This is a genomic window from Amycolatopsis sp. NPDC026612 (genome assembly GCF_040638285.1).
Lineage (GTDB): Bacteria > Actinomycetota > Actinomycetes > Mycobacteriales > Pseudonocardiaceae > Amycolatopsis.
Window position 1 is genome coordinate 1 of sequence record NZ_JBEZYB010000012.1, and the last position, 56,137, is coordinate 56,137.

Genomic DNA, 56,137 nt, shown 5'->3' on the forward strand with positions numbered 1-56,137 from the left:
GACCAGCGCGATCCCGCTCGCGTACCCGCCCAGTGCGACGGCGAGCAGCCGTCCCGGGGTGGGGGGGGGGGGCCGCGGCGCGCCCCACAACCGGCCCCCCCCCGCGCCCCCCGCCCGCCCTTTCACGGATGGATCGTCACGCGCCGATGCCGATGGCGAACACGTGGAGCGCACCGCCGCTGACGTTGTCCGGCAGCGTCACGCTCGCCACCGTTTTGCCCGCGGCCAGGGTGATCGGGTTGGTGCCGAACACCATCGTGCGGATCTGCTGCGGGTCGCTGCCCGAAGCGTTGCGGTACGGCGTCGACAGCACGATGCGGTTGCCGAACGCCGGCTGCGCGCCGCCGCCACCGAGGGTCCAGTCGGAGAACCCGATGGTGGCGGTGGACGTGCTGCCGTCGGTGTAGGTGATGGTCAGCGTGCCCGAGGCGTTGCCGTTGGACGCCGAGCCGAGCAGCGCGAGCCGCCCGGAACCCGTGACGTTCACCGTCTGGCCGCCGGCGACGACGTTGTCCGGGTCGCCCGCCGGGAACGACGGCCAGGTGAACTTGATGCCGTCACTGGTCACGGTGCTGCCCGGCGTCGCCCCGGCCGCGGCGAGGGCGTCGGCCGAGTAGCTCCAGCCGCCGCCGTCGAAGTTGGCCGCGCCCGAGTTCGAATCCGGGGAGATGCCGGCGTTGTTCACCGTGGCCAGCCAGCTGTTCGGCTGGGCCACCAGCACCGTCAGGACGGCCTGCGAGGAAGCCACGCCCGGTGCGGAGAACGTCACCGGGATCCGGCGGGCGCCGTCGGCCAGCCCCGCCGGGACCGAAACCGTCAGCTCCGCGCTCGCCTTGCCCGCGGCGGGCACCGCGATGGTGCCGGTCGCCGGGGTCAGCGTGATCCCGTCGACGCTGCCCGCACTGTACGTCCAGGTCCGGGCGGTGCCGGACAGGTCCTGGACCCCCACGGACGCCTTCGACGTCGACCCCGCGGGCGTCACCGCGCGCGCCGGGTCCACGAAGGACAGGCTCGGCTTTTCCTGCTCGCGGAACGACGGCGGGGCGTCGGCCGTCGCGCTGCCCCACGCGGTCGCCGTGGCGGAGCGGGTGTAGTCGAGCGTGCCGCCGCCGGAGATCAGCGCCTCCGGCAGCCACGCCTTCGCGGCGGCACTGCCGTTGACCTTCAGGCTGCCCACGTAGTCGCCGGTGCCCGGCGCGTTGATGGTGACCTTCTTGCCCGAGCCGGTGGTGAGCACGGCGTGTTCGAAGCGCGGCGTGACGAGCAGCGTCTCGGCGCGGCCCGGGATCTCCGGGTAGATGCCGAGCGCCGACCACACGTACCAGGCCGACATCTGGCCGAGGTCGTCGTTGCCGATCAGGCCTTCGGGACGCGGGTTGTACAGCTCGTCCATCGAGCGGTGCACGATCGCCTGGGTCTTGGCCGGCGCGCCCGCGTACGAGTAGACGTACGGTGCGTTGGAGTTCGGCTCGTTGCCCATGAAGGCGTACGGCTCCTGCGTGCCCGCGTTCAGCTGGGTGAAGAAGGTGTCCAACCGGGACTGGGTCGCGGTGTTCCCGCCGAACGCCGTCACGACGCCGCCCAGGTCGTAGGGCACCATCCACTCGTACTGCGCGCCGTTGCCCTCGACCCAGCCCTGCGAGCTGGCGGGGTCGTAGGTGCCGGCGAACGAGCCGTCCGCGTTGCGCGGCTGCAGGTGCCCGGTACCCGGGTTGTAGAGGTTCTGCCAGTTCTGCGCGCGCTTCATGAACGTCGTGTACGTCGCGCTGTCGCCGAGCCGCTTCGCGAACTGGGCGATGGAGAAGTCGGCGCTGGTGTATTCCAGGGTGTCCGCGCCGGCGCCCGGCACGTAACCCAGCTTCTGGTAGTCGTCCAGCCCCGGCCGCTCGGTGTAGCCCTGGGTCGGCTGGGTGGCGCCCTTGATCATGAGCAGCAACGCCTTCTGGGCATCGAAGTCCCGGGCCCCGAACGCGTACGCGCTGGACACGATGATGTGGTACGGGTCGCCGTTCATGACGCCGGTGTAGTCGTTCGCGACCGTCCAGCGATCCCACGAGCCGCCCTGCTCGGCGTAGGCCATCATCGACCGGACGATGTCCGAGGTCTCGTGCGGCGCGATCGTCGCCAGGAGCGGGGCTTCGGAGCGGTAGATGTCCCAGCCGGAGAAGTTCGTGTACATCGCGTGGCCCTTGTCGGCCGTGTGGATCCGGCCGTCGAAGCCGACGTACTGGCCGTTGGCGTCCGAGAACACGTTCGGCTGGATCAGCGAGTGGTACAGCGAGGTGTAGAACGTCGTCAGGTCGGCGTCCGAGCCGCCGGTGACGGCGATCTTGCCGAACTGGTCGTTCCACGCCTTGCGCGCGCTCGCGGCCACCGTGTCGAACGACTTCTTGGTGTTCTCGGCCTTGAGGTTGGCCTTCGCGCCGTCGACGGACACGAAGGACAGGCCGACCTGGACGTTCACCTGCGCGCCGTTGAGGTTGGCGAAGGTGACGTACCCGCCGCTGCCCGGCCCGGACACGGTGGTGTCCTGCGTCTTGGCCTTGGCCGGGCGCGCGATCGACGCGTCGACGCCGTTGGGCTGCGCGACCTTCGCCTTGGCGCCGCCCGTTTCGGCGGCCTTGTTCGGCGTCACGGCGCCGTTCTTCCACGTGCCGATCGAGGCGAACGGCGTGTCGAACTTCGCCGAGAAGTAGACGCGGTAGCTGTTGCGCGCGCCGCAGAAGCGGCCGCTCGTGGCCCAGCCGCTGATGGTGTCCTTGCCGATGGTGATCGACGCGTCGTCGGTGCCGTTGACCGAGCCGGAGGTGTTGACCAGCAACGTCGAGGACGCGCCGGCCGGGTAGGTCAGCCGCGCGGAGCCGGTGCGCTGGGTCGCGCTGAGCTCGACCTTCGCGCCGCTGTCGAGGGTGACGTCGTAGGCGCCGGCCGTCGCGTGTTCGTTGGCGTGCGAGAACTTCGACGTGTAGTGGGAAGGGTCGGTCGCCGGGGAAGTCGTCACTTCACCGACATACGGGATGAACGGGATGTCCTGATAGGTCGAACAGCCCGCCCCGGAAAGGTGCGTGAGGCTGAACCCGGTCAGGGCGTTGTCGTCGTAGAAGTAGCCGCCGGGCTGGGATTTCACCGTGTCCGGGCTCCACTGGACCATCCCGAACGGTGCGACCGCGCCCGGGAACGTGTTGCCGGCACCGCCCCCGGTGCCGTGGTCGGCCCCGCCGGGCCGGGTGCCCACGAAGGGGTTGACCCACTTCGCGTAATCCGTGCTGGCTGCCGCCGCAGCGGGCACAGCGGGAGCTACCGCCGCCGTCACCGCCAGCGTCAGGAAGGTTAAACCGGCTCTTAAGCGCGCTCGCGCCATGGCCATCGCCTCTCCACCTCGTCAGCGCGACCAGAAACGGTGTGATGACAACCTTGTCGCGCAGTCGGTCGAACCCGGCCACCTTGGGCAGCGGCTCACCGGACAGTCAAGCGTGTGGTCAAGACCTGTCCGGTTCCGGACAGGGTGCTCAGCCGTCTGTCCTACGCCGTAGGTAGCCGAATCGGCACAATCCACGCCCAGGGCGTTGACAAGCCCCCGGGGCGTGGCGTTCAATCCCCGTCACTATGACAACGTTGTCTCCCCCTGGCCGGGACCCCGGCGGCAGCACGCGCACCGCGAGCAGGCGAGCCACGATGAGCGACGTGGCCCGGCTGGCGGGCGTGAGCATCAAGACCGTTTCCCGCGTGGTCAACGACGAACCGGCGGTGCACCCGGACACCGCCGAACGGGTCATGGCGGCCATCGAGCAGCTGGGTTTCCGGCGCAACCTGGGCGCGCGGAACCTGCGGCGCGGGTCGACCACCGGCACGATCGGGCTGATCGTCGAGGACGTCGGCAACCCCTTCTACTCCGAGCTGAACCGCGCGGTCGAGCGCATCGCGACGTCGTTCGGGCGCCAGGTGCTGACCGGCTCGTCCGAGGAGAACTCAGACCGCGAGCGCGAACTCGTCCTGGAGTTCTGCGCGCGGCGGGTGGACGGCATCCTCGTCGTCCCGGCCGGGCTGCAGCACGGCTACCTGGTGCCGGAGATGCGCGCGGGCACGCCGGTGGTGTTCATCGACCGGCCGGCCGGCGACATCGTGGCCGACACCGTGCTGGTCGACAACCTCGGCGGCACCATCGAAGCCGTCACGCACCTGGCGAAGCACGGGCACCGGCGGATCGCGTTCCTCGGCGACAGCCCGGACATCTTCACCGCGGCCGAGCGCCTGCGCGGGTTCCGCGAAGGCTGCGTGCGCAACGGGATCTCCTACGACGAGTCGCTGGTCACCATGCGCACGCCGACGCCGGACGGCATCGGGGACGCCGTGAAGCGGCTGCTGGACGGGCCGGACGCGGCCACGGCGGTGATCGCCGGCAACAACCGGATCGCCGTGCACGTGCTGCGCACGCTCGCGCACGCCGAGCGCCGCCCGGCGATGGTCGGGTTCGACGACTTCGAGCTGGCGGACCTGCTGAACCCCCCGGTCACCGTGGTCGCGCACGACGTGAGCGCGCTGGGCCACGCCGCGGCCGAACTGCTCTTCGCCCGCGTCCAAGGAGATCAGTCCCCGCCGAGAAAGGTCGTCCTGCCCGTGCATCTCGTCGCCCGCGGTTCCGGTGAGGTCGCCCCGTGACGCTCGCACCGATCCGGCTCGCCGCCAACCAGCCGCCGCAGTTCTACCGCGGGGGCGACGCCATCGCGGCGCTGCGCGGCGCGGCGCCGGACAAGAAGTTCGGCCCGGAGGACTGGGTCGCCTCGGTGAGCACCATGTTCGGCCAGGAGACCAACGGCCTCACCCGCCTGCCCGGCGGCGCTTGGCTGCGTGACGCCGTCGAAGCGAACGCGAACGGCTGGCTCGGCGCGAAGCACGTCGAGGCGCTCGGGACGTCGACCGGGCTGCTGGTGAAGCTCCTCGACGCGGGCCAGCGGCTGCCCGTGCACTTCCACCCGGACGACACGTTCGCGAAGCGCCACTTCGATTCCCACTTCGGCAAGACCGAGGCGTGGATCGTGGTCGGCACCTACGGCGACGACCCGCGCGTCTACCCCGGCTTCAAGGAGACGCTGGCGAAGGCGACGGTGTCCGAGTGGACACGCGAGCAGGACGTGCCGTCGATGCTGGGCGCGCTCAACAGCGTCCCGGTGTCCGCCGGGGACACCGTCTACATCCCGGCCGGGCTGCCGCACGCGATCGGCGAGGGCGTGTTCGTCGTCGAACTGCAGCAGCCGACGGACTTCTCGCTCACCATCGAGTGGCGCGACTTCCTCGCGTCGCCGGAGAAGGGCCACCTCGGCCTCGGCTTCGACACCGCCATCGAGGCGCTGGACACGTCCGGCTGGGACGCCGACCGGCTGGACACCATCATCAAGCGCACCGCGGGCGACAGCTCGTCCACTGTGGACCTGCTGGCCGGCGGATCGGAGCGGTTCTTCCGAGCCGAACGGCTGTGTACCGACCAGTTGACAACGTTGTCACTCGATCCTTCGTTCGCGGTGCTGGTCGTTCTCGACGGCGATGGCACCCTGCGCACCGAGCACGGCGGCGAGCACCCGCTGGCGAAGGGCGACACCTACGTCGTCCCGTTCGACGCCGGCCAGACCGAGCTGTCCGGCACGGCGACGGTGATCCGCTGCCGGCCGCCGGCGCCCGAAGAGAGGCACGGATGAGCGAAATCCTGCTGGACGCGATCGACCTCACCAAGCACTACGGGTCCGTCGAAGCCCTGCGCGGTGCGTCGTTCCAGGCGCGCGCGGGCGAGGTGACGGCGCTGATCGGCGACAACGGCGCCGGCAAGTCCACACTGGTCAAGTGCCTCTCCGGCGCCGAACAGCCGACGTCGGGGAAGATCCTCCTGGACGGCGAGGAGGTCCGCTTCGACTCGCCGACGACCGCGCGGCGGAGAGGCATCGAGACCGTCTACCAGGACCTCGCCGTCGCGCCGGAACTCGACCCGGCGGCGAACCTGTTCCTCGGCCGCGAGATCCACCGCAAAGGCATCCTCGGCAAGCTCGGCATGCTCGACAAGGCCGAGATGCGGCGGCGGGCAGTCGAAGAGTTCCAGCGCCTCGGCGTGACGCTGCAGAGCACCGACGTCCCGATCGGCTCGCTGTCCGGCGGCCAGCGCCAGAGCGTCGCCGTGGCGCGCTCGGTCGTGTGGGCGTCGAAGGTCGTGTTCATGGACGAGCCGACGGCCGCGCTCGGGGTGGTGCAGCGCGAGCGCGTGCTCGACGTCATCAAGAAGGTGCGCGACAAGGGCATCGCCGTCGTGCTGATCAGCCACAACATGCCCGAGGTCCTGTCGGTCGCCGACCGCGTCGAGGTGCTGCGGCTCGGCACGCGCGTCGCCCGCTTCACCGGGACGGACACCAAGCTCGAAGACCTCGTCGCCGCGATGACCGGCGCCCTCGTGCAGGAGGAGGCCGCGTGACCGAGCCTGCGAGGTCCGCAATAGACACAGCAGCGTCGGTCACGACGCCGACGAGCGCAAGCGAGGAGGCGGCGTGAGCGTGTCCAGCCCCGCGAAGAAGGACATCCAGGAAACACCCGAGGCGGGCTTCGGCAAGCGGCCACTGGGCAAACGCCTGGTCGGGGCGAACACGTTCTGGATCGCGCTGGTGCTGCTGGCGCTCATCGTCGTGTTCACCGCCATCGCCCCCGGCGAGTTCGCCACCCTCTTCACCTTCCAGACGCTGCTCATCGAGACCGCGGTGCTGCTGGTGCTGTCGGTCGGGATGACGTTCGTGATCATCACCTCCGGCATCGACCTGTCCGTCGGCTCGGTGCTGATCTTCGCCGGCATGGTCGCCGGCAAGGTGATGGAGGCGATGTCCGGCGGCAACGCGTCGAACGCCGGCTGGGGCGTCATCACGGTCGGCCTGCTCGCCGCGGTGCTGGCCGGGACGGCCTGGGGCCTGGTCAACGGGTTCCTCATCGCGGTGGCGGGCATCCCGCCGCTGATCGTCACCCTCGGCACCATGGGCGCGGCGCTCGGCGCGGCCTACCTGCTCAACAACGGCTCGGACGTGCGCAGCGTGCCGGTCGTGCTCAACCAGACCCTCGGCTACGGCACGTCGTTCGGCATCGTGCCGAACCTCGTCATCGTCGCCGTGGTGATCACGGGCGTCGGCGCGTGGCTCCTGCACACGACGAAGTTCGGCCGCTACACCTTCGCCGTGGGTTCCAACGCCGAGGGCGCGCGGCGCGCCGGCATCGGCGTCACCCGGCACCTGCTGAAGGTGTACACGCTGACGGGTTTCCTGGCCGGGATCGCCGGCTTCCTCTCGCTGGCGTACTACGCGTCGACCACGATCTCGGCGCACACCACCGACAACCTCAACGCCATCGCCGCGGTCGTGATGGGTGGCACGAGCTTGTTCGGCGGCGTCGGGACGGTGCTGGGCACGGTGATCGGCGTGTTCATCCCGGCGGTGCTCAAGAAGGGTTTCAACATCACCCACGTGCCGGACTTCTGGCAGATGATCGCCGTTGGCGCGGTCCTGATCGCCGCCGTCTGGTTCGACCAGCGACGCCGCCGCCGTCGCAACTCCCGCTGAGTTCCCCGAGTACGAAGAGGTGCTTGTGTCATGAAGCTTTCCCAGACTCTCGTGGCCGTGGGAGCGCTGGCGTCCGCCGCTGCGCTGCTCACCGCCTGCGGATCCGGCACGGTCGGGCAGACCGGCTCGGGCGCGTCCGCCCAGCCGTCCGGCAGCAAGAAACTGGCGCTGATCCCCGGCGTGCAGGCCGAGCCGTTCTACATTTCCCTCCAGTGCGGCGCGGAAGCCGAGGCGAAGAAGCTCGGCTACGAGCTGACCACGCAGGCGCCGCAGAAGTTCGACGCGGCGATGCAGACCCAGCTGGTCAACGCGCTCGGCTCGAACCCGCCGGCCGCGCTGCTCGTCGCCCCGACCGACGACACGGCGATGCTCGCGCCGATCCAGCAGGTCAAGGCGCGCGGCGCGAAGATCGTCGAGGTCGACACGTCGCTGAAGGACACCGGGGTCGCCGTGTCGTCCGTCTCCTCCGACAACGCCCAGGGCGGCAAGCTGGCCGCGCAGACGATGGCGAAGCTCGCGGCCGGCAAGAGCGGCTCGGTGCTGATCCTCGACACGATCGCGGGAACGTCCACGACCGCCGCGCGGGCGAAGGGCTTCGAGGAAGAGCTGAAGAACTCGCCGAACCTGAAGTCGATCGGCGTCCAGTTCACCCAGAACGAGCCCGACCAGGCGGCGTCCAAGGTGACGGCGGCCCTGTCGTCGACCCCGGACCTGATCGGCGTCTTCGCGACCAACCTCAACACCGGTGAGGGCGCGGCGACCGGCCTGCGCAACGCGGGCAAGGTCGGGGCGGTCAGCCTGATCGGCTTCGACGCCAGCCCGGCCGAGGTCGAGGGCCTCAAGAACGGCCAGTACCAGGCCCTGATCGCCCAGGACCCGGCCGCCATCGGCACCCAGGGCGTCGACCAGGCCGTCGCGGCGATCGAAGGCAAGTCGGTGACGCGCACCCTCACCGCGCAGCTGCACTCGATCACGAAGGCCGACATGGACGCGAATTCGCAGTACTTCTACAAGCAGAGCTGCTGACCCGTCCGTCAGGGTCCTGGGAGCGGTGCGCGCCCCGCTCCCAGGGTCCTGACCAGCGGTTCACCGGCGGCGAATCGCCACTGCCGGTCACCGCGGTGGGGTAACCGCTCACCGCACGACCCGTGCCCCGGACGGGTGTCCCCCGTCACACTCATCTGCACATGCATTGGCACATGCATGTTCGCAGGGAGGGTGCGATGAGGTACCGGCCGGCTGTCCACCGCACGATCGTCGCGGTCGACGTCGAGGGTTACGGCGACCAGCGCAGAACGACGCCCGACCGCCTGTTGCTGCGCGCGGGCCTCTACCGCGCGCTGGACCGGGCGTTCGACGACGCCGGCGTCCCGTGGCGGGACTGCCGGCCCGGCGACTGCGGAGACGGCGTCTTCGTCCTCGCCCCGCCGGAGATCCCGAAGGGGCTCTTCGTCGAGTTCCTGCCCGCCGCGCTCGCCGTCGCCCTGCACCGGCACAACCGGACGCACGACGCCGGGGCCCGGATCCGGCTCCGGATGGCGCTGCACGCGGGCGAGGTCGCCTACGACGACCACGGCGCCACCGGCCCGGCGATCAACCAGACGTTCCGGCTGCTGGAGGCGGCCCCGCTGAAGAAGGCGCTCAAGGCGTCGCGCGGCGTGCTGGCGCTGATCACGTCGACGTGGTTCTTCGACGAGGTCGTCCGGCACAGCGACGGTCTCGACCCGACGACGTTCCGGCCGGTGCCGGTGGCGGTCAAGGAGACCCGCACGACCGGCTGGATCTCGCTGCCGGACCGGCCGTACCCGGCGAACGCGAGCCTGCTGGGCGAGGCCACGGCGACCGACCAGTACCGGACGTGGCGCCGGTTCCGCCGCCACGCCCAGGTGCTGGCCGACCGAGGGGACGCCGCCTGGCCGTAGGATCTACTCCCCAGCCGCCGAGGGAGGCTCGATGACCGCGCTGCACCTGCGCCCGGCGTCCCGCGCCGACCCGCTGCCGGTGCTCGCCGCCGCCCGCCGCATCACCGACGACCTGCGCGACGGCCTGTCCGGCACCCGCGCCCGCCGCGCCGCGCACCGCCTGCGCCGGCTGTTCGGCTTCCCCGGGCTCGGCCTCACCGACCTCTCCGGGTCGCTGCTGTGGTCCGGACGGCCGGGGCCGGACGCGGTCGTGGCGCAGGTGCTCGACGGCGTCCTGCACTCCGAGGAACCGGGCTCCGCGCCGGCTGTCCTCGTGCTGCCGCTGCACGTCCGCGACGAACTCGTGGGGGCCCTGCTGGTCGTCGGCGACGTCCGGGACGCGGTCGCGGGCGAGGCCGCGGACCTTGTCGTCCAGTCCCTCGAACGCGCCCGGCTCGAAGCTTCGGCGGAACAGGCGGCGCAGGCCGAACTGCGGGCGCTGCGGGCGGAGATGTCGCCGCACTTCGTCTACAACGCACTCACCGTCATCGCGTCGCTGGTGCGTTCGGACCCCGACCGCGCCCGCGACCTCATGCTCGACTTCGCCGACTACACCCGCTACAGCCTGGCGAGGCACGGCGAGTACACGGTGGTCGCCGAGGAGTTCCGCGCGATCGAGACCTACCTCGCGCTGCAGCGGGCGGTGCTCGGCGAACGGCTGCGCGTCCAGGTGCGGGTCGCGCCGGAGATCCTCGCCGTCGCCGTGCCGTACCTCGTGCTGGAACCGCTGGTGGAAAACGCGATCCGGCACGGCATCGAGCCGCGGTCGGGCACCGGCCTGGTCCAGGTGCACGGCCAGGCGGAAGGGAACGACTGCGTGATCTTCGTCGAGGACGACGGGGTGGGCATGGACCCGAAGCGGGCCGCGGACATCCTGGCCGGGCGCACCGGCGAAGACGATCCCGCCGGTCTCGGACTGGCCAATGTGGACAGACGGCTGCGGGACGTCTACGGCGCCTGGTACGGCCTCACCGTCGAAACCGAGGTCGGTGCGGGCACCCGGGTGATCGTGCGGGTGCCGCGGTTCCAGCCGGGGGTGCTGCCGTGACCGGCCTGCGCGTCCTCGCCGTCGACGACCTGCCACCCGCGCTGGACGAGCTCTGCCGCATGCTGCGCGAAGCACCCGAAGTCCGCGAAGTGGTCGGCGCGGGTGACGCGCTGAACGCGTTGAAGCTGCTTCAAGCCGACCGCTTCGACGCGGTGTTCCTCGACATCTCGATGCCGGGCCTCGACGGCCTCGAACTGGCGTCGCTCCTGGCGAAGCTGAGCGAGCCGCCGGTGATCGTGTTCGTCACGGCGCACGACGGGCACGCCGTGGCGGCGTACGGCATCGGCGCCGTCGACTACCTGCTCAAGCCGGTCCGCGCCGAACGGCTGTCCATCGCCTTGGCGAAGGTGCTCCGGATGGCGACCCCGGCTTCGCGGCCGACCCCGGACGCGATGGCCGCGCTGCCGGTCGAGTCCGGCGGGCGCACCCGGTACGTCCGCCGCGACGACGTCCTGTTCGTCGAGGCCCACGGCGACTACGTCCGGCTGCACACCCGCGGCGGCGTCCACCTGGTGCGGATGCCGATCTCGCGGCTCGAGGAGTACTGGGAGGGCACCGGGTTCAGCCGGGTGCACCGCGGATTCCTGGTGGCCGTCGGCGCGGTGCTGGAGCTGCGCAGCGACACCGCGGGCGGCCTGCTCGCCCACACCGAGGCCGGCGACGTCCCGGTGAGCCGCCGGCACGCCCGCGACCTGCGGGACCGGCTGCTGGAAGCCGCCCAGCGCGGCCAGCTCGGCTCGGATTCGCGATGAGTGCGGTCCCGGGCCCGCGATGAGCAAGATCCGCCGGGTCGCCGTCACCAGCCCGCAGACCCGCCTCGCCCACGCGCGCCGCCGGTCGCGCGGCCGCTGGCGCCAGCCGCGCCTCCCCGCGGGCGACACCCAGCGCGCCACCGCCCTCTACACCGCCCAGCGCCGCGGCGGCATCCCCGCGCTCGTGCTCATGTTCGTCCTGCTCCTCGGCCTGCCGGGGGTGTTCGCGCTCTTCCCCGCCCTGGACACCGCGCGGCTGCTGGGAATTCCGCTGTCCTGGCTGCTGCTGGCGGTGCTCCCGTACCCCGCGATGGCGCTGCTGGCCCGCTGGCAGCTGCGCCGCGCCGAACGCGTCGAGGACGACTGATGGGCGTCGCGCTCGCCGTCGCGCCGGTCGTGCTCGTGACGCTGCTGATCGGCGTCCGCGGGGTCGCCGCGATGCGCACGACGTCGGACTTCCTCGTGGCGTCCCGGCGGATCTCGCCGCTGGTCAACTCGGCCGCCGTCTCCGGCGAATACCTGAGTGCGGCGTCGTTCCTCGGCGTCGCCGGGCTCGTCGTCAAGGACGGCATCGGGGCGCTCTGGTACCCGGTCGGCTTCACCGCCGGCTACATCGCGATGCTCGTGCTGGTCGCCGCGCCGATGCGGCGGTCGGGCGCGCTGACCGTCCCCGACTTCGCCGAAGCGCGCCTCAACTCCCCCGCCCTGCGCCGCCTCACCGCCGTGGTCGTCTTGGTGATCGGCACCATCTACGTCGTCCCGCAGTTCCGCACCGCCGGCCTGGTGCTCACCGCGGTCGGCGGCACCCCGTACTGGGTCGGTGTAGTGCTGGCCGGCGCCGCGGTCAGCGTCACCCTGGCCCTGGGCGGCATGCGCGCGGCGACGTACGTGCAGGCGTTCCAGTTCGTGCTGAAGCTGCTGCTGTTCCTCATCCCGGCCATCTGGCTCGTGCTGCAGGCCGGCGCGGTCAACCGGACCGATGCGCTCAACCCGGTCGAGTTCACCCACTTCGCCCGCGAGACGCCGGTGAAGTTCGAGGTCGACGTCACGATGGAGATCCGCGAACCGACCCTCGTGCGACGCAACGGCGTCGCGGAAGCCTTGCCGCCCGGCGAATTCACCGCACACAGCCAGGACGAGGTGGTGTTCGGCGAAGGCGCGGCGGTCCCGGCCGTCCGCGGCGGCGCCCCGCTCGGCGGCGCCGACTGGCGGCGCCCGCTGCTCGACCTCGGCGACCAGGGCTATCCGCTGCTCGGCACGTGGGCCGTGCTGGTCGCGACCATGCTCGGCACGATGGGCCTTCCCCACGTGCTGATGCGCTTCCACACCAGCCCGGACGGCCGCGCCGCGCGCCGCACCGCCGCGATCACCGTCGCCCTGCTCGGCGTCTTCTACCTCTTTCCGGGTGTCTACGGCGTTCTCGGCCGCGTGCTCGTGCCGGGGCTCTACCTCTCCGGCGCGACCGACACCGTCGTCGTCGCGCTGCCGTACCAAGTGGACAGTGGCTGGGCCGGCGGCCTCTTCACGGCGCTGCTGACCGCGGGCGCGTTCGCCGCGTTCCTGGCGACGTCGCTCGGCCTGCTGCTGGTGATGTCCGGGGCGATCGCCCACGACCTCGTCCCCGGCGGGCTGCGGCGGCTGCGGATCGCCGTGTTCGGCGTGGCCGGGGCGATGGTGCTGCTGGCCCTGCGCTCGGCCGAGCTCGACGCCGGAGTCCTGGTGACCTGGGGGTTCACCGTGGCCGCGTCGACGTTCTGCCCGCTGCTGGTGCTCGGCATCTGGTGGCCGCGGCTGACCGCGACCGGCGGGATCGCCGGCGTGCTGGCCGGGCTGGTGGCGTCGTCCGGCTCGATCCTGTTCGCCCTCGCCGGGCCGCCGCTGCACGGCTGGGTGGCGATCTTGGTGCAGCAACCGGCACCCTGGTCGGTACCGCTCGCGTTCGGCGTAATGGCGCTGGTCTCGCTCCGGGGGCGGCCACCCGCGTGGTCGACGGCGGCGATGCTGCGCCTCCACCTGGACGAACCCCGCTCAACGGGACCGCGCGACCGTTCGTCAACCGTTCGTCGTCTGGCCCGGCTGTTGAGCCGCTGAATCTTCACGCGAGCCTCACGCGTCCCTACGGTGTCGCAGGTCACTTTCCGCAACGTCGCAGGGAGCAGCGATGAGCACGACGGACACCGGCGGGCCCCCGGACACTTCGGACACCGTCTGGGAGCGAGCCCACGAAAGCACGGAGTTCCGCGAGCTGCGCAGCCGCCTGCGCCGGTTCGTCTTCCCGATGACGGCGGTGTTCCTGCTCTGGTACCTGCTGTACGTGCTCCTCGCGGACTACGCGCACGGCTTCATGAGCACCAAGGTGTTCGGCAACATCAACGTCGGCCTGATCTTCGGCCTGCTGCAGTTCGTCTCGACGTTCGTGATCACCGGCCTCTACGTCCGGTACGCCAACCGGAAGCTCGACCCGGTCGCCGAGAAGATCCGTGAAGACATCGAAGACGGCCCCGCGAAGGAGCAAGCATGACGACACTCGCCGCGGGTGTGGAAGGCAGCAACCCGCTTCTCAACATCATCATCTTCGCCGCCTTCGTGCTCATCACGCTGGTGATCGTGTTCCGGGCCAGCCGCAACACCAAGACGGCGTCGGACTACTACGCCGCCGGCCGCGCCTTCACCGGCCCGCAGAACGGCATCGCCATCTCGGGTGACTACCTGTCGGCGGCGTCGTTCCTCGGCATCGCCGGCGCGATCGCCATCAACGGCTACGACGGCTTCCTCTACTCCATCGGCTTCCTCGTGGCGTGGCTCGTCGCGCTGCTGCTGGTGGCGGAGCTGCTGCGCAACACCGGCAAGTTCACGATGGGCGACGTCCTGGCCTTCCGGATGAAGCAGCGGCCGGTGCGGGCCGCGGCCGCGACGTCGACGCTGATCGTGTCGTTCTTCTACCTGCTCGCGCAGATGGCGGGCGCCGGCGGTCTCGTCGCGCTGCTGCTCGGTGTCGAAGGCAAGGGCGCACAGGCACTGGTGATCGCCGTGGTCGGCGTGATCATGATCGCCTACGTGCTGATCGGCGGCATGAAGGGCACCACCTGGGTGCAGATCATCAAGGCCGCGCTGCTCATCATCGGCGCGCTCGTGATCACCCTGTGGGTGCTCGGCAAGTACGGCTTCAACTTCTCCCAGCTGCTGCAGGCCGCCGTCGACAAGGCGGGCAAGGCCGGGCAGACGCTGCTCGGCCCGGGCAAGCAGTACGGCGCCACCGGGACGTCGAAGCTGGACTTCCTCTCCCTCGGCATCGCGCTGGTGCTGGGCACCGCGGGCCTGCCGCACGTCCTGATGCGCTTCTACACGGTGCCGACGGCCCGCGACGCGCGTCGCTCGGTGGTCTGGGCGATCGTCCTGATCGGCGTGTTCTACCTGTTCACGCTGGTGCTCGGCTACGGCGCCGGTGCGCTGGTCGGGCCGGACACGATCAAGAAGGCGCCGGGCGGGGTCAACTCCGCGGCTCCGCTGCTCGCGCTCGAACTGGGCGGCCCGGTGCTGCTGGGCCTGATCTCCGCGGTCGCCTTCGCGACGATCCTCGCGGTGGTCGCCGGCCTGACGATCACGGCGTCGGCGTCCTTCGCCCACGACGTCTACGCGAACGTCGTCAAGCGGGGCAAGACGTCGCCGGACTCGGAGGTCAAGGTCGCCCGGATCACCGCGGTGGTCATCGGCGCCCTCGCCATCGGCGGCGGCATCCTGGCCAACGGGCAGAACGTGGCGTTCCTGGTCGCGCTGGCCTTCGCGGTCGCGGCGTCGGCGAACCTGCCGACGATCCTCTACTCGCTGTTCTGGAAGCGGTTCAACACCCAGGGCGCGCTGTGGTCGATCTACGGCGGCCTGGCCATCACGATCGTGCTGATCGTGTTCTCGCCGGCGGTGTCCGGCAAGAGCACGTCGATGATCAAGACGGCCGACTTCGCCTGGTTCCCGCTGAGCAACCCCGGCATCGTCTCGATCCCGGCCGCGTTCATCCTGGGCTGGCTGGGCACGGTCCTGTCGAAGGAACACGACGAGAAGAAGTACGTCGAGATGGAGGTCCGTTCCCTGACCGGTGCGGGCGCCGAAAAGGCGGTTTCCCACTAGCTCCACCGACCCCGAAGGCCGCCGCGAGGGTGTTCCCGATCCCCTCGCGGCGGCCTTCGGCCATCAGTCCGTCAGTACGGCAGCTTGCCCTTGGCGACGCCCTCGACGACCGCTTCGAACTGCGCCCGGACGTACTGCCACAGCCCGCCGCCCAGCGAAATCCTCGCCACCCCCAGCTCGGCGAGGCCTTCGAGGCCCGGGCTGCCCGGCCACGCGGGCGCGTTGACCGCACCGCCGGCACCCCGCACGAACTCCGCGATCAGCTCCGGCGTGCGCAGGTGGATCGGGTAGACGCAGTCGGCGCCCGCTTCCAGGTAGGCCTTGGCCCGGGCGACGCCGGCTTCGAGAGCTTCTTTCGGGTCCACTCCGCGGAAGGAGTCGACCCGGGCGTTGATCACCAGGCCGTCGCCCGCCGCCTCGCGCAGCGCGGCGATCCGGGCCGCCTGCTCGTCGACCGGCCGAACGTCGCCGGTCGCGTGGTCGGTGTCCTCGAAGTTGCAGCCGACGGCGCCGGCGTCGAGCAGCCGGCCCGCCAGTTCGGCCCCGGACAGGCCGTAGCCCGACTCGGCGTCGACGGTGACCGGGACGCCGACGGCCTTCGCAATCCGCGCGGCGGCGGCGAACATCTCGGCCGCGGGCGCCTGCTCGCCGTCGGGGAAGCCGAGCGCGGCCGCCACGGCGACCGAGCTGGTCGCGATGGCGGGGAACCCGGCGGCCTCGACGACCTTCGCGGTGTCGGCGTCCCAGACGTTCGGCAGCACGAGCGGTTTGCCGGGGACGTGCAGTGCCCTCAGCGCGGCGGCGGTCATGCGTCCAGCTCCGGCAGGGGGGTGTGGCTGGTGATGGTCATCCGGTTCCAGCTGTTGATCGCGATGATCTCCCACGCGACCGCGCGGTACTGGTCTTCGGTGAACACCTTCACCGCCTGCTCGTAGACGTCGTCGGGCACGGTCTGCGTCACCGGCAGCTTGGTCATCGCCTCGGTGAGGGCCAGGGCGGCCTGCTCCTGCTCGCTGAACAGGTCGGTCTCGCGCCAGCCGTCGAGCACGAACAGGCGCCGCGGCGACTCGCCCAGCTCGAGCGCGTCACGGGAGTGCATGTCGAGGCAGAACGCGCAGCCGTTGAGCTGCGACGCGCGGGTCTTCACCAGTTCCAGCAGCTTGGGGTCGAGCCCCGCGTTGGCGGCGGCCTTGTTCACCTCGGCCTGCAGGTTCGCCATCGCCTGGTACAGCCCGGGAGCGCCCCCGAGCCCGATTCGGTTGGTCATGCCGTCCACGCTACTGCGAACTGGTCCACCGGTATGGTCCAGTCACATGACGGAATCGTGGTCCAGTTCCGGCTTCGACGTCCACCTCGGGTGGCAGCCTTCGACGGGCCGGAACGGGCTGGCCGCGGCGATCCGCCAGGCCATCCGGGAGGGCCGGTGGCAGGCGGGCGCGGCGGTGCCCTCGACCCGGTCGCTGGCCCACGACCTGGGCGTCGCCCGGGGCACGATCACGCGCGTGTACGCCGATCTCGCCGCCGAGGGCTACCTGCGCACCGCCCAAGGCGCGCCGACCCGGGTGGCGACGGCGGGATCGCTGCCCCAGTCCGCGCCACGGCAGGCACCGCGCGACCCGGCGCCGCGCTGGGACCTGCGGCCGGGCCGCCCGGACCTGACGGCGTTCCCCCGGCAGGCGTGGATCACCGCCACCCGCCGGGCCCTGCTGCGGACCCCGGCGTCGGCGTTCGGCTACGAGTCGGAGCTGGGCGCGCCGGAGCTGCGGGACACCCTCGCCGGCTACCTGGCCCGCGCCCGCGGGGTCGTCGCCGACCCGGCTCGGATCGTGGTGTGCCACGGGTACTCGCACGCCATCGCGGTGGTGTCCCGGGCCCTGTCCGGCCTGGGCGTCGGCGAACTGGCGTTCGAGGACCCCTCGTCGGGTTTGTACCGGGCCATCGCGGCGGCGCAGGGCCTGCGGTTGGTCGGCGTGCCGGTCGACGAGCACGGCCTCGACGTGTCCGCTTTGGACAGTCCGGCGGTGGTCGTCACCCCGGCGCACCAGTACCCCACCGGCGTCACGCTGGCCCCGCCCCGCCGGGCGGCACTGGCCCGGTCCGGCGCCATCGTCCTGGAGGACGACTACGACGGCGAGTTCCGCTTCGATCGCCAGCAGGTGGGCGCGCTGCAGGCCCTCGCACCGGAGCGCGTGGTGTACGCCGGCACGGCCAGCAAGACGCTCGCCCCGGCCCTCCGGCTGGCGTGGCTGGTCCTGCCGCGGTCACTGGTGGAGCCGGTCCGCGCGGCGATGGCCGACAGCGGCTCCCGCCCGGCGTTGCTGAACCAGCTGGCGCTGGCCGAGCTGATCGACTCCGGCGCCTACGACCGGCACGTCCGCCGCAGCCGCGCGGAATACCGCTCCCGGCGCGCCCGGCTGCTGGCCGCCCTGCCGGATTCGGTGCGGCCACACGGCATCGCGGCGGGCCTGCACCTGCTGCTGATGCTCCCACCGGACGGCCCGTCCGAGGCCACGGCCCTGGCGGCCTGCCGCCGCCGCGCGATCGGCATCGAAGGCCTCGCCGGCCACTGGATGACCCCCCACGGCCCCGGCGGCTTGATCGTCGGTTACGCGGCAACGCCGAAACACGCGTTCGCCGGCGCCACCCGGACCCTGGTGGAGGCCCTCACCGAAATCACCCCTGAGTCCCGCCCCCAATCACGCAAGTCCCGCCCCCAATCACGCAAGTCCCGCCCCCAATCACGCGAGTCCCGCCCCCAATCACGCGAGTCCCGCCAAGCAAGCAAGATGCCGCGGGCCGCCCACCGGAGCGGCCCGCGACCACCGTCAGAACCAGAGCCCGGCCGGGCTCAGAACCAGCAGCCCGGCCGGACGCGGAGCAGCTCCGTCCGCAGCGCCGGCGTACCGTCGACCGGCGCCGGGTCGTCCGCGGTCGGCTGGATCCCGCCGGCGGCCACCTTGTCCAGCGTCTTCAGCCCTTCGGCACCGACCGTGCCGAACACCGTGTAGTTGGGCCGGAGCGCGGAATCGCCGTACACGACGAAGAACTGCGAGCCGTTCGTGTCCGGCCCCGCGTTGGCCATCGCGAGCAAGCCGCGCGCGTAGACCTTGCGCGCCCCGGTCGGGTCGGTCGGCGCCGGCGGCAGGTCCACCGGCAGCTCGTCCTTGTACTTGTAGCCGGGGCCGCCCTCGCCGGTCGCGGTCGGGTCGCCGCACTGCAGGACCTTCAACGTCGGGTACGCGGTCAGCCGGTGGCACACCGTGTGGTCGTAGAACCGGTGCAGAGCCAGGTGCAGGAAGCTCTGCACGGTGCACGGCGCCTTCGCGCGGTCGAGCCGCAGCGGCAGCGCGCCCTGGCTGGTCGGGATCGCGACGTCGACCTTGCCGTGGCTCGGGGTGTGCCGCGGGTCGGGTGGCAGCGGCACCGGCCGCGCGGGCGGTTCGTCCGGGGTTTCGGTGTACTGGCACGGCCCGTGGGTCGTCTTCGGTGGCGGAGCGTCGGCCGCCGCGGCGACGCCGCTGCCGGCGACGAACAACGCTCCCGCCGCCAGCGCGGTGACGAGTGTCTTCTTCATCCTGCACGCCCTCCCAGTGATCGCCCGGTTCCGGAGCGCCCCGCAGTCTAGGGCCCGGCACCGACAGCCAGAACCCGCGAAAGTAGCCCCCGTCAGCCCATCGGGTGAACGTCGCGGCCGGGACCCCGGAAATTGTCGGACCCCCGGAGCACGATGTCGAGCACGCGGCAAACCCGCCGCAAGCACCGGGAGGGCATCATGGCATTTCGGCGAGGACCCGTTGTGGTGGCACGGTTTCTGCTCGCGCGGCTCGTGTCGGCGGTCAGGACCGCGCTAACCCCGCAGGTCCGCGATCAGTTCGTCGGCGGCGGCGAAGGGATCGAGCTCCCGCGCCACGACCCGCTCGGCGACCCCGGCGAGCCGTCCCCCGCCGCGCAGGTCCACCAGCTCGGCCCGCAGCCGGCGGAGCGCGATGGCTTCGACCTCGTCGCGGGCCCGGGCCACCCGGCGCCGGGTCAGCTCGCCGTGCTCCACGAGCCAGCCGTGGTGCGCGGCCAGCGCCCGCACGACCTCGTCGACGCCCTCGCCCTTCGCCGCGACGGTCCGCACGATCGGCTGGCGCCAGCTCGGCCCCCGGATCTCCCGGCGGGCCAAGGAGATCATCTGCTTGAGGTCGTGCACCGTGGCCTCGGCGCCCTCGCGGTCGGCCTTGTTCACGACGAAGACGTCGGCGATCTCCAGCACGCCGGCCTTCGCGGCCTGGATGCCGTCGCCCATGCCCGGCGCGAGCAGCACCACCGTGGTGTCGGCCAGTTTCACGACGTCCACTTCGGACTGACCGACGCCGACGGTCTCGATCAGCACGACGTCGAAGCCTGCGGCGTCGAGCACGCGCACCGCCTGCGGAGTCGCCCACGAGAGCCCGCCGAGGTGCCCGCGCGTGGCCATCGAGCGGATGAACACGCCCGGGTCGGTGGCGTGCTCGGTCATCCGGATCCGGTCGCCGAGCAGCGCCCCGCCCGAAAACGGCGAAGACGGGTCGATCGCGAGCACCCCGACCCGCTTGCCCTCCGCGCGCAACGCGGTGAGCAGCGCCGACGTCGAAGTCGACTTGCCGACACCGGGTGGTCCGGTGAGCCCGACGACCCGGGCCCGCCCGGTGTGCGGGGTCAGCGCCCGCGCGATCTCGGCGACGCGGGGGTGGGCGTCCTCGACGAGCGACAGCAGCCGCGCGACGGCACGGGGCTGTCCGTCCCGCGCGCGGCCGACGAGGTCGTCGAGGTCGAGTGGGGCGGCCACTTACGCGGACGGCACCCGCAGCAGCAGGGCGTCGCCCTGGCCACCGCCACCGCACAAGGCGGCCGCGCCGAGCCCGCCGCCGCGGCGGCGCAGCTCGTGGATCAGGTGCACCGCGAGCCGGGCGCCGGACGCGCCGATCGGGTGGCCGAGGGCGATCGCACCGCCGTTGACGTTGACCTTCTCCGGGTCGAGGCCGAGCTTCTCGGTGGAGATGAGCCCGACCGCGGCGAAGGCCTCGTTGATCTCGACGAGGTCGAGCGCGTCGGCGGTCAGGTTCGCCTTCGCCAGCGCGGCGAGGATGGCGTTCGACGGCTGCTCGTGCAGGCTCGCGTCGGGCCCGGCGACGACACCGTGCGCGCCGATCTCGGCGAGCGGCGTGATGCCGAGCTCCTCGGCCTTCGCGCGGCTCGCCACGACGACCGCGGCGGCACCGTCGGAGATCTGCGAGGCCGACCCCGCGGTGATGGTGCCGTCGGAGGCGAAGGCGGGGCGCAGCTTGGCGAGGCCTTCGGCGGTGGTGTCGGCGCGGACGCCCTCGTCGGTGTCGAAGACGACCGGGTCGCCCTTGCGCTGCGGGATGGAGACCGGCGCGATCTCGTCGGCGAAGTAGCCGTTCTTGATCGCCTCGGCGGCGCGCTGGTGGGAGCGGGCGGAGAACGCGTCCTGCTGCTCGCGGGTGAGGCCGTAGCGGGCGTTGTGCTTCTCCGTCGAGGCGCCCATGGCGACCTGGTCGAAGGCGCAGAAGAGCCCGTCGTAGGCCATGTGGTCGACGAGGGTTGTGTCGCCGTACTTGAAGCCGGAGCGCGACTTGGGCAGCAGGTGCGGCGCCTGGGTCATCGACTCCTGGCCGCCGGCGACGACGAGGTCGAACTCGCCGGCGCGGATGAGCTGGTCGGCGAGCGCGATGGCGTCGAGGCCGGAGAGGCAGACCTTGTTGATCGTCAGGGCGGGCACGCTCATCGGGATGCCCGCGGCGACCGCGGCCTGGCGGGCCGGGATCTGGCCGGCGCCGGCGGTCAGCACCTGGCCCATGATCGTGTACTGCACCGCGTCCGGGGAGACCCCGGCGCGTTCGAGGGCCGCCTTGATCGCGACCCCGCCCAGCTGCGCCCCCGTGAAGTCCTTGAGGGAGCCCAGCAGGCGCCCGATCGGCGTACGGGCGGCACCCAGGATCACGGAACCGGACACGGCGTCCTCCAAGCATCGGCGCATGGGCAGTTTCGCCGACCATACCCGGGAGCAGGTCTTCTTGATGGAGCCAGTGTGAGGCGAGGCACGCGACGATTCCGGCTCGACGCGGTGCCGCGGCCCCCTATTCTGCCTCCATGAATGACGCCCTGCGGCCGTTCGTGACGGCCATCGACCACGTCGGCATCGCGGTCCCGGACCTGGACGCGGCCATCGAGTTCCACCGCGCGCACTTCGGCTTGGAGGTCGCGCACGAGGAGGTGAACGAGGAGCAGGGGGTGCGGGAGGCGATGCTGCGCGCGCCCGGCACGGCGGGCACGGAAACGCAGATCCAGCTGCTGGCGCCGTTGCGCGAAGATTCGGCGATCGGCAAGTTCCTCGGCAAGAGCGGCCCGGGACTGCAGCAGCTGGCGTACCGGGTGTCCGATGTGGACGCCGCGGCGGCGGCGCTGCGCGAAAAGGGCCTGCGGATGCTGTACGAGCAGGCGAAGCGCGGTACGTCGAACAGCCGGGTCAACTTCGTCCACCCGAAGGATGCGGGCGGCGTCCTGGTGGAACTGGTGGAGCCGGCCAAGGACGGCACCGCGCACTGAACGGCGGCCCCGGCCGGCGCACCGGCTCCGGCGCGAGGCAGCCGCACGCTCAGGACAAGAGCCGGCGGCCCGGGCTGGAGTCGGTCGCCAGCCTGTGCCGCCCGGCGGCCAACCGGCCGTGCGGCCAGCCCGGCCGCCCACCCGCCCGCAACACCGTGGGCGCACCGGCCCAGCGGCTACGCGGGCGTTGCCTTGGCGGCGAGGGCGTCGGCGATGAAGGTCAGCTCGCCGTCGAACTCGGCGGGCAGGTCGTCTTCCGAATGGCGGGCCGTCGCGTGCCGGTGGCTGACCGCGCGGGCCAGGAGGCCCGATGCGCGGTCCACGTCGGCCGCCGGCAGGCCGCCGGCCGTTGCCGCGAGGATCACCGCGCGGACCTGGCGCACCAGGACCTGGAAGCGGTCGTGGAGGGCGTCGCGGACCACGTGGTGGGTGTCGGCCTCGCGCCACAGCAGGTGGGAAAGGCCGAGGGACCGGCTGAAGCGGTGGTCCAGTTCGTGGACCAGCCGCCGCAGGCTGCCGGCGAGGTCGCCGGGGACGACGACCACGGCCGGCTCGATGCGTTCGTCCGGCAGCCGGGCGACGAGCGCGGTGAGCAGGTCGGACTTGTGGCGGAAGTAGTAGTGCACCAGCCCCTTCGGGACCCCGGCGCGCTCGGCGATGCGCGATGTCGGGGTGGCGTCGAAGCCGGACTCGGCGAAGAGCGCCTCGGCGGCGCAGAGGATGCGCTCCTTCGCCGAATCCTCGGTCATTCCCGTGCCTCCTGCGTGGTCAGTGCTGGCCTGCCGTGCGGTGCGCGGCGTTCGCGACCGGCATCGCTGCCGCGCCGGCGACGACCGTCAGCACCCCGGCGATCCAGGACGTCCAGGAAGCGCCGTTGAACTCGGTGTATCCCATCACCCACGGCGCGATGAAGAGCAGCACGCCGAGCGCGATCTGGATGCCTTCGCCGTAGACCATGCCCGGCATCGCGAGCGAGACCAGGCCGTCGAGTGCGATCAGAGCGCCCAGGACGACCATCGTCCACATCGCGGTCGAGTCCGCGCTCAACCAAAGGGGTGAAAGAGCGGCGACCACCCCGATGACGACCTCGGCCCAGTCGTGCGGCCGGGTCCAGGCGCGCGTAGAGACTTCACTCATTCGTGCTCACCTCCGTTTGGCGAAACTGCTGTTCGGGTGGGTGTCCCCGCTGCCGATGATCCGCTTGACTGGCCAGCCGGTCAAGATCGGTGGGTCACAGTTCTAGGTGTAATGGTGCTGTCCGTCTCGTACAGTTGTGGGCGCGTGTTACCGGCGAGTAATTTCTGCCGCCAACGCCGTTGACCCCCATTTCCGCGGAGGAACCGATGACGCAGCTCGGCGAGATCCAGCAAGCCATCCTGACCGGCGAGTCCGCCGCGGTCGGGTCCTTGCCCGTGCCCGAGAGCTACCGCGGGGTGACCGTGCACGCCGACGAGGTCGACATGTTCGAGGGCCTCGAGAGCCGGGACAAGGACCCCCGCAAGTCACTGCACGTCGACGACGTTCCCGTGCCGGAGCTCGGGCCCGGCGAGGCGCTGGTCGCGGTGATGGCGAGCGCCATCAACTACAACACCGTGTGGACGTCGATCTTCGAACCGATCCCGACGTTCAAGTTCCTCAAGAAGTACGGGAAGCTCTCGCCGCTGGCGAAGCGGCACGACCTGCCCTACCACGTCGTCGGTTCCGACCTGTCCGGCGTCGTGCTGCGCACCGGTGCCGGCGTCCACAACTGGAAGCCGGGCGACGAGGTGGTCGCGCACTGCCTGAACGTCGAGCTCGAAAGCCCGGACGGGCACAACGACACGATGCTCGACACCGAGCAGCGGATCTGGGGCTTCGAGACCAACTTCGGCGGGCTCGCCGAGCTCGCGCTGGTCAAGGCCAACCAGCTGATGCCGAAGCCGGACCACCTGACCTGGGAAGAGGCGGCCTCGCCCGGCCTGGTCAACTCGACGGCCTACCGCCAGCTCGTCTCGCGCAACGGCGCGGACATGAAGCAGGGTGACGTCGTCCTGATCTGGGGCGCTTCGGGCGGCCTCGGCTCCTACGCGACGCAGTACGCGCTGAACGGCGGGGCCATCCCCGTGTGCGTCGTGTCCAGCCCCGAGAAGGCGGCGATCTGCCGGAAGCTCGGCGCCGAGCTGATCATCGACCGCAGCGCCGAGGGCTACCGGTTCTGGAAGGACGAGCACGAGCAGGACCCGAAGGAGTGGCAGCGCTTCGGCGCGAAGATCCGCGAGCTGACCGGCGGCGACGACCCGGACATCGTGTTCGAGCACCCGGGCCGGGAGACCTTCGGCGCGTCCGTCTACGCCGCGCGCAAGGGCGGGACGATCGTCACGTGCGCGTCGACTTCGGGGTACATGCACCAGTACGACAACCGCTACCTGTGGATGAACCTGAAGCGGATCATCGGCTCCCACTTCGCGAACTACCGCGAGTCGTGGGAGGCGAACCGGCTGATCGCGAAAGGTCTGATCCACCCGACGCTGTCGAAGACCTACGCGCTGGAGGAGACCGGGCAGGCGGCCCTGGACGTCCACCGCAACGCCCACCAGGGCAAGGTCGGCGTGCTCGCGCTCGCCCCGCAGGAAGGTCTCGGCGTGCGCGACGAAGAGAAGCGCGCGAAGCACATCGAGGGGATCAACGCGTTCCGCGGCGCCTGAAACCGCGTGCACGCAGGCGATCTGCGAACGGCGGATCGCCTGCGTGCGGCCAGGTTCTCTCGCCGCACGAGGCGGCTCGTTCGGCGCACCGCACGGGTGCTCACCCTTCCGTGATGCGGCTGCGGCTACGGTAGGGCCCATGAGCCTTGGCGATGAACGGGAGCTTGTGCCGCTGGGAGCCGGCTTCGACGTGGCGAAGCGCGGGTACAGCCGGGCGCAGGTCGACGAGCACCTCGAACGGCTGGACGCCGATCTGAAGATGCTCACCGCGGATCGGGACGCCGCCATCGCGCAGGCGGGCGACCTCGCCCGCCAGCTGGAGATCGCGCGCGGCGAAATCGCGGACCTGCGCGGGCAGGTCGACCGGCTGGCACAGCCGCCGACGAGCGTCGAAGGCCTGTCCGAGCGGCTCCAGCGGATGCTGCGCCTGGCGCAAGACGAGTCCGCCGACACCCGCGCCCGCGCCGAAGCCGAGGCCGGGCACATCCGGGCCAAGGCCGAGACGGACGCGAGCGCCATGCGGGCTCGCTACGAGCAGCTGCTCACCGAGCTCGACCTGCGCCGCAAGGAGATGGAGGCGGAGCACCGCAAGGTGCTCGAGGACGCCCGCGCGCAGGCCAAGGAGATCACCGACAAGGCCGACGCGGAGCGCAAGCGGCTCGACACCGAGTCCCAGGAGCGCCGCACCAAGGTCGAAGAAGACTTCGACATCGCGATGGCCTCGCGCCGCACCGAGGCGATGCGGGTGCTGGCCGAGCAGGAAGCGGCGAGCAAGGCCGAAGCCGCGCGGCGTGTCCAGGAGGCCACGCAGGACGCCGCCGACATCCGCGCGAAGGTCCTCGAAGAGGAGAAGGCGGCGAAGGCGGACATCGACCGCCGTCAGCGGGAGTCGGTCGCGGAGGCGAACAAGCGCCGTCAGGACTCGATCACCGAGGCCAACGCCCGGCTCGCGGAGGCCGCCGACGAGGCGCGGCGCCGCGTGACGACGGCGACCGAGGAGTCGAACCGGCGGATCACCCAGGCGAACGAGCGGGTCGACGCGCTGCGGAAGGTGCGCGGCGGGCTGGCCGAGCAGGTGCGCGCGGCGCGGGCGGTGCTGGCCGAGGCGCACACCGTCCTCGGCGACGAGGTGAAGGTGCCGGCCGACGTCAAGACCGACCGCGCCGCGGACAACGCCGACAACGGGGACAACACGGCCAAGGCCGGCGAATCGGACGCCGCGGCCGTGGACGAGACCGAGAAGACGGTCCGGGTCACCGACGTCGAGGAGACGATCCGGATCCGCGCCTCCGACGTGCCGAAGCCGAAGTCCGGGCCCCGGCCCGGGGCCAAGCCCGCCCCCAAGCTGACCCCCAAGGCCACGCCGAAGCCGGCTCCCCGGCCGAGCGGAGCGCGGAAAGCGACTGGCGAGTAACCTTCCACCCGACACGGGCTCGGACGGGTCTGCACGGTCGTCGACGACCGGCTATCGTCCCTGCTCACGCGGGATCACCTGGAGGTTTTGCGCATGGGTGCGGCATATCGGACCGTGGTGGTGGGCACGGACGGCTCGGAGTCCTCGTTCGCGGCGGTGGACCGCGCGGCGGCGGTGGCCGGCGACGCGGGCGCCACGCTCGTCATCGCGTGCGCCTTCTACCCGGCGAGCCAGTCCGACGTCGACAAGGCCCAGGACATCCTCGGCGAGGAGGCGTACCAGGTCGTCGGCTCGGCGCCGGCCGAAGACACCCTGCAGTCGGCGCGGGACCGGGCCACGCGCGCGGGCGCGGAGAAGATCGACACGGTCGCGGTGAAGGGTGACCCGGTCGACTCGCTGCGCAAGGTGGTGCGCGAGCGCGAAGCCGACCTGCTGGTGGTCGGCAACCGGGGGCTGAACACGATCGCCGGCCGGATCCTGGGCTCGGTGCCGTCGGAGGTGGCCCGCAAGTCCGGCGTGGACGTGCTGATCGTCCACACGACCTGAGCCGTGACCGATTCGAGCGAGGAACTTCAGCAGCGGCTCGAACGCGTCCTGCTCGGCGGCAGGCGGAAGTACACCCGGCTCGAAGTGGCGGAGAAGGCCGGCGTGCCCGACGAGCGGTCACGCCGGCTCTGGCGCGCACTGGGATTCGCGACCGTCCGCGACGACGAGGTCGTCTTCACCGACGCGGACGTCGAGGCGATGCGGACCGCCGACCAGCTGGTCCAGTCGGGACTGATCGAGCAGGGCATCGAGGTGTCGGTGACGCGCGCGCTCGGCCAGCACCTGTCACGGCTGGCCGAGTGGCAGGTCGACATGCTGTGGGAGCTGATCAAGGAACAGCCGGAACTGGGCGGCAGCGAGCGGCAGGTGACCCGCCTGGTCGACCGCTTGCTGCCCGAACTCGAGCGGGTGCAGAACTTCGTCTGGCGACGGCACCTGGCGGCGTACGCGGGCCGGGCGTTCGCGGCGGCGGGCGACAACGTCGAGGCCCGCACGGAAGTGGTCGGGTTCGTCGACATGGTCGGCTACACGCGGCTGACGCGCCAGATCGGCGAGGAAGAGCTGAGCCGCGTGCTCGATGCGTTCGAGAGCGTGGCGACCGAGGTGATCGCCGAGCACCACGGCCGGGTGGTGAAGATGATCGGCGACGAGGTCCTGTTCGTGGCGGACTCGCCGGTCGACGCGGCGGAGATCGCCCTGACGCTGACCGAGCGCACGTCGGCGGACGAAACCCTGCCCGCGGTCCGCGCGGGCATGGCCTCGGGCCGCATCCTCGCGCGTTTCGGCGACGTGTACGGCTCGGTGGTCAACCTGGCGGCCCGCCTGACGTCGGTGGCCCGCCCCGGGACGATCCTGGTCGACCGCGAACTGGCCGCGGAACTGGCGGACGAGAAGGCGTACGAGCTGCGTGCCCGCAGGCCGGTGACGGTCCGGGGGTACAACCGCCTGCGGCCGGCCGCGCTGCGCCGGGCCCCGGCGGCACCGACGGGGATGTTCGCGAGTTCGCAGGAGCTGGCGGCGGAGATGCTGGGACTCAGGGAACCGGCCGTGCGCGAGCCGGCCGGGAAGGAACCCGAGGACGCCGGAGAGCCGGCGCCCTCGGAACGCCCGCGCCGTCGCCGACGGGGACGCCTCCTCTGAGCGGCCGGCACCGATCCCCCGCTCGGTAGACTGCCCCCTTTCGCGGGACGAGGCTGGGAGGCGTGCGTGGCGGGACACTCCGGTCCCGGTGAGCCGGAAGCCGGACCGCAGCCGTCCGGGGTGTTCATCTCGTACGCCCGGGAACCGGACGACCCGTCGCACGAGGAGTCCGTGCTCCGGCTCTGGGAGCTGCTGCGGTCCTGTGGCGTCGACGCGCGGCTCGATGTGGGTGAGGCGCCGCAGCGCCGGGACTGGGCGTTGTGGCGGGCCCAGCAGATCCGGGAAGCCGCCTACGTGCTGGTGATCGCGTCCCCCGCGTACCGCCGGCACGCCGAGGGCCGCGGTGACGCGAGTGAGGAGCGCAGCGTCCGATGGGAAGCCCGGCTGATCCGCGACGCCTTCTTCGCCGACCAGCACGCGCTGAACCGGGTCGTTCCCGTTGTGCTGCCCGGCCGGAGTGAACTCGACGTGCCGGACTTCCTGGGACCGGAGGCGTATCCGGTTTCGGACTTCACCGTCGAAGGTGCGGAGCGGCTCCTGCGGCTGCTCACGAACCAGCCCGCGATCCTCGAGCCGCCGCTGGGACCGAAGCCGGAACTGAAGTCGCGGCCGGCTCCGCCGTCCACTCCGGCGCGGCGACCGGCCACCGGAATCCGGAACGAGATCACCGGCACTGTCTCCGGATCGGTGGTCCAGGTCGGGAGCGTCGGGTCGATGACGGTTCCGGGCCCGTCCGCCGCACCCCGCATCGGCGTCGGCGAAGGTGCTGATCCACGAACGAAACGGGCTTTCGAAGTTGCCTTCCGACGGGCCGGAGGCCGGCTGGGCGAGGCGACCGATCGTGCCTTTCCAGAGGGACCTGGCTGGGTCCAGCACTTCACCGGCGACGCCGTGCTCTGCGCCGTCGCCGGCCGGCAGGCCGTGGCGGTCGCCGGTGCGGTGTGGGACGACCTCGCGGCCCTGCCGGGTTTCCCGGACGGTCCGGGGTTCCCAGCCACGGACCACCTCGATGCCACGGCCCGCGTAGTCGACCTGGACGGCGGGACGTGGAAAGCGGGTGTCCTGCCCCGCGATCCCGAACCACGGTGGCAGCCCAAACCGCGGCTGAGCATGGAGGCGCGGCAAGCCTTCCGGCTGCCGGTGGCCGGGCCCGCGGACCTGACCGTGCGAGCCATCGCCACCCTGCCGTGGCAACTGGACGAAGACCTCGAGATCACCCGGCAGACCCGCGAGCAGCTCGAATCGGCCCTCCCCCAGGCCGAGATCAGCGCGCAGATACCGTTGCTGTTCCGCTGGTGGGACGGACCGATCCCGCCACCCCCGTGGGTGCGGGCGAGTGGACCGGACGTCCGCCAGACGGGACGGGACGCTCGGTACGACCAGTCGGCCGGCGAGAGCATGCGCGCGGTCGCGCGCGTCATGCTGCCGAACAGCCTGACGTCGGCGATCACGGTTTCCGTCGAGTTCCAGGCGAATCTGCGGATCACGGCGAGCGAAGTCGTCGAGTTGTGGACGGCGGCGTGGGACACCGCGGCCGTCGTGGTCCCCGGGGCGCTGGTGGCCGAGCCCGGGAACGCCGTGCTGCTGGCCCCGCCGACGGTGGAACTGCAGGTCAAGGCCGACGTTCCGGAGGCGGTCGACCTGTCGGTGTTCGGCAAACCGGAGGGCCGGCCGAATCCCCAGGGCGCAGTGACCGTGGTCGCCCCGATCGGCCTGGACCGCAACGAACGGCGGGCCTGGGCCACGAAAGCCCTGACCCGCCTGGCTCGCGACTGGGGCTTCGTGGACGCTGAGGAAACCGATCTCGGCTGACCTCAGGCGTCGAAGTCGACCGTGAGCGTCTCCGACACCGGGTACGACTGGCACGTCAGCACGAATCCCGCTTCGACCTCGGCCTTCTCCAGCGCGAAGTTGCGCCGCAGGTCGACCTTGCCCTCCGTCACGCGGGCCCGGCACGTCCCGCACACCCCGCCCTTGCACGCGAACGGCAGGTCCGGGCGGAACTTCTGGGCCCCGTCGAGCACCGACGAGGACCGGGGCAACGTCATGGTCGTGGCCCGGCTGTCCAGGACCACGGACACCTCCGACGACTCCCCCGCCACCGCCGGATCGAGATGCTCCACCGGGGCCGGGGGCGTGTCCACGTAGAACAGCTCCTGGTGCACCCGCGATCCGGGCACGCCCAGCGAGGCCAGCAGCTCCTGCGCGCCCGTCACCATCTCGAACGGGCCGCACAGCCACCAGTGGTCCACGGAGGACACCGGCACCAGCGAAGAGAGCAGCGTGCGCAGCTTCGGGACGTCCAAGCGGCCGGTGAACAGCTCCGCCTCGCGCGGCTCGCGCGAGAGCACGTGGATCAGCTCCAGCCGCGAGGGCGCCCGGTCCTTCAGGTCCGCCAGCTCGTCCGCGAACATCACCGTGTCGGTGCGGCGGTTGCCGTACAGCACCGTCACCGTCGCGTCCGGGGTGTCCAGCAGCGACGCCACGATCGACAGCACCGGCGTGATGCCCGAGCCCGCCGCGATCAGGACGTGGTGGCCGCCCGCGGACAGGTCCGGGGTGAACGAGCCCGTCGGCGGGGCCACCTCGATGGTGTCGCCGGGCCGGACCTCGCTGACCAGCCACGACGAGAAGAACCCGTCCGGCACCAACCGCACGCCGACCCGGGGAGGGGAACCGGCCGGCGCGCAGATCGAATACGACCGGCGCTCGTCGCGCCCGTCGATCGACCGCCGCAGCGTCAGTGACTGGCCCGGCTTGAAGGCGTACTCCGAAGCCAGCGACGCGGGCACGTCGAAGGTCACCGCGACGGCGTCGTCGCACAGCCGCTCGACGCCCGCCACCGTCAGCTCGTGAAACCGCGCCACTTCAGATCTCCTTGACGTGCTCGAACGGCTCCAGACACGCGCGGCAGCGCCGCAGCGCCTTGCACGCCGTCGCGCCGAAACGGGACTGCTCCTCGGTGTCCGCGGAACCGCAGTGCGGGCAGCGCACCCGCGACACCGGCGCCGACAGCGTCAGCGGGATCGGTCCCGGCGACCGCTGCGGCGCCGCGCCCGGGGGCGCGATCCCGGCCGAGGCCAGCTTGTGCCGTCCCGCGGCCGAAATCCAGTCCGACGTCCACGCCGGCGACAGCTGCGTCCGGATCTCGACGTCGTCGAAACCCGCCGCGAGCAGCGCGTGCTCCAGGTCGTCGCGCATGGTGTCCATCGCCGGGCAGCCGGTGTACGTCGGCGTGATCGCGACGACCACCCGGCCGTCGGACTCGGCCACCGAGCGCAGCACGCCCAGGTCCGCCAGCGTCAGCATCGGCAGCTCGGGGTCGGTGACCGTGGCGGCCACCGCGGCCGCGGTCACCACTTTTTCGATCACCACTTTTTCGATCACCACCGCGCGTCCGGCATGGCGCGGGCGACGCTCTGCAGCTCCGCCAGCAGGAACCCCAGCTGCTCGGTGTGGACGCCGTCGCGGCCCGTCCGGCCGGAAACCCCGGCGAGCTCGCCGGACGACGGCCGGGACAACGTCGAAGCCACGAGGACCTGGTCCAGCACCGCGTCGAACTCCGGCCGCAGGGACGCCGCGTCCACGAATTCCGTGGGGTGCGTGCGGAACAGCTCCCCCACGTACGGCCAGACCGCGTCCAGGCCCTCCTGCATCCGCGAGTGCGACAACGGCGTTCCGTCGCCGAGGCGGACCAGCCACTGCGCCGCGTAGTCGCGGTGGTAGGTCACCTCCTTGACGCCCTTGTCCGCGATCGCGGCCAGCACCGGGTCGACCCCGGCCACCAGCCGCTGCAGCAGCGCCAGCCGCCACGTGGAAAACACGAACAGGCGCGCGATCAGGTGGCCGAAGTGCCCGCCGCCCAGCTCCGCGAGCCGGACGTTGCGGAACTCGTTTTCGGCGCGGGAGAACGCGAACTGGTCCTCCGTGCGCGATGAGCCGTCGGCCTTGCCGGCGCGGGCGAGCAGTAGCCGCGCCTGCCCCAGCAGGTCCAGGGCGATGTTGGCGATGGCGACCTCGTCCTCCAGCTCGGGCGCGTTGGTGCACCACTCCTGGAGCCGGTGGGAGAAGATCAGCGCGTCGTCGCCGAGCATCAGGCAGTACGCCGCCAGCCGCGCACCGTCCACACCGGACGGGACCGAGGTGTCCACTCCGGACAGCGGGTCTTCGAAACCGGTGCCGAACGCCCAGCGGGCGTCGTTCTCCTCGGTCAGCGACTCGTACACGTTGTCGAAACTCATATGTGCGGCACCTCCTCGGGGATGTCGTAGAAGGTCGGGTGCCGGTAGACCTTGTCGCCGCTCGGGGCGAAGAACGGGTCCTTCTCGTCCGGCGACGACGCCGTGATGTCCGCCGCGCGCACGACCCAGATCGACACGCCTTCGTTGCGGCGCGTGTAGAGGTCGCGCGCGTGGTGCAGCGCCATCTCGTCGTCGGCCGCGTGCAGCGATCCGACGTGCACGTGGTTCAGCCCGCGCTTGCCGCGGACGAACACCTCGTACAGCGGCCAGTCGTGCTTGATCGGGCCCGGGGCGGCGGGGACGCCGTCCAGCGGGACGGCGCCGTGGCCGCCTTCGGCCGTCAGGTCGGTCACTTGCGCTCCTTCTTTCCGGCGTGCGCGACGGCGGCTTCGCGGACCCAAGCGCCGTCCTCGTGGGCCCGGCGCCGGTGCGCGATCCGCGAAGCGTTGCAGGGCCCGTTGCCCTTCAGCACGTTCTTGAACTCGTCCCAGTCCACCGCGCCGAAGTCGTAGTGGCCGCGCCCGGGGTTCCACTTCAGGTCGGGGTCCGGGAACGTGACGCCGAGGGCTTCGGCCTGCGGCACCGACATGTCCACGAACCGCTGCCGCAGCTCGTCGTTGGTGTGGCGCTTGACCTTCCACGCCATCGACTGCGCGGTGTTCGGCGAATCGGCGTCCGGCGGTCCGAACATCATCAGCGACGGCCACCACCAGCGGTTGACGGCCTCCTGGACCATCGCCCGCTGCTGGCCGGTGCCCTTCATCATCGTCATCAGCAGCTCGTAGCCCTGCCGCTGGTGGAAGGACTCCTCCTTGCAGATCCGGATCATCGCCCGCGCGTACGGCCCGTAGGAAGACCGGCACAGCGGCACCTGGTTGCAGATCGCGGCGCCGTCGACCAGCCAGCCGATCACGCCGACGTCGGCGAAGGTCAGCGTCGGGTAGTTGAAGATCGACGAGTACTTCTGCCTGCCGGTGATCAGCTTGTCGGTCAGGTCGGCCCGGTCCGCACCCAGCGTCGCCGCGGCCGAGTACAGGTAGAGCCCGTGGCCGGCCTCGTCCTGCACCTTGGCCAGCAGGATCGCCTTGCGCCGCAGTGACGGCGCCCGCGTGATCCAGTTGCCCTCCGGCTGCATCCCGATGATCTCCGAGTGCGCGTGCTGCGCGATCTGCCGGATCATCGTCTTGCGGTAGCCGTCGGGCACCCAGTCGCGCGGCTCGATCCGCTGGTCGCGCTCGATGGTGTGCTCGAACAGCGCTTCGAGTTCGGTCTCGGGCACAGTGGCGGTCACGGCTGCTCCTTCGACACGAGGGTCAGGACGTCGTACTTCGCGACGGACTCGCCGCCGGCGTTGGTGACGTCGGCGTCCCAGCGGACCTCGCCGTAGTCCTGGTCGATCCGCGGGGTGATCTGCTTGGCGGTCAACGTCACCGTCAGCGCGTCGCCGACCTTGACCGGGGTGAGGAACCGGAGGTTCTCCAGGCCGTAGTTGGCCAGCACCGGGCCCGGCTCGGGCGAGACGAACAGCCCCGCCGCGAACGAGACGATCAGGTACCCGTGGGCGACGATCCCGCCGAACAGCGGGTTCGCGGCCGCGGCCGCGGGGTCGGTGTGCGCGTAGAACGTGTCGCCGGTGAACTCGGCGAAGTGGTCGATGTCCTCCTGCGTGACCGTGCGCGGCCCGGCGACGACGGAGTCACCGATGCGCAGCTCCGCCAGGGACTTCCGGAACGGGTGGACGTCGCCTTCGGTGCGCGGCGCGCCGGCGACCCAGCGGCCGGTGACGGCCGACAGCACCGTGGGCGAACCCTGCACGGCGGTGCGCTGCATGTGGTGCAGCACGCCCCGGATGCCGCCCATCTCCTCGCCGCCGCCGGCCCGGCCCGGCCCGCCGTGGACCAGCTGCGGCATCGGCGAACCGTGGCCGGTGGACTCCTTCGCGTCGTCGGCGTCGAGCACCAGCAGCCGTCCGTGGAACGGCGCCACGCCGAGGACGACCTCGCGCACGAACTCCTTGTCCGCCGACACGACCGAGCCGGCCAGGCTGCCGCCACCGCGCGCGGCGAAGTCGACGACCTGCTCGGTGGACGTGTAGGGCATCAGCGTCGAGACCGGGCCGAACGCCTCGACCTCGTGCGGCTCGGAGCGCTCGGGGTCGGCCTTGAGCAGCACCGGGGAGATGAACGCGCCGCGCTCGGCGTCGGCGTCCACGACGTCGACGTGCTCGGGGTCGCCGAAGACGACGCTCCCGGCGTCCAGCAGCGCCTTCAGCGACCGCCGGACCTCCTCGCGCTGCTCCAGGCTGGCCAGCGCCCCCATCCGGACGCCCTCCGACGACGGGTTGCCGACCGTCACCTTCGCGAGCCGCTCGGACGCGGCGGCGGCGACGTCGTCCAGCAGCTCCGCCGGGACGAACGCCCGGCGGATCGCGGTGCACTTCTGCCCCGCCTTCACCGTCATCTCGGTAATCAGCTGCTTGACGAACAGGTCGAACTCGGTGGTGCCCTTGACCGCGTCCGGACCGAGGATCGAGCAGTTCAGCGAGTCGGCCTCGGCGTTGAACCGGACGGCGTGGCGCACGATCGCCGGGTGGGTCCGCAGCTTCTGCGCCGTCGACGCCGAGCCGGTGAACGACACGAGGTCCTGCGCGGTGACGTGGTCCAGCAGGTCGCCGACACTGCCGGCGACGAACTGCAGCGAGCCCTCGGGCAGGATGCCGGACTCGACGATCAGCTCGACCACCCGCGCGGTCAGGTACGCCGTCGAGCTGGCCGGCTTGACCAGGCTCGGCACACCGGCGAGGAACGCGGGCGCGAACTTCTCCAGCGGCCCCCAGACCGGGAAGTTGAACGCGTTGATCTGCACGGCGACGCCCCGCAGCGGGGTCGCGATGTGCTGCGCCACGAACGTGCCCCCGCGCGAAAGCGGCTCGACGGCACCCTCGACGTAAACGGTGTCGTTCGGCAGCTCGCGCTTGCCCTTCGAGGCGTAGCTGAACAGCACACCGATGCCGCCGTCGATGTCGAACTTCGAGTCACCGAGCGTGGCGCCGGTCTTCGCGGAGAGGGCGTACAGCTCCTCCCGGTGCTCGCGCAGGTGCGAGGCCAGCGCCTTGAGCAGGGCCGCACGCTGGTGGAACGTCAGCTCCCGCAGGGCAGGGCCGCCCACCCGGCGGCCGTGCTCGAGGGCGGCGGCGAAGTCGACCCCCGCGGAGGAGATCCGGGCGACCTCCTCGCCCGTGGCCGCGTCGTGCAGCGGGAGGCCTTCGTCCGCTGCCGTGTGCCACTCCCCGGAGACGTAACTGCGCAGCACTGCCATCAGGTCCCGACCTCCACCGAATTACCTACCGTACGTTCAGTTAATCGCATGGTATCCGCTGCGGCCGAAGATCGGAAGGGCGAACGCTTGACACCGGGGCCGACCTCTGCCTTTACTGAGCCGCACCGCCAGGTGACCGTCCATTCGGTAAGTCAGCACGGAGCACGAATGACCAACGCCGCGCACGCGATGTTCGCCGCCGACGAGGCGTCCCGCGCGCTGGGCGTCGAACTCGTCGAAGCGGGCGACGGCCACGCCGTGGCGACCATGACGATCACCCGCGCGATGGTCAACGGCCACGACATCGCCCACGGCGGGTACGTCTTCCTGCTGGCCGACACGGCGTTCGCCTGCGCCTGCAACACCCACGGCCCGGTGACGGTCGCCGCGGGCGCGGAAATCTCCTTCGTCGCGGCCGGCCGGCTCGGGGACCACCTCGTCGCCACGGCCACCGAGCGCACCCGGTACGGCCGCAACGGCATCTACGACGTCACGGTGCACCGGGAAACCCCCGCGGGACCCGAGGTCGTCGCCGAATTCCGCGGCCGCAGCCGCGTCCTCTCCGCGAAACGGGACCCAGCATGATCGAGACGGACATCGGCGCGGACGAGCTGGCCGCCCTCCAGCTGGAACGTCTGCAGTGGACACTGCGGCACGCCTACGCGAACGTGCCGGCCTACACGCGGAAGTTCGACGACGCCGGCGTCCACCCGGACGACTGCAAGGAACTGGCCGACCTGGCCAAGTTCCCGTTCACCACCAAGCAGGACCTGCGCGAAAACTACCCGTTCGGCATGTTCGCCGTGCCGCAGGACCAGGTGCGGCGCATCCACGCCTCCAGCGGCACCACCGGCAAGGCCACCGTCGTCGGGTACACCGAGCGGGACATCGACACCTGGGCGACGGTGATGGCCCGCTCCATCCACGCCGCGGGTGGCCGGCCGGGGCACAAGGTGCACGTCGCCTACGGTTACGGCCTGTTCACCGGCGGCCTCGGCGCGCACTACGGCGCCGAAAAGCTGGGCTGCACGGTGATCCCGGCCTCGGGCGGGATGACCGCGCGGCAGGTGCAGCTGATCACCGACTTCCGGCCCGAAGTCATCATGGTGACGCCGTCGTACATGCTGACGCTGCTCGACGAGTTCGAACGGCAGGGCATCGACCCGCGCTCCAGCTCGCTCAAGGTCGGCATCTTCGGCGCCGAGCCGTGGACCGAGCAGATGCGCGCCGAGATCGAGGAGCGGTTCGCGCTCGACGCCGTCGACATCTACGGGCTGTCCGAGGTGATGGGCCCGGGCGTCGCCCAGGAGTGCGTCGAGACGAAGGACGGCCTGCACATCTGGGAAGACCACTTCTACCCCGAGGTGATCGACCCTTACTCCGAGCAGGTCCTGAGCGGCGGCGAAACCGGCGAACTGGTGTTCACCTCGCTGACCAAGCAGGCGCTGCCGATCATCCGCTACCGCACCCGCGACCTGACCGAGCTGAACCCGGGCACCGCGCGGCCGGCGTTCCGGCGGATGGCCAAGGTCACCGGCCGCACCGACGACCTGATCATCCTGCGCGGGGTCAACGTCTTCCCGACGCAGATCGAGGAGATCGTGCTGCGGACGCCCGCGCTGAGCCCGCACTTCCAGCTCGTGCGGTCCACGCGCGGCCGGCTCGACCACCTCACCGTGCGGGTGGAGGCGCGCCACGACGCTTCGGCTCCCGATCGCGAAGACGCGGCGGCCGCACTGGTCGCGGGCGTCAAGGACGGCGTCGGGGTGACGGTGTCGGTGGACGTCGTCGACCCGGACACCCTCGAGCGGTCCATGGGCAAGATGCGGCGGATCGTCGACCAGCGGGAGAAGCCGTGACGACCCCTCGCCGCGGGCGCCCCGGCTACGACCTCGAATCGCTGCTGCAGGTCGCGGTGAAGCTGTTCAACGAACGCGGCTACGACGGCACCAGCATGGAGGACCTCTCCCGCAAGCTCGGCATCACCAAGTCGGCGATCTACCACCACGTGCCCAGCAAGGAGGAACTGCTGCGGCTGGCGGTGGACCGGGCCCTCGACGGCCTGTTCGAGGTCGCGTCGTCGACGGCCCAGCTCGACGGGCGCGCGATCGACCGGCTGGAACACCTGGTGCGCGGCAGCGTGCTGGTGCTCGCCGACCGGCTGCCGTTCGTGACGCTGCTGCTGCGCGTGCGCGGCAACACGAAGGTCGAGCGGGCGGCACTGGCCCGGCGGCGCGAGTTCGACCGGCTCGTGACCGACCTGGTGAAACAGGCCGAGGCAGAGGGCGACATCCGCCCGGACGTCGATCCGGCGGTGACCGCCCGGCTCGTCTTCGGCATGGTGAACTCGCTGATCGAGTGGTACAAGCCCCGGCGCGGCTCCGCGGCGGCCGAGGTCGCGGACGCGGTATGCAAAGTGGCGTTCGAGGGCCTGCGCACCGGGTCGTGAGTGGTAAGGAGGGTGAGAACCCTCCTTACCACTCACGACGGGTTCTCGGCCCGCACGCGGTCCAGCGCCGGGTGGAGGTCCGCTTCGAGGGCCTCTCCGATGTGGACCGCCGCCACCCGCTGCCGCTTGTCGATGATCAGCGAGATCGGCACGGCCGCGAGCGGGAGCCCGCGCAGCCGGAGGGCGATCCGCCCGGAATCGTCGAAGATCGACGAATAGCCGAGCTGGAAACCGCGGACGAAGTCGGCGGCGTACTGACGGTTGTCGCGGACGTCGAGGCCGAGCACCTCGACGCCCTCGCTCTTCCCGCGCGCCGCGATCGCCTTGAGGGTGTGGGCCTCCGAGCGGCAGGGCGGGCACCACGCGCCCCACAGGGTGAGCACGACGACCTTCCCGGCGTAGTCGCTCAGCGCGATTCGCCTGGACGGGTCGACGACATCGGGACCGGCCAGCTCGGCGACCCGCTTCCGCTGAGCGGGCTCGTAGAACAGGTTCGTCTGCCCGCCGGGGGAGACGAACTCGAACGTGTCCGGCGGCCCCACGGCGTCCCGGCCCGTCGAGCAGGCGGCCGGAGCCAGCAGCGCCACGACCAGGAGGATGCGCCCGAGCAGCATGGCCCTCACCCTAGCCAGGGCTCACTCCGCAGTGCTCACTCCTCGGCGGCCTGCGGCGGATGGCGCGCCTGCCACAGCAGGGCCTCGCGCAGCTGGCCGATGAGCCGCTCGTCGTCCGCTTCGGACGGGTCGATGCCGAGCGGGATCCAGCGCTCGGAAACCTTCTCGCCCCGGTCGTAGCTGGAGATCACGATGCCCGAGTACGACAGGGACGCTTCGTCCGCGCAGTCGCCGTCGGGCAGCGGCTCGTCGGCTTCGAAGCCGTCGTCGAAGCTGACGTGGCGATGCTGCAGGCGGACGCTCACCCAGCGCCCGGCCGGCCGGATCGGTGCGCCTTCGTCGTTCATCTGCTCCTACCCCCGGTCGCGGGCCCCAGCCGTCTCGTCGCATCCGGGCGCCGCGGAGTTACCGGCGGGTTGTTCCGGTTGCATAACGACAAAGGTTGGCGCGAAACACCCCGTGGCCGCTACCGGAGTCACTCTTTTGACAATGGGTCAACTACTTGTTGACAGCCTGCCGGTCCCCCGGCGAGGCTGGGCGCATGACCAGTGGGACCCGGCCCCGGCGCCGCCGGCTCGAACCGGCCGAGCGGCGCGCGGAGATCCTCGCCGCCGCCCGGCACCTGTTCGGGGCGGGCAGCTACGCGTCGGTGTCCACTTCGGACATCGCGGCGGCGGCCGGGGTGGCGCGCCCGCTCATCAACCACTACTTCGGCGGCAAGCGCGAGCTGTACCTGGAAGTGGTGCGGCAGCTGATGATCGTGCCCGCACCGGTCACCGAAGCACTGCCGGACACCACGATGGAACAGCGGCTGTCGATCGGGGTCGAGCGGTGGATCGAAGTCGTCGACCGCAACCGCGACGCGTGGCTGACCGTGATCGGGCCGGAGGCCGCCGGGCGCGACCCCGAGATCGAGCGGATCATGCTGGAGGCCGACGAAATCGCCGCCGACCGGGTCCTGGAGGCCGCGCTGATGACCGGCGTGACCGAGGGGCGCGAAGAGCTGCGCGCGATGATCCGGTCGTTCGGCGGGATGCTGCGCGCGGCCTCGCGGGAATGGCTGATCCGCGGCACGCTGGACCGCACGGCCCTGCGCACCTTTCTCACCGATTCGCTCCTCAACCTGCTGAAGATCACCTACCCGGCAGTGCTCGCCGAGCGGCGCGGAAGCGACGGGCGAACGCCGCCGGGGTCATCCCGGTCCAGCGTTTGAAGGCGTGGATGAAGCTCGACGCTTCGGCGTACCCCAGCCGGTAGGCGACGTCCTCGACCGACAGCGCGCCGGTGTCGAGCAGCTCTTCGGCGAGCGTCTGGCGGACCTCGTCGACCAGCGCCCGGTAGCTCGTGCCGGCTTCGGTCAGGCGGCGGCGCAGGGTGCGCGTGCTGAGCGTCAGCTGCCGGGCGATCTCGTCCATGCCGGCGTCGACACCGCCCAGCCGCACCAGGCGTTCCCGCACCTGCTGGGAAACGCCCGATCGCTGCCGTCGCCGGGCGACGAGCGCTTCGCACTGCGCGGCGCACAGGGCGACGGTCTGCTCGTTGGCCTGCGGCAACGGCCGGGCCAGCAGCGCCGGGTCGAGCGTCGCGCGGCAGGCGTCGGCGCCGAAGCGCGGCAGCACACCGAACGCGGCCAGGTACGGCTCCGGGGTGGACGTTGCGTGCCGGAAGGCCAGCTCGTCCGGCACGATCCCGGGCAGGAGATCCCGCAGGACCGCGAAGATCGCGGCCAGGTCGCGCAGGACGAGGAAGCGGGCGACGTCGGCGGGCACGCGGCTGTCGTCCAGTTCCAGCGTCAGGCGATCGGCGCCGAGGACGACGTGCGGGATGCAGAAGGCGAAGCTCAGGTCGAAGTAGCGGAGGGCGAACAGCATCGAGTCCCGCAACGTCGGGCTGCTGATGCAGGCGAAGCCGAAGATGCCGAAGGTGGTGACGCGGTAACGCCGGCCGAGCTCCAGCGCCGTCGCGTCCGAACCGTCCCGTTCGGCCAGTGCCCGGACGACGGCCAGCTCCTCGCGCGCGTCGACCTGAACGACCGGGTCGGCGAGCAGCTCCGGCGTCAGCGTGGTCGCGGCGAGCAGCTCGGCGCCGTCCAGGCCGCGTTCGGCGGCGAACCGGGTCATCAGCTCGATGCTCGCGGTGCCGCGGGGAAAGTCCCAGTCGCCGACGGCGGGCGCGGCGAGCTCGGCCATGGCCGGAATTCTGGGTCACCGGCGGAGAACGTGTCCAATCGAGGACCGGAACTGTCCTGGGTGATCGTTAGGGTGACGACGTGGAGACCTTGAGCCGGCGAGCGTTGAACCGCGCGACCCTGGACCGCCAGCTGCTGCTGCGCCGGGCGAAGATGTCCGCTTACGACGCGGTGGAGCACCTGGCCGGGCTCCAGGCGCAGGCGCCGTTCCCGCCGTACTTCGGGCTGTGGTCCCGGCTGGACGGATTCCGTCCGGAGGAGCTGGCGGAGCTGCTCGAAAGCCGGCGCGTGGTGCGGATCGCGCTGATGCGCGGCACGGTCCACCTGGTCACGGCGGCCGACGCGCTGGCGTGGCGGCCGGTGGTGCAGGGGATCTACGACCGCGATCTGAAGCAGAACGCGCTGCACGCCCGCGAGCTGGCCGGACTCGACCACGATCTCGTCGGCGAGGCCGCGCGGAAGCTGCTCCTCGCCGGGCCGATGCCGGGCACCGAGCTGGGCGCCGAGCTGGCGCGAACCTGGGACGTCCCGGCGGCCTCCCTGACCCACCTGGCCCGGGGCCGGCTGCCGCTGGTACAGACGCCGCCCCGGGCGATCTGGGGCAAGGCCGGGCAGACGACGTACGCGTGCCTCGAAGAGTGGGTCGGCGCTCCCCTGTCGCCGCCTTCGCCCGATTCACTGATTTCCCGGTACTTGCGCGCGTTCGGTCCGGCCACGGTGGCGGACGTGCAGACGTGGGCGGGCATCACGCGCCTGGGTGAGGTGGCCGCTTCGATGGACCTGCGCCGGTACCGCGACGCGGACGGCCGCGAGCTGCTGGACCTGCCCGAGCTGACGCTGCCCGGCGAGGACGTCCCGGCCCCGCCGCGGCTGCTCGGACCGTTCGACCAGATGATCCTGTCGTACGCGGACCGGACGCGGGTGATCTCGGACGCCTGTCGCAAGCGCGTGATCTCGCAGAACGGCCTGGTCAAGGGCACGCTGCTGGTCGACGGTGAGGTGCGCGGCTTCTGGGAGATCAAGGCGGCGCGCAAGGCGGCGGTGATCGAGCTGACGCCGTTCGAGAAGCCGCCGAAGCGGGACCTGGCGGCGCTGGAGAAGTCGGCGGCCGAGCTGGTGAAGTGGGCCGAGGCGGCCGCGGAGACGCACGAAGTCAGGGTGTTGCCCGTAGCGTGACGCCGGCCCGTTCGAAGACTTCGCGGACGTGCGGCACCTCGGGTCCCACGACGGTGAACGGCGGAGTCGCGCCGAAGCCCCCGCGCAGGCAATCGGCGAGCGCGTCGAGGTTCCACCCGAAGTACCCACCCGGGCCGTTGACCGCTTCGCCGAGCGCGCAGTAGTAGCTCGTGACGTCGGTGACGTGCGCACCGTCGACCCGGTAAGCCCGGCCCGGCGGCCGGTCGGGCCCCTCGGCGCGCCGGTGCGCCAGCGCGGCCCGCAGCCATTCGACGCGGTCGTGGCCGGCCCAGAGGTTCGCCACCGGTGGCCGCCCGGCCGACCACAGCTGCCAGATCGGGCGCGCGGCCGGCGACGGCGGGTCGTGCAAGGGCTCCCGCAGCACGAGGTCGGCCTGGTTGCCACCGTGCAGCGACCAGCCGGCGATGTCGAGCTGCACCACGCTCAGTTCGGTCTCGATCCCGAAGCGGTCGACGGTTTCGAAGAAGAAGAGCGCCGGCTGGATCTTTCGCCCGGTCCGCAGCCGTTCGTCCAGCTCCGCCGGCAAGGTGCAGCGTCGCAGCCGGAGCGGCTCCCCGGCCGGCCCGGTGAACACGCCCTCGGCGTCCGCGCACGGGATACGCCGCTCCCCGTTGTCTTCGACCAGCACGTATCGCGGCACATCCGCACCCTACGCTGGCCGGAAATCTCGATTGAGTGACCGTTCCTGGCCTGTTGTCACAGGCGTTCGGTGCGTAGCTTTTCCGGCATGGGTGGTTCGGCGAAGGGGCCGTCGGTGCTGATCGTGGGCACCGGGTTCGGCGGCATCGGGACGGCGATCGAGCTCAAGCGCGCGGGGTTCACCGAGTTCACGATCCTGGAGAGCGCCGCCGGACCGGGCGGGGTCTGGCGGGACAACACCTACCCGGGCGCCGCGTGCGACATCCCCTCGCCGCTGTACTCCTTCTCCTTCGCCCCGAACCCACGCTGGCCGAAGCGGTTCTCGCACCAGCCCGACATCCTCGCCTACCTGCGGCGCGTCATCGCCGAGTACGGGCTCGAGCCGCACATCCGGTACCGGACCGAGGTCACCGGGGCCGCGTTCGAGGGCGGCGTCTGGCGGGTCGAGACCAACGGCGGGGAGACCTTCGAGGCGGACATCTTCGTCCCCGCCGTCGGGCAGCTGTCGCGACCGGCGCTGCCCGCCATCCCGGGCCGCGAAAGCTTCGCCGGCGACGCCTTCCACTCCGCGCGGTGGGACCACGACGTCGACCTGACCGGCAAGCGCGTCGCCGTGATCGGGACCGGGGCCAGCGCCGTGCAGTTCGTGCCCGAGCTGCGCAGGCACGCGGCCCACGTCACGGTCTTCCAGCGCACGCCGCCGTACGTCCTGGCGAAGTCCGACCCGAGCTACCGGCGGTGGCAGCACTGGCTGTTCGAGCACCTGCCGGCCACGCAGCTGCTCGGCAGGCTGCGGATCTTCCTGCTCGCCGAGTACGCCACGTACGCCATGACACGCCACCCCGTGCTGGCGAAGATGTTCGAGCTGCGGACCGCGCAGCTCCGGCGCCGCCACGTCAAGGACCCCGAGCTGCGGGCCAAGCTCAAGCCGGCCTATCCCCTGGGCTGCAAGCGGATCCTCTTCACCAACGAATACCTGCCCGCGCTCGCCCAGCCGGACGTCGACGTCGAGACGCGGCGGATCCGCGAAATCACCGAACGGGGCGTGCGGGTCGAGGACGGGACCGAGATCGAGGCGGACGTCCTGGTGTACGGCACCGGGTTCACCGCAACGGACTTCCTCGGCCGGATCGCGGTACGCGGCCTCGGCGGCCGGTCGCTGCGGGACGAGTGGGCCGGCGGCGCGCGGGCGTACCTGGGTATGACGGTGCCCGGCTTCCCGAACATGTTCTGCGTCTACGGCCCCAACACGAACCTCGGCGCCGGGTCCATCATCTACATGATCGAGCGCCAGGCCCGCTACATCCGGCAGGCGGCCGAACAGCTCACCCGCCCCGGCGTGTCCTGGTTGGACGTCCGGCCGGAGGTCGAAGAGCGGTACGACCGGGAGGTGCAGCGCCGGCTGGGCCACAGCGTGTGGAGCGCCTGCCGGAGCTGGTACCGCCAGGCCGACGGCCGGGTGACGACCAACTGGCCGGGGCTGGTCACCGAGTACGACCGCCGGACCCGGCGGTTCGACGTCGCGGACTACCGGGTGGTGGGTGAAGGGGCGTAACGGCCCTCCCGGCCGCGCCGCCGGGAGGGCCTCTCAACGCGCGGTTACGGCAGGCCCGCGAGCCCGGCCGACACCGTGTTGGCGAACGCGTACCCCTGTGACGCGTCCCAGTTGATCGACCACGTCATCGCGCCGCGGATCGACGGGTACGTCGCCGACGGCTTGAAGCTGCCGCACGACGTGCCCTTCGCCAGGCAGTTCAGCGCCGACACCGTGTTGGCCGGTGCCTGGTAACCGCCGCCCGCCGCCTGCGGGGACGCCGGCAGGCCGAGCCCGACCTGGTCGGCACGCAGGCCGCCCTGCAGCTGGATGCAGGCCAGCGCGGTCAGGAAGTCGACCGTGCCCTGCGAGTAGACGTTGCCGTTGCAGCCGTTCATCGAGCCCGAGTTGTAGTACTGCATGTTGACGATCGTCAGGATGTCCTTGATGTTCAGCGCGAGCTGGAAGTAACCGCTCTGGGTGGACTGCATGTCGATCGTCTGCGGCGCCATCGTGATGACCTTGCCGCCGCCGTTGTGGATGCTGCGCAGCGCCTGGCCCATGTACGTGGCGTTGATGCCGTTCTCGAGGTCGATGTCGACGCCGTCGAAGCCGTAGCTGGCGATCAGTGACTTGATGCTGTTCGCGAAGTTGTTCGCCGACGTCGAGTCGCTGACGCTGATCGTGCCGTTCTGGCCGCCGACCGAGATGATCACCTTCTGGCCGCGGGCCTGCACCGTCTTGATGTCGGCCTTGAACTGGGCGTCCGTGTAGCCGCCGAGCTGCGAAGACAGGCCGGAGTCCAGGGTGAAGCCCACCGCGCCCGGCGTGCCGGTGGCGTCCGCGAACGAGACCGCGATGACGGTGTACTTCGTCGGGACGTCGGCGAGCTTCAGCGCCTTGGCGCCGTTGTAGAAGTTCTGCCAGTAGCCGGTCAGGACGTGCTTCGGCAGGTCACCCTGCGTGGGCGGCGTCGTGGTCGTCGTCGGCGGGGTGGTCGTCGTCGGGGTGGTCGGCGTGGTGGGCGTGGTCGGCGTCGTCGTCGGCGGGGTGCCCGGGCCGTCGAGGCTGACGTCGTCGGCGTAGTACACCGGCTGGCCGTACCAGCCGTGCAGGTACACCGTCAGCGACGTGCTCGAGCCGGTCGTGAAGCTCAGCGACAGCTGCGCGTAGCCGCTCGTGCCGGGCGTCCAGGTGCTGGCCGTCGCCGAGCCGGAAACGCCCAGGTAGACGTAGCTGCCCTGGACCCAGCCCGACAGCTTGTAGGCCGTGTTCGGCGAGACGGTGAGCGTCTGCGAGCACTGGGCGTTGTCCGACGACGTGGGCGTCGCACCGAGTGCCCGGCTCCCGCTGTGCACCGGCGTGCTCACCGCGGCCGGGGTGCCGGTGCACGTCCACCCCGTCGTGCCGGCTTCGAAGCCGGGGTTGGCCAGGATGTTCGCCGCCGAGGCGCTCCCGGCGAGGACGAACGTCACTCCGAGGCACAGTGTGACCACGGAAAGTAGCAAAAACAGAGCGAGACGAACCTTGGGGACCACGGGCGACCTCCGCGACACTGGTGAGGCAGGTCACCACAAAATGGACTAGACCAATACTCTTGTCAAGGACACCGATGTCAGCCCCATCCGAAAGTCGGGGTGGCGGAAACGGCAGAATGGGACGATCGGATCCAGGCCAATCGGGAGCGTGTTGCAGTGAGCGTGTCGGTCCAGCAGAAGATCGCCGAAGAACTGGGCGTGCGCGAAGGACAGGTCAAGGCCGCCGTCGAGCTGCTCGACGGCGGCTCGACCGTGCCGTTCATCGCGCGCTACCGCAAGGAAGTCACCGGCATGCTCGACGACGCGCAGCTGCGCACGCTCGAGGAACGGCTGCGCTACCTGCGGGAACTCGACGAGCGCCGTCTCGCCGTCCTCGAGTCCGTCCGGAGCCAGGGCAAGCTCGACGAGGCTCTCGAGGCCCAGATCCTGGCGGCGGACACGAAGTCCCGGCTCGAGGACATCTACCTGCCGTACAAGCCGAAGCGCCGCACGAAGGCCATGATCGCGCGCGAAGCCGGGCTCGAGCCGCTGGCCGACGGGCTGCTGACCGACCCGTCGACCGATCCGCAGGCCGCGGCGGCGGTGTTCGTCGACGCCGACAAGGGCGTCGCGGACGCGCAGGCCGCCCTGGACGGCGCCCGCGCGATCCTCGTCGAGCGCTTCGCCGAGGACCCCGACCTGATCGGTGAACTGCGCGAGAAGATGTGGGGCCAGGGGCACCTCGTCGCCAAGGTCCGCTCCGGCAAGGAGGAGGAAGGCGCCAAGTTCTCGGACTACTTCGACTTCTCCGAGCCCTACACCAAGCTCCCCTCCCACCGGATCCTCGCGATGCTGCGCGGCGAGAAGGAGGAGGTCCTCGACCTCACGATGTCGCCGGCCGAGCCCACCGACGAGCCGCAGGTCGGCCCGACCGACTACGAGACGCGCATTGCGGCGAAGTTCGGCATCACGCAGCAGGGGCGGCCGGGCGACAAGTGGCTCGGCGACACCGTGCGCTGGGCCTGGCGCACCAAGATCCTCCTGCACCTCGGCATCGACCTGCGGATGCGGCTGCGCCAGGCCGCCGAGGACGACGCCGTGCGCGTGTTCGCCGCCAACCTGCGCGACCTCCTGCTGGCCGCGCCGGCCGGCACCCGCGCCACCATGGGCCTCGACCCGGGCTTCCGGACCGGCGTCAAGGTGGCCGTCGTGGACGCGACCGGCAAGGTCGTCGACACCCACGTCATCTACCCGCACCAGCCGGCGAACAAGTGGGACCAGTCGATCGCCGAGCTCGCGGCGCTGTGCGCGCGGCACAAGGTCGACCTGATCTCCATCGGCAACGGCACGGCGTCGCGCGAGACGGACAAGCTCGCGATCGAGCTGATCAAGAAGCACCCGGAGCTGAAGCTGACGAAGGCGATCGTGTCCGAGGCGGGCGCGTCGGTGTACTCGGCGTCGGCGTTCGCCTCGGCGGAACTGCCGAACATGGACGTCTCGCTGCGCGGCGCGGTCTCGATCGCGCGGCGCCTGCAGGACCCGCTGGCCGAGCTGGTGAAGATCGACCCGAAGTCGATCGGCGTCGGGCAGTACCAGCACGACCTGTCCGAGGTTTCGCTGTCGCGCTCGCTCGACGCGGTGGTCGAGGACTGCGTGAACGCGGTCGGCGTGGACGTCAACACGGCGTCGGCGCCGCTGCTGACCCGGGTCTCGGGCATCACGACGGGGCTGGCGGAGAACATCGTGGCGCACCGCGACACGAACGGGCCGTTCCGCTCGCGGATGGCGCTGAAGGAGGTCCCGCGGCTCGGCCCGAAGGCGTTCGAGCAGTGCGCGGGCTTCCTCCGCATCCCCGACGGCGACGACCCGCTCGACTCGTCGGCGGTGCACCCGGAGGCGTACCCGGTGGTGCGGCGGATCCTGTCGAAGACGGGCACCGATCTGCGCGGGCTGATCGGCAACACGCGGACGCTGTCTTCGCTGCAGCCCGCACAGTTCGTCGACGAAAAGTTCGGCCTCCCCACGGTGACGGACATCCTGGCGGAGCTGGACAAGCCGGGCCGCGACCCCCGCCCGGCCTTCAAGACGGCGACGTTCGCCGAGGGCGTGGACAAGATCGGCGACCTCAAGCCGGGCATGCGGCTGGAGGGCGTGGTGACGAACGTGGCGGCGTTCGGCGCGTTCATCGACGTGGGCGTGCACCAGGACGGGCTGGCCCACGTTTCGGCGCTGTCGAAGAACTTCGTGAAGGACCCGCGCGAGGTCGTGAAGCCCGGGGACATCGTGAAGGTGAAGGTCCTGGACGTGGACGTGCCGCGGAAGCGGATTTCGCTGACGCTGCGCCTGGACGACGAGCCGGGCGCCCCCTCGGGCAACCGCGGTGGCGGTGAGCGCCGGGACCGCGGCCAGGGCGGTGGCGGTGGTCAGGGTGGTCAGGGTGGTCAGCGCCGTGGCGGCTCCGGTTCCGGTTCCGGCGGCTCCGGCGGCGGCGACCGGCGCGGTGGTGGCGGCCGGGATCGCGGCGGCGACGCCAGCGGGTCCATGGCCGAAGCGCTTCGCCGGGCCGGGTTCGGCAAGTAAGCACGCGTTGTCCGTGAAGGCCACCTCGATGCCTCGGGGTGGCCTTCACGGCTTTCAAGACCTGTCACCCGTCAGAGCTAATTCCGGTGACGGAACGGAGACGGACGCCCCAAGATCGTAACGCTGCGCGATGAACGGCCGAACTACTCACCGTTCAGCCCGCGCGCCAGGGATTTCCCCCCTGCTCGATCCAGGAGACGCCGCCATGACCGCTCCCTACTCGCCGTCACCGACCGGCGCCCCGTACCCGGCTCCGGCACCCGCCCGGAAGCCCGCGAAGTTCGCCGCTCTCGCGTGGACGGCCTTGATCCTCGGCATCGTCGGAGTGGTCGGCTCGCCGGTCATCTTCCTCAACAACCTCACCGCCGTCGTGGCCGCCGTCGGGTTCGTCCTCGGTGTCATCGCCCTCTTCGGCAGCAAGAAGGTCCTCGCCGCCATCGGGGTCGTGCTCAGCGTCCTGGCGATCGTGTTCACCGTCATCGCGCAGAACGCCGCGGTCGAAGACCTGAAGGGCAAGCTCGGGCTGCCCGCCGGCGACGACAACGCCACCGGGCAGACCTACCAGGTCGGCCAGACCCACCGGGGCACCGACGTCGACATCACCGTCGCCGACGCCAAGGCCTTCACCACCAGCGACACGGCCGCGCCGAAGCAGAACGCGCCGGCCATCGGCTTCCAGGTCACCATCGCGAACCACTCCGCCAAGCCCTGGTCCGCTGGCATGCTCATCGTGCAGGCGACCGCCGGCAACACCACCGCCGAGCAGGTCTTCGACACCGGCATCGAGGGCTCGCCCAGCCAGGACGTCTTGCCCGGCAAGGAACTCACCTATCGCATCGGCTTCCTGGACGCCCCGGGCGACCTGACCATCCAGGTCGGCACCGTCGGCGGCGACAAGGTGTACTTCGTCGACAAACGCTGACGCCCGGGTGGTGCGGCCCCGTCGAGTGGTGGCCCGCACACGCGCATCCTCAGCGGAGCGCGAACAAGCCCACCGCGAACAGCGCCACCGGGACCACCGCGGCCGCCGAACTGATCAGCCAGGTGCCCCCGCGCCACCCCACCGGCGATGCGTCGAGAACCAGGCGTCGCACCAGGGCCGCCTCCACCACGGCCGCCAGCAGGAATCCCAGACCCACGCTGAAGATCGCCGCCGCGCCGACGAACAGCAGGCCGGAGGTCGACGCCGCCCCCAGCGGGGCCGCGATCTCCCAGCGCACCACCCCCGCGGCCGCCGCCAGCAACGCCAGGAGCAGCACGAACGCCACCAGGAAGCCGATCCGCGCCGTCAGCGGGTGGGGGCCGTGCGCGAAGAACCAAAAGCCCGCGTCGAGCCCCGCCACGACCACGGCGAGCAGGACGAAACCCGCACGGAAGGTCAGCACGTCGTCACTCCAACGGGGTCGATGAACCGCGCTTCCACGCTCCCCAGCGCGCCGAAGTCCGCCACCACGTGGCCGCCCGCGTGGATCGGGCACGGCGGGGTCGCCGTACCCGTCGTCACGACGTCGCCCGGGCGCAGGGCCCGGCCGTGGCGGGGCAGTTCCATCGCCAGCCAGTGCAGCGCCAGCCGCGGGTCGCCCAGGACCAGGCGGCCGCTGCCGCGGGAGAACTCCTCGCCGTCGGCGTGCAGCACCACCGGCTGCCGGGGCAGGTCGAGGTCACGCCACCCCGGTACCGCGCGGCCCTCGACGAACCGGCCCGCGCACGCGACGTCGGCCAGCAGCTGCGGGCCGCCCGCCCGGCGGTGGTCGGTGTAGCGGCTGTCCGGCAGCTCGATCGCCAGCACCATCGCGTCGACCGCGTCGAGCACGGCGGTCAGTGACGGCGACCGGCCCGGATCGGCCTTGAACCGGAAGGCGAACTCCGGTTCGGCGACGCCCATGGTCATCGTGTCGGCCGGCACCGGTTCGACTTCGCCGTGGCGGAACCGCTCGAACATCGCGCCCGGCAGCGGCCCGGGAACGTCGAGGTACTGCCGGGCGTACACGGTGGTCGCGGCGATCTTCCAGCCGGACACCGGCCCGGCCAGCTCGGCGAGCGCCGCCTGCGCCGCCATGCCTTCGGCGAGGTCGCGCGGGCGGACGTCGTCCGGGAGGCCCTCCAGCCGCTTGCCGGTCAGCCACGCGTCCCAGATCAGCTCCGCCGCCCGCGCTCCGTTCACGCCCGCGATCTTGCCAACCGGAACACCGGGTGTCGATCGGCTTCCGCGGTGAAGGCCTCGGCCGGGTCGGTCAGCTTCGCGTCGAAGAACGGCGCCGTCACCGGCAGCTTGCGGACGTACGCGCGCAGCACCGGACCGGCCGTGGCGGCGTCCGCCTCCTCGACCTCCCACGTCTCGCGCACATCGCCCCGCCACAGCCGCGCGGTCGTCTCGGCGCGCAGGTTGTGCACCCAGCCGACCCGCCCGTACGGCGACACGAGCCAGCGATCGCCGCCGAACTCGATGACGTTGACCGGAGTGGTCCGATCGACGCCGCTCTTGCGGCCCCGGGTGGTGAGCAGGAACCCGGTACTGCCCGAGATCGCGATCCCGCGCTCCAAACACGCCTGCACGACGACGTTCGCGGCCTTCCGCGTCACGCCCATCCGGTACTTCCGCGCCATCACGGATGCATAGCGTAGACCCCGGAGAGCTCCCGCACGCGTGCCCAGACGTTCTCGAACCGCCCGGCGTCGACCACCGGCTTGCGCAGCGCGGCCAGCGCGATCGCCTGCTGGGCCTCGGTCGAGCTCGCCTTGCCGTTCAGGTCCACCGCCGCGGCGCTGAAGTCCTGCACCAGCACCGCGAAGATCTGGTCGACGACCTCGTCGTCCAGGCCGGTGATGCCGGCCTGCTCCAGGATGAGCTGGCCGTACACGATCAGCGTGAACAGCTCGGTCAGCGCGAGCCCGAAGTCGAGGTCGACCTGCTGCGCCTCGTCCGGCGCCGCTTCGGTGAGCAGCTGGACGAGCGAGCCGGCCTGCTCGGTGAACAGCGTGACGTTCGGGATGTGCGCGGCTTGCGCGTAGGCGGTTTTCCAGTCGTGGAACCGGACCTTCGACAGGCCACGTGCCGGGCCCTGGCGGAAGAGGAACGCGTCGTCCGCGGCGTCGGTGCGCGTCGGCACCGGCGCGTAGTCCTGCGGCGCGAACAGGTAGTTCGGCATGAACTTCGCGATCAGCGCGAGGTTCACGGCCACCGTGCCTTCGAGCTTCGGCAGGCCGTCGATGTCGTTCTTGGACATCGCCAGGTAGGTGTCGGCCTCGAAGCCTTTCGCGGCCACAACATCGGCGACCAGGCCGATCACCTTCTGCGCCTCGGTGGTCACCTTCATCTTGGTGATCGGGTTGAACAGCAGGTAGCGGCGGTCGTCCGGGTTCGCGCTGCGGAAGTAGTCGACGGCACGGTCGGAGAACAGCTTCATCCCGGTCAGCCGCGCGTATGCCTCGACGAACTCGCGCCGGACGTGCGGGAAGTCCGTGACGGGCTTGCCGTAGAGGACGCGGTTGTGCGCGTGCGTGATGGCTTCGTACAGCGAATGCGTCGCCATGCCGATGCCGCCGAAGCAGAGGTTGAACTTGCCGATGTTGACGGTGTTCAGCGCGGCGCTGAAGGCTTCGGCGCCGACGTGCAGGATGTCGTCGGCGTGCACCGGGTAGTCCTCGAGCCGGAACTCGGCGACGTACATCTGCGACGGCACGACGTTCTTGACCACGTGGTAGTTCGGGTGCTCCGAGTCGGCGTAGAAGAAGACGTACTGGCCGGGGCCCTCGACCCCGTCGATGCGGCCGAACACCGACACCGTGCGCGCGCAGTTGCCGTTGCCGATGTAGTACTTGGAGCCGGTGGCGCGGTAGCCGTCGCCGTCCTTCGTGAGCACCATGTCCGACGAGTAGATGTCGGCGCCGTGGTCCTTTTCGGACAGTCCGAACGCGCCGACGCCGCCGGCGTCCAGTGCCTCGGCCGCGCGCTTGCGGGCGACGGCGTTGCCGCTCTGCCACACCGGGCCGAGGCCGAGGATCGTGACCTGCCACGGGTACCAGTAGTTCAGGCCGTAGAACCCGAGGATCTCCGACAGGGCCGCGACGCGGCTGGTGTCCCAGCGCTTGTCCGGGTCGCCCGCGGCGTCGGCGGCCGGGGTCAGGAAGGTCGAGAACAGGCCTTCCTTGCCCGCGAACTCGATGAAGTCCGCGTAGAAGGTCCGGTTGTGGTAGTCCTCGGTCAGCTTCGCCTTGCCGCGCTGCTCGAACCACTCGATCGTGGCCCGGAGCAGCCGGCGCGTTTCGGCGTCGAAGTGGCTCGGGTCGTACTCGTGCGGGTTCAGCAGCATGGTGGTCCTCCTCGATTACCGACGGGTAACTTAGCAAGGCGATCCGAGTGCGGGCAATCTCACTGGGACTACGTCACCCTCGCCAGCTACACTGATCTTGCGGGCCGCTCAGTTCTGCCTCGGCCCGCTGTTGTTGTCGACTACCACGCGCCGCGGCCGTACGTAGGTCTGCGCCGGGCAGGACAACCCTTCTCAGGTTATGGAGACCAGGGCGCCACCGCGTCCGCATGCACTTATGAGCACTTTTCTCGAACTCGGCCTGCCCGCCCCGCTCGTGACCGCGCTGGCCGCGCAGGGTGTCACCGAGCCCTTCCCGATCCAGGCGGCGACCCTGCCGCACACCCTCGCCGGGCGCGACGTGCTGGGGCGCGGCCGCACCGGCTCCGGCAAGACGTACGGCTTCGTGCTGCCCGTGCTGGCCCGCCTCGCCGCGGGCCCGACGCGGCGCAGGCCCGGCCGTCCCCGCGCGCTGATCCTGGCGCCGACGCGCGAGCTCGCGACGCAGATCGAAGCGTCGATCCTGCCGCTGGCGAAGCCGCTGGGCCTCAAGACGACGACCATCTTCGGCGGCGTCAGCGCGAACCCGCAGATCACGCGACTGCGTGACGGCGTCGACATCGTCGTCGCCTGCCCCGGCCGGCTCGCCGACCACATGCGCTCCGGGCACGTGAAGCTCGATGCCATCGAGATCACCGTGCTGGACGAAGCCGACCACATGGCCGACCTGGGCTTCCTGCCCGAGGTGCGGCGGATCATGGACGCGACGCCGTCCCGCGGGCAGCGGATGCTGTTCTCCGCGACCCTGGACAACGGCGTCGACGTGCTGGTCAAGCGCTTCATGACCGACCCGATCACGCACAGCGTCGACTCGGCGCAGTCGCCGGTGTCGACGATGGAGCACCACGTCCTGCACCTCGAGGAGACCCACCGGCTGCCGGTGCTGGTCGACCTGACCGCGGCGCCGGGCCGCACGCTGGTCTTCACGCGGACCAAGAGCCGCGCGAAGGCGCTCACGCGGAAGCTGGTGGCGTCGGGTGTCCCGGCCGTGGAACTGCACGGCAACCTGGGCCAGAACGCGCGGACGCGCAACCTCGAGGCGTTCTCGTCCGGGACGGCTCGCACCCTGGTGGCCACGGACATCGCGGCCCGCGGCATCCACGTCGACGACGTCCGGCTGGTCATCCACGCCGACCCGCCGGTCGAGCACAAGGCGTACCTGCACCGCTCGGGCCGCACGGCACGCGCCGGGGCGTCGGGCACGGTGGTGACGCTGATGACCGACGCGCAGGTCCGCGACGTCCGCGACCTGACCCGCAAGGCGGGCATCAAGCCAACGACCACCCAGCTCGGCCCGGGCCACCCGCTGCTGGCGGAACTCGCCCCGGGCGAGCGCTCGTTCACCGCGGCCCCGGCCCGGCCGCCGGTCGACAACCGGCCGAAGAAGGTCTCCGCCACGGGGTCCGCCCCGGGCGGCGGCCGCGGCCGCCGCGGCGGCGCCCCGGCCACCCCGAAGGAGAACCGGGGCGGCCAGCGCTCCCGGGCGAACGGCCAGGAACGCCGCACCGAGCAGCAGCAGCGTTCGACGGACGCCGGCCGCGGCGCTTCGGGAACCAACCGCCGCTCGGGCGGAGCGGCCGGTGCGGCCAAGACCGGCGGCACCGGTCGCGCGGGCGCCCCGGCCCCGGCCACGGGCACCCGCCGCAGCGGCGGCCCGGCGGCCTTCTCCGCCGGCAGTCGCGCCGGTGGTCGCCGCCCGCGCTGAGCGGGCTGGGACTTGTGCTCGGGCGGCGGCCTCCGCTGCCGTCCGAGCGGTCCCAGACGGCGGTCTGTCGACGCGGAAAACACCCCCGCCCTCCCCGGGGGGCGTGCCCTTGTCCAGTCTATCGCCGCTGACCTGCAAAAACGGGTGGCCGCGAAATCTGTGGACAACCGTCCCCATTGTGGATAACTAGGCTCGGCCCACGGCGACCGGATGGGTCAGGATCTGCCCCGTCCGCTCCGCCTCCGTCCCCACCGCGTCGATCCCGCGCCACTCCTGGACGACCAGGTACAACGTGTCCTCGCTCAGCGCGCACGCGAAACACCCGCGGTCGAACGTCAGCCTCTCCAGGACCTCGCCGCCCTCCCGGACCCGCGTGCACGATCGATGCGGCACGTCCGACACCCACACCGCGCCCGAAGCGTCGAGCGCGATGCCGTCCGGCACCCCGTCGCCGAGGTCCGCCCACACCCGCCGGTCCGCCAGGCCGCCGTCCGGGCGCAGCGAGAACGCCGTCAGGCGGTTCGCGTACGACTCCGCCACGATCAACGTCGAGCCGTCCGGGGTGACGGCCATGCCGTTGCCGAACGCGATGTCGTCCGCCACCCGGCGGACCGCGCCGTCCGGGCTGACGTACAGGATCACGCCCGGCCGGTAGGGCTCTCCCGCCATCAGGTCGAAGCCGCCGCCGTTGACGTAGCAGCCTCCCGCCGCCGTTGTCACTATCTCGTTGAACCCGGCGCCGCCCAGGTCCGCGTGCGTGGTCAAGCCGGACTCCGCAAGCCGCAGCAGGAGCCCGTCCGAGGACGACACGATCACCGGCTGCCCGCCGAGGAAGTCGAAACACATCGGCATCGTCGGGAAGTCCGCGCGGAACACCACCTCGCGCTCGCCCGCCGGGGAGACCGCCACGATCTCGTGCGTCAGCCAGTCGGCGAACCAGAGGCGCCCGTCGTGCGAGCGCGGGGATTCGCCGAACGCGATCCCGTCGAGCAGCACCGCCGTCATCGCCACACCCCCACGATCATCGCGACCACGGCGATCTTCAGCAGCCAGTCTCCCGCGTGCAGCGCCGCCAGGCGAACCGGGACGCGCTCGTGCAGCACCGATCCCGCCAGGATCACCACCGGAAACCCCGCCCACGCCAGCACCGCCAGGCCGAGGGCACCGGGGACGCCGTCGACGCCGACGGCCCTGACCAGCACCGCGAACACCGTCACCAGCACCAGTGTCCGCGCGAACTCCGCGCCCATCCGCCACGGTGACGGCCGCGCCGTCGCCCCCGTCGCGCTCAGCCGGGCCCAGACCCGCCCGAACGCCGTGTACCAGGCCGAACTCACCACGAACGCCGCCACCGACGCCACCAGCACCGGGAAAACCATCGCCCACTCCCTTCGTCGACTTGCGAAGGGACGTCGACGCCGCGAAGGCGGCTTCGACATCCGGGGGCGAAAAGGTTCTAGAGCGACGAGGTGAGCCCGCGAGCACGCAGCACCGCGCGCTCCAGGGGCCGGAACACGATCAGCTCGATTCCCACGCCGACCAGCAGGATCAGGAAGATCGCCGCGATCACCGTCTCCATGCTGTTGAACGACGAACCCTGGTTCAGGTACGCGCCGAGCCCGACGCCCAGCTGCGGCGACAGCGCGATCAGCTCGGCCGCCATCAGCGACCGCCACGAGAACGCCCAGCCCTGCTTGAGCCCGGCGAGGAAGCCGGGCAGGGCGGCGGGCAGCAGGATGTGCCGGGCCGACGACAGCCGGTTCGCGCCCATCACCTGGCCGACGCGCGGGAGGATCGGCGGGATCTGGTCGATGCCGGACACCAGGCCGTTCGCGATCGACGGCACCGAGCCGAGCAGCACCACGAAGTAGATGGCCGCGTCGTTGATCCCGAACCACAGGATCGCCGCCGGCACCCAGGCCACCGACGGGAGGCTCTGCA

Annotated in this window: 53 protein-coding genes and 1 pseudogene (1 of these 54 cut by a window edge); 28 read left to right on the top strand and 26 right to left on the bottom strand. The window is 71.3% G+C overall.

The window, feature by feature from the left end:
- Positions 1 to 136: 136 nt before the first annotated feature.
- Entirely contained in the window at positions 137 to 3,361 is a 3,225-nt protein-coding gene (locus AB0F15_RS14535) for a GH92 family glycosyl hydrolase (protein WP_360270262.1), read from the bottom strand.
- Between the two features lie 314 nt (positions 3,362 to 3,675).
- Between AB0F15_RS14535 and AB0F15_RS14540 the strand changes: the two genes are divergently transcribed.
- The 12 genes from AB0F15_RS14540 (at position 3,676) to AB0F15_RS14595 (ending at position 15,466) form a co-directional block, all read left to right on the top strand.
- Positions 3,676 to 4,659, top strand: a complete 984-nt coding sequence (locus tag AB0F15_RS14540; protein ID WP_360270021.1) for a LacI family DNA-binding transcriptional regulator — start codon at positions 3,676 to 3,678, stop codon at positions 4,657 to 4,659.
- Positions 4,656 to 5,693: a class I mannose-6-phosphate isomerase gene (locus AB0F15_RS14545; protein ID WP_360270023.1), complete on the top strand. Its 1,038-nt coding sequence runs from the start codon at positions 4,656 to 4,658 to the stop codon at positions 5,691 to 5,693. Before AB0F15_RS14540 ends, AB0F15_RS14545 begins: the two co-directional genes overlap by 4 nt.
- The gene (locus AB0F15_RS14550) at positions 5,690 to 6,454 is read left to right on the top strand and encodes an ATP-binding cassette domain-containing protein (protein ID WP_360270025.1); all 765 of its coding nucleotides are present in this window, start codon (positions 5,690 to 5,692) and stop codon (positions 6,452 to 6,454) included. The genes AB0F15_RS14545 and AB0F15_RS14550 overlap by 4 nt, the downstream gene beginning before the upstream one ends.
- Positions 6,455 to 6,527: 73 nt before the next feature.
- Positions 6,528 to 7,580: an ABC transporter permease gene (locus AB0F15_RS14555; protein WP_360270027.1), complete on the top strand. Its 1,053-nt coding sequence runs from the start codon at positions 6,528 to 6,530 to the stop codon at positions 7,578 to 7,580.
- 30 nt (positions 7,581 to 7,610) lie between these two features.
- Positions 7,611 to 8,606, top strand: a complete 996-nt coding sequence (locus AB0F15_RS14560) for an ABC transporter substrate-binding protein (protein ID WP_360270029.1) — start codon at positions 7,611 to 7,613, stop codon at positions 8,604 to 8,606.
- A gap of 197 nt (positions 8,607 to 8,803) precedes the next feature.
- Positions 8,804 to 9,502 carry a hypothetical protein gene (locus AB0F15_RS14565; RefSeq protein WP_360270031.1) on the top strand — a complete coding sequence of 233 codons (699 nt, stop codon included), beginning with the start codon at positions 8,804 to 8,806 and terminating at the stop codon, positions 9,500 to 9,502.
- 31 nt (positions 9,503 to 9,533) lie between these two features.
- Positions 9,534 to 10,589: a histidine kinase gene (locus tag AB0F15_RS14570; RefSeq protein WP_360270032.1), complete on the top strand. Its 1,056-nt coding sequence runs from the start codon at positions 9,534 to 9,536 to the stop codon at positions 10,587 to 10,589.
- A complete protein-coding gene (locus AB0F15_RS14575) occupies positions 10,586 to 11,341 on the top strand; it encodes a LytTR family DNA-binding domain-containing protein (protein ID WP_360270034.1) in 756 nt (251 codons plus the stop codon). The genes AB0F15_RS14570 and AB0F15_RS14575 overlap by 4 nt, the downstream gene beginning before the upstream one ends.
- Positions 11,342 to 11,360: 19 nt before the next feature.
- Positions 11,361 to 11,708, top strand: coding sequence for a hypothetical protein (locus AB0F15_RS14580; RefSeq protein WP_360270035.1), 348 nt, complete (start codon positions 11,361 to 11,363; stop codon positions 11,706 to 11,708).
- Complete coding sequence (locus tag AB0F15_RS14585; protein WP_360270037.1) at positions 11,708 to 13,432, top strand: cation acetate symporter; 1,725 nt, start codon at positions 11,708 to 11,710, stop codon at positions 13,430 to 13,432. The genes AB0F15_RS14580 and AB0F15_RS14585 overlap by 1 nt, the downstream gene beginning before the upstream one ends.
- Before the next feature lie 70 nt (positions 13,433 to 13,502).
- Complete coding sequence (locus AB0F15_RS14590) at positions 13,503 to 13,862, top strand: DUF485 domain-containing protein (RefSeq protein WP_360270039.1); 360 nt, start codon at positions 13,503 to 13,505, stop codon at positions 13,860 to 13,862.
- Entirely contained in the window at positions 13,859 to 15,466 is a 1,608-nt protein-coding gene (locus AB0F15_RS14595; RefSeq protein WP_360270041.1) for a cation acetate symporter, read from the top strand. Before AB0F15_RS14590 ends, AB0F15_RS14595 begins: the two co-directional genes overlap by 4 nt.
- Before the next feature lie 71 nt (positions 15,467 to 15,537).
- Here AB0F15_RS14595 and AB0F15_RS14600 read toward each other — a convergent pair whose 3' ends face one another.
- Both AB0F15_RS14600 and AB0F15_RS14605 read right to left on the bottom strand, forming a co-directional pair.
- Positions 15,538 to 16,275 (bottom strand): isocitrate lyase/phosphoenolpyruvate mutase family protein, encoded by a 738-nt coding sequence (locus AB0F15_RS14600; RefSeq protein ID WP_360270043.1) that lies wholly within the window; start codon positions 16,273 to 16,275, stop codon positions 15,538 to 15,540.
- A complete protein-coding gene (locus AB0F15_RS14605) occupies positions 16,272 to 16,733 on the bottom strand; it encodes a carboxymuconolactone decarboxylase family protein (protein WP_360270045.1) in 462 nt (153 codons plus the stop codon). The genes AB0F15_RS14600 and AB0F15_RS14605 overlap by 4 nt, the downstream gene beginning before the upstream one ends.
- Positions 16,734 to 16,779: 46 nt before the next feature.
- Here AB0F15_RS14605 and AB0F15_RS14610 point away from each other — a divergent pair.
- Positions 16,780 to 18,144 (top strand): annotated as a pseudogene (locus AB0F15_RS14610) (PLP-dependent aminotransferase family protein); the annotation flags it as partial.
- 170 nt (positions 18,145 to 18,314) lie between these two features.
- On the opposite strand, the gene AB0F15_RS14615 reads toward AB0F15_RS14610, so the two are convergent.
- The 3 genes from AB0F15_RS14615 to AB0F15_RS14625 form a co-directional block, all read right to left on the bottom strand.
- Complete coding sequence (locus tag AB0F15_RS14615; protein WP_360270046.1) at positions 18,315 to 19,040, bottom strand: peptidylprolyl isomerase; 726 nt, start codon at positions 19,038 to 19,040, stop codon at positions 18,315 to 18,317.
- A gap of 273 nt (positions 19,041 to 19,313) precedes the next feature.
- Entirely contained in the window at positions 19,314 to 20,279 is a 966-nt protein-coding gene (gene meaB / locus AB0F15_RS14620) for a methylmalonyl Co-A mutase-associated GTPase MeaB (protein WP_360270048.1), read from the bottom strand.
- Positions 20,280 to 21,467, bottom strand: a complete 1,188-nt coding sequence (locus AB0F15_RS14625; protein ID WP_360270050.1) for an acetyl-CoA C-acetyltransferase — start codon at positions 21,465 to 21,467, stop codon at positions 20,280 to 20,282.
- 137 nt (positions 21,468 to 21,604) lie between these two features.
- Between AB0F15_RS14625 and mce the strand changes: the two genes are divergently transcribed.
- A complete protein-coding gene (gene mce / locus AB0F15_RS14630; protein WP_360270051.1) occupies positions 21,605 to 22,060 on the top strand; it encodes a methylmalonyl-CoA epimerase in 456 nt (151 codons plus the stop codon).
- 176 nt (positions 22,061 to 22,236) lie between these two features.
- On the opposite strand, the gene AB0F15_RS14635 is transcribed toward mce, so the two are convergent.
- Both AB0F15_RS14635 and AB0F15_RS14640 read right to left on the bottom strand, forming a co-directional pair.
- Positions 22,237 to 22,809, bottom strand: coding sequence for a TetR/AcrR family transcriptional regulator (locus tag AB0F15_RS14635; protein ID WP_360270053.1), 573 nt, complete (start codon positions 22,807 to 22,809; stop codon positions 22,237 to 22,239).
- 19 nt (positions 22,810 to 22,828) lie between these two features.
- Positions 22,829 to 23,197, bottom strand: a complete 369-nt coding sequence (locus AB0F15_RS14640) for an SPW repeat protein (RefSeq protein WP_360270054.1) — start codon at positions 23,195 to 23,197, stop codon at positions 22,829 to 22,831.
- A gap of 206 nt (positions 23,198 to 23,403) precedes the next feature.
- Here AB0F15_RS14640 and ccrA point away from each other — a divergent pair, with 206 nt between their 5' ends.
- The 5 genes from ccrA to AB0F15_RS14665 all read left to right on the top strand — a co-directional run bounded on the left by ccrA (position 23,404) and on the right by AB0F15_RS14665 (position 29,656).
- Entirely contained in the window at positions 23,404 to 24,744 is a 1,341-nt protein-coding gene (ccrA, locus tag AB0F15_RS14645) for a crotonyl-CoA carboxylase/reductase (RefSeq protein WP_360270056.1), read from the top strand.
- A gap of 166 nt (positions 24,745 to 24,910) precedes the next feature.
- Positions 24,911 to 26,158, top strand: a complete 1,248-nt coding sequence (locus AB0F15_RS14650) for a chromosome segregation protein (protein WP_360270264.1) — start codon at positions 24,911 to 24,913, stop codon at positions 26,156 to 26,158.
- A 93-nt stretch (positions 26,159 to 26,251) separates the two neighbouring features.
- Complete coding sequence (locus AB0F15_RS14655) at positions 26,252 to 26,704, top strand: universal stress protein (RefSeq protein WP_360270058.1); 453 nt, start codon at positions 26,252 to 26,254, stop codon at positions 26,702 to 26,704.
- Between the two features lie 3 nt (positions 26,705 to 26,707).
- The gene (locus AB0F15_RS14660; RefSeq protein ID WP_360270059.1) at positions 26,708 to 27,844 is read left to right on the top strand and encodes an adenylate/guanylate cyclase domain-containing protein; all 1,137 of its coding nucleotides are present in this window, start codon (positions 26,708 to 26,710) and stop codon (positions 27,842 to 27,844) included.
- Between the two features lie 66 nt (positions 27,845 to 27,910).
- Positions 27,911 to 29,656, top strand: coding sequence for a toll/interleukin-1 receptor domain-containing protein (locus AB0F15_RS14665; protein WP_360270061.1), 1,746 nt, complete (start codon positions 27,911 to 27,913; stop codon positions 29,654 to 29,656).
- A 2-nt stretch (positions 29,657 to 29,658) separates the two neighbouring features.
- Here AB0F15_RS14665 and paaE read toward each other — a convergent pair whose 3' ends face one another.
- The 6 genes from paaE to paaZ form a co-directional block, all read right to left on the bottom strand.
- A complete protein-coding gene (gene paaE, locus AB0F15_RS14670; protein ID WP_360270063.1) occupies positions 29,659 to 30,711 on the bottom strand; it encodes a 1,2-phenylacetyl-CoA epoxidase subunit PaaE in 1,053 nt (350 codons plus the stop codon).
- Position 30,712: 1 nt separating this feature from the next.
- Positions 30,713 to 31,204 (bottom strand): 1,2-phenylacetyl-CoA epoxidase subunit PaaD, encoded by a 492-nt coding sequence (gene paaD / locus AB0F15_RS14675; protein WP_360270265.1) that lies wholly within the window; start codon positions 31,202 to 31,204, stop codon positions 30,713 to 30,715.
- A gap of 23 nt (positions 31,205 to 31,227) precedes the next feature.
- Positions 31,228 to 32,085 (bottom strand): 1,2-phenylacetyl-CoA epoxidase subunit PaaC, encoded by an 858-nt coding sequence (gene paaC / locus AB0F15_RS14680; protein ID WP_360270065.1) that lies wholly within the window; start codon positions 32,083 to 32,085, stop codon positions 31,228 to 31,230.
- Positions 32,082 to 32,366, bottom strand: coding sequence for a 1,2-phenylacetyl-CoA epoxidase subunit PaaB (gene paaB, locus AB0F15_RS14685; protein ID WP_247025279.1), 285 nt, complete (start codon positions 32,364 to 32,366; stop codon positions 32,082 to 32,084). The genes paaC and paaB overlap by 4 nt, the downstream gene beginning before the upstream one ends.
- Before the next feature lie 68 nt (positions 32,367 to 32,434).
- Entirely contained in the window at positions 32,435 to 33,376 is a 942-nt protein-coding gene (paaA, locus tag AB0F15_RS14690) for a 1,2-phenylacetyl-CoA epoxidase subunit PaaA (protein ID WP_360270067.1), read from the bottom strand.
- Positions 33,373 to 35,403: a phenylacetic acid degradation bifunctional protein PaaZ gene (gene paaZ, locus AB0F15_RS14695; protein WP_360270069.1), complete on the bottom strand. Its 2,031-nt coding sequence runs from the start codon at positions 35,401 to 35,403 to the stop codon at positions 33,373 to 33,375. The genes paaA and paaZ overlap by 4 nt, the downstream gene beginning before the upstream one ends.
- Positions 35,404 to 35,571: 168 nt before the next feature.
- Here paaZ and paaI point away from each other — a divergent pair, with 168 nt between their 5' ends.
- The 3 genes from paaI to AB0F15_RS14710 are packed head-to-tail and all read left to right on the top strand — an operon-like array spanning position 35,572 to position 37,852.
- The gene (gene paaI / locus AB0F15_RS14700) at positions 35,572 to 35,988 is read left to right on the top strand and encodes a hydroxyphenylacetyl-CoA thioesterase PaaI (RefSeq protein WP_360270070.1); all 417 of its coding nucleotides are present in this window, start codon (positions 35,572 to 35,574) and stop codon (positions 35,986 to 35,988) included.
- Positions 35,985 to 37,262 (top strand): phenylacetate--CoA ligase PaaK, encoded by a 1,278-nt coding sequence (gene paaK, locus AB0F15_RS14705; RefSeq protein WP_360270072.1) that lies wholly within the window; start codon positions 35,985 to 35,987, stop codon positions 37,260 to 37,262. The genes paaI and paaK overlap by 4 nt, the downstream gene beginning before the upstream one ends.
- On the top strand, positions 37,259 to 37,852 hold the full coding sequence (locus AB0F15_RS14710) for a TetR/AcrR family transcriptional regulator (protein WP_360270074.1): 594 nt from the start codon (positions 37,259 to 37,261) through the stop codon (positions 37,850 to 37,852). The genes paaK and AB0F15_RS14710 overlap by 4 nt, the downstream gene beginning before the upstream one ends.
- Before the next feature lie 32 nt (positions 37,853 to 37,884).
- Here the strand turns inward: AB0F15_RS14710 and AB0F15_RS14715 are convergent, their stop codons facing one another.
- Positions 37,885 to 38,466 carry a TlpA disulfide reductase family protein gene (locus AB0F15_RS14715; protein WP_360270076.1) on the bottom strand — a complete coding sequence of 194 codons (582 nt, stop codon included), beginning with the start codon at positions 38,464 to 38,466 and terminating at the stop codon, positions 37,885 to 37,887.
- Positions 38,467 to 38,501: 35 nt separating this feature from the next.
- Entirely contained in the window at positions 38,502 to 38,813 is a 312-nt protein-coding gene (locus AB0F15_RS14720; RefSeq protein ID WP_360270078.1) for a hypothetical protein, read from the bottom strand.
- Positions 38,814 to 39,007: 194 nt separating this feature from the next.
- On the opposite strand from AB0F15_RS14720, the gene AB0F15_RS14725 reads away from it, so the two are divergent.
- A complete protein-coding gene (locus tag AB0F15_RS14725) occupies positions 39,008 to 39,679 on the top strand; it encodes a helix-turn-helix domain-containing protein (RefSeq protein ID WP_360270080.1) in 672 nt (223 codons plus the stop codon).
- On the opposite strand, the gene AB0F15_RS14730 is transcribed toward AB0F15_RS14725, so the two are convergent.
- The gene (locus AB0F15_RS14730; RefSeq protein WP_360270081.1) at positions 39,600 to 40,655 is read right to left on the bottom strand and encodes an AraC family transcriptional regulator; all 1,056 of its coding nucleotides are present in this window, start codon (positions 40,653 to 40,655) and stop codon (positions 39,600 to 39,602) included. The two genes, AB0F15_RS14725 and AB0F15_RS14730, sit on opposite strands and share 80 nt — an antisense overlap.
- An 80-nt stretch (positions 40,656 to 40,735) precedes the next feature.
- Between AB0F15_RS14730 and AB0F15_RS14735 the strand changes: the two genes are divergently transcribed.
- Entirely contained in the window at positions 40,736 to 41,830 is a 1,095-nt protein-coding gene (locus AB0F15_RS14735) for a winged helix DNA-binding domain-containing protein (RefSeq protein ID WP_360270082.1), read from the top strand.
- On the opposite strand, the gene AB0F15_RS14740 is transcribed toward AB0F15_RS14735, so the two are convergent.
- A complete protein-coding gene (locus AB0F15_RS14740) occupies positions 41,808 to 42,491 on the bottom strand; it encodes a barstar family protein (RefSeq protein ID WP_360270083.1) in 684 nt (227 codons plus the stop codon). The genes AB0F15_RS14735 and AB0F15_RS14740 overlap by 23 nt on opposite strands.
- Positions 42,492 to 42,578: 87 nt before the next feature.
- On the opposite strand from AB0F15_RS14740, the gene AB0F15_RS14745 reads away from it, so the two are divergent.
- Positions 42,579 to 44,045 (top strand): NAD(P)/FAD-dependent oxidoreductase, encoded by a 1,467-nt coding sequence (locus tag AB0F15_RS14745; protein ID WP_360270085.1) that lies wholly within the window; start codon positions 42,579 to 42,581, stop codon positions 44,043 to 44,045.
- 44 nt (positions 44,046 to 44,089) lie between these two features.
- Here AB0F15_RS14745 and AB0F15_RS14750 read toward each other — a convergent pair whose 3' ends face one another.
- A complete protein-coding gene (locus tag AB0F15_RS14750) occupies positions 44,090 to 45,562 on the bottom strand; it encodes a glycosyl hydrolase family 18 protein (RefSeq protein WP_360270086.1) in 1,473 nt (490 codons plus the stop codon).
- Between the two features lie 156 nt (positions 45,563 to 45,718).
- Here AB0F15_RS14750 and AB0F15_RS14755 point away from each other — a divergent pair, with 156 nt between their 5' ends.
- The gene (locus AB0F15_RS14755) at positions 45,719 to 48,121 is read left to right on the top strand and encodes a Tex family protein (protein ID WP_360270087.1); all 2,403 of its coding nucleotides are present in this window, start codon (positions 45,719 to 45,721) and stop codon (positions 48,119 to 48,121) included.
- A 205-nt stretch (positions 48,122 to 48,326) separates the two neighbouring features.
- The gene (locus AB0F15_RS14760; protein ID WP_360270089.1) at positions 48,327 to 49,043 is read left to right on the top strand and encodes a hypothetical protein; all 717 of its coding nucleotides are present in this window, start codon (positions 48,327 to 48,329) and stop codon (positions 49,041 to 49,043) included.
- A 49-nt stretch (positions 49,044 to 49,092) separates the two neighbouring features.
- Here the strand turns inward: AB0F15_RS14760 and AB0F15_RS14765 are convergent, their stop codons facing one another.
- From AB0F15_RS14765 to AB0F15_RS14780, 4 genes are read right to left on the bottom strand one after another with little or no spacing between them, the layout of a single operon-like run.
- On the bottom strand, positions 49,093 to 49,506 hold the full coding sequence (locus AB0F15_RS14765) for a hypothetical protein (protein WP_360270091.1): 414 nt from the start codon (positions 49,504 to 49,506) through the stop codon (positions 49,093 to 49,095).
- Positions 49,500 to 50,285 (bottom strand): fumarylacetoacetate hydrolase family protein, encoded by a 786-nt coding sequence (locus tag AB0F15_RS14770; RefSeq protein ID WP_360270093.1) that lies wholly within the window; start codon positions 50,283 to 50,285, stop codon positions 49,500 to 49,502. Before AB0F15_RS14770 ends, AB0F15_RS14765 begins: the two co-directional genes overlap by 7 nt.
- On the bottom strand, positions 50,282 to 50,728 hold the full coding sequence (locus AB0F15_RS14775; RefSeq protein ID WP_360270095.1) for a nitroreductase family deazaflavin-dependent oxidoreductase: 447 nt from the start codon (positions 50,726 to 50,728) through the stop codon (positions 50,282 to 50,284). Before AB0F15_RS14775 ends, AB0F15_RS14770 begins: the two co-directional genes overlap by 4 nt.
- Positions 50,728 to 52,434, bottom strand: coding sequence for an acyl-CoA dehydrogenase (locus tag AB0F15_RS14780; RefSeq protein ID WP_360270096.1), 1,707 nt, complete (start codon positions 52,432 to 52,434; stop codon positions 50,728 to 50,730). The genes AB0F15_RS14775 and AB0F15_RS14780 overlap by 1 nt, the downstream gene beginning before the upstream one ends.
- Positions 52,435 to 52,669: 235 nt before the next feature.
- Between AB0F15_RS14780 and AB0F15_RS14785 the strand changes: the two genes are divergently transcribed.
- Positions 52,670 to 54,196, top strand: a complete 1,527-nt coding sequence (locus tag AB0F15_RS14785) for a DEAD/DEAH box helicase (protein ID WP_360270097.1) — start codon at positions 52,670 to 52,672, stop codon at positions 54,194 to 54,196.
- A gap of 186 nt (positions 54,197 to 54,382) precedes the next feature.
- Here AB0F15_RS14785 and AB0F15_RS14790 read toward each other — a convergent pair whose 3' ends face one another.
- From AB0F15_RS14790 to AB0F15_RS14800, 3 genes are all read right to left on the bottom strand, one after another.
- The gene (locus tag AB0F15_RS14790; RefSeq protein ID WP_360270098.1) at positions 54,383 to 55,201 is read right to left on the bottom strand and encodes an SMP-30/gluconolactonase/LRE family protein; all 819 of its coding nucleotides are present in this window, start codon (positions 55,199 to 55,201) and stop codon (positions 54,383 to 54,385) included.
- Complete coding sequence (locus AB0F15_RS14795; RefSeq protein ID WP_360270100.1) at positions 55,198 to 55,575, bottom strand: DUF1761 domain-containing protein; 378 nt, start codon at positions 55,573 to 55,575, stop codon at positions 55,198 to 55,200. Before AB0F15_RS14795 ends, AB0F15_RS14790 begins: the two co-directional genes overlap by 4 nt.
- 77 nt (positions 55,576 to 55,652) lie before the next feature.
- On the bottom strand, positions 55,653 to 56,137 hold the 3' portion of the coding sequence (locus AB0F15_RS14800) for an ABC transporter permease (RefSeq protein ID WP_360270102.1). The gene runs 463 nt beyond the window's last position; 485 of the gene's 948 nt are visible here — the last part of the coding sequence; its start codon lies off the right edge, out of view; the stop codon is at positions 55,653 to 55,655.

What these genes read in the sequence shown, in the direction of transcription:
- AB0F15_RS14535 (WP_360270262.1), bottom strand. Translation starts at nt 3,361, where the DNA reads ATGGCGCGAGCGCGCTTAAGAGCCGGTTTAACCTTCCTGACGCTGGCG.
- AB0F15_RS14540 (WP_360270021.1), top strand. Translation starts at nt 3,676, where the DNA reads ATGAGCGACGTGGCCCGGCTGGCGGGCGTGAGCATCAAGACCGTTTCC.
- AB0F15_RS14550 (WP_360270025.1), top strand. Translation starts at nt 5,690, where the DNA reads ATGAGCGAAATCCTGCTGGACGCGATCGACCTCACCAAGCACTACGGG.
- AB0F15_RS14560 (WP_360270029.1), top strand. Translation starts at nt 7,611, where the DNA reads ATGAAGCTTTCCCAGACTCTCGTGGCCGTGGGAGCGCTGGCGTCCGCC.
- AB0F15_RS14565 (WP_360270031.1), top strand. Translation starts at nt 8,804, where the DNA reads ATGAGGTACCGGCCGGCTGTCCACCGCACGATCGTCGCGGTCGACGTC.
- AB0F15_RS14570 (WP_360270032.1), top strand. Translation starts at nt 9,534, where the DNA reads ATGACCGCGCTGCACCTGCGCCCGGCGTCCCGCGCCGACCCGCTGCCG.
- AB0F15_RS14580 (WP_360270035.1), top strand. Translation starts at nt 11,361, where the DNA reads ATGAGCAAGATCCGCCGGGTCGCCGTCACCAGCCCGCAGACCCGCCTC.
- AB0F15_RS14585 (WP_360270037.1), top strand. Translation starts at nt 11,708, where the DNA reads ATGGGCGTCGCGCTCGCCGTCGCGCCGGTCGTGCTCGTGACGCTGCTG.
- AB0F15_RS14590 (WP_360270039.1), top strand. Translation starts at nt 13,503, where the DNA reads ATGAGCACGACGGACACCGGCGGGCCCCCGGACACTTCGGACACCGTC.
- AB0F15_RS14595 (WP_360270041.1), top strand. Translation starts at nt 13,859, where the DNA reads ATGACGACACTCGCCGCGGGTGTGGAAGGCAGCAACCCGCTTCTCAAC.
- AB0F15_RS14600 (WP_360270043.1), bottom strand. Translation starts at nt 16,275, where the DNA reads ATGACCGCCGCCGCGCTGAGGGCACTGCACGTCCCCGGCAAACCGCTC.
- AB0F15_RS14605 (WP_360270045.1), bottom strand. Translation starts at nt 16,733, where the DNA reads ATGACCAACCGAATCGGGCTCGGGGGCGCTCCCGGGCTGTACCAGGCG.
- AB0F15_RS14615 (WP_360270046.1), bottom strand. Translation starts at nt 19,040, where the DNA reads ATGAAGAAGACACTCGTCACCGCGCTGGCGGCGGGAGCGTTGTTCGTC.
- mce (WP_360270051.1), top strand. Translation starts at nt 21,605, where the DNA reads ATGAATGACGCCCTGCGGCCGTTCGTGACGGCCATCGACCACGTCGGC.
- AB0F15_RS14635 (WP_360270053.1), bottom strand. Translation starts at nt 22,809, where the DNA reads ATGACCGAGGATTCGGCGAAGGAGCGCATCCTCTGCGCCGCCGAGGCG.
- AB0F15_RS14640 (WP_360270054.1), bottom strand. Translation starts at nt 23,197, where the DNA reads ATGAGTGAAGTCTCTACGCGCGCCTGGACCCGGCCGCACGACTGGGCC.
- ccrA (WP_360270056.1), top strand. Translation starts at nt 23,404, where the DNA reads ATGACGCAGCTCGGCGAGATCCAGCAAGCCATCCTGACCGGCGAGTCC.
- AB0F15_RS14655 (WP_360270058.1), top strand. Translation starts at nt 26,252, where the DNA reads ATGGGTGCGGCATATCGGACCGTGGTGGTGGGCACGGACGGCTCGGAG.
- paaC (WP_360270065.1), bottom strand. Translation starts at nt 32,085, where the DNA reads ATGAGTTTCGACAACGTGTACGAGTCGCTGACCGAGGAGAACGACGCC.
- paaZ (WP_360270069.1), bottom strand. Translation starts at nt 35,403, where the DNA reads ATGGCAGTGCTGCGCAGTTACGTCTCCGGGGAGTGGCACACGGCAGCG.
- paaI (WP_360270070.1), top strand. Translation starts at nt 35,572, where the DNA reads ATGACCAACGCCGCGCACGCGATGTTCGCCGCCGACGAGGCGTCCCGC.
- paaK (WP_360270072.1), top strand. Translation starts at nt 35,985, where the DNA reads ATGATCGAGACGGACATCGGCGCGGACGAGCTGGCCGCCCTCCAGCTG.
- AB0F15_RS14715 (WP_360270076.1), bottom strand. Translation starts at nt 38,466, where the DNA reads ATGCTGCTCGGGCGCATCCTCCTGGTCGTGGCGCTGCTGGCTCCGGCC.
- AB0F15_RS14720 (WP_360270078.1), bottom strand. Translation starts at nt 38,813, where the DNA reads ATGAACGACGAAGGCGCACCGATCCGGCCGGCCGGGCGCTGGGTGAGC.
- AB0F15_RS14725 (WP_360270080.1), top strand. Translation starts at nt 39,008, where the DNA reads ATGACCAGTGGGACCCGGCCCCGGCGCCGCCGGCTCGAACCGGCCGAG.
- AB0F15_RS14730 (WP_360270081.1), bottom strand. Translation starts at nt 40,655, where the DNA reads ATGGCCGAGCTCGCCGCGCCCGCCGTCGGCGACTGGGACTTTCCCCGC.
- AB0F15_RS14745 (WP_360270085.1), top strand. Translation starts at nt 42,579, where the DNA reads ATGGGTGGTTCGGCGAAGGGGCCGTCGGTGCTGATCGTGGGCACCGGG.
- AB0F15_RS14760 (WP_360270089.1), top strand. Translation starts at nt 48,327, where the DNA reads ATGACCGCTCCCTACTCGCCGTCACCGACCGGCGCCCCGTACCCGGCT.
- AB0F15_RS14775 (WP_360270095.1), bottom strand. Translation starts at nt 50,728, where the DNA reads ATGGCGCGGAAGTACCGGATGGGCGTGACGCGGAAGGCCGCGAACGTC.
- AB0F15_RS14780 (WP_360270096.1), bottom strand. Translation starts at nt 52,434, where the DNA reads ATGCTGCTGAACCCGCACGAGTACGACCCGAGCCACTTCGACGCCGAA.
- AB0F15_RS14785 (WP_360270097.1), top strand. Translation starts at nt 52,670, where the DNA reads ATGAGCACTTTTCTCGAACTCGGCCTGCCCGCCCCGCTCGTGACCGCG.
- AB0F15_RS14790 (WP_360270098.1), bottom strand. Translation starts at nt 55,201, where the DNA reads ATGACGGCGGTGCTGCTCGACGGGATCGCGTTCGGCGAATCCCCGCGC.
- AB0F15_RS14795 (WP_360270100.1), bottom strand. Translation starts at nt 55,575, where the DNA reads ATGGTTTTCCCGGTGCTGGTGGCGTCGGTGGCGGCGTTCGTGGTGAGT.